The 45,878-nt window shown below is 44.9% G+C and carries 45 protein-coding genes (1 of these 45 cut by a window edge); 25 read left to right on the top strand and 20 right to left on the bottom strand.

Features of this window, described 5'->3' with window-relative positions; all coding sequences use genetic code 11:
* Positions 1-218 precede the first annotated feature (218 nt).
* The 10 genes from Q4B79_RS01730 to gltA all read right to left on the bottom strand — a co-directional run bounded on the left by Q4B79_RS01730 (position 219) and on the right by gltA (position 10,931).
* Positions 219-1,082, bottom strand: a complete 864-nt coding sequence (locus Q4B79_RS01730) for a UTP--glucose-1-phosphate uridylyltransferase (protein WP_303084705.1) — start codon at positions 1,080-1,082, stop codon at positions 219-221.
* A 143-nt stretch (positions 1,083-1,225) separates the two neighbouring features.
* Positions 1,226-1,489 (bottom strand): hypothetical protein, encoded by a 264-nt coding sequence (locus tag Q4B79_RS01725; protein WP_303084701.1) that lies wholly within the window; start codon positions 1,487-1,489, stop codon positions 1,226-1,228.
* Between the two features lie 174 nt (positions 1,490-1,663).
* On the bottom strand, positions 1,664-1,918 hold the full coding sequence (locus Q4B79_RS01720; RefSeq protein WP_303084700.1) for a hypothetical protein: 255 nt from the start codon (positions 1,916-1,918) through the stop codon (positions 1,664-1,666).
* 326 nt (positions 1,919-2,244) lie between these two features.
* Positions 2,245-2,796: a Stealth CR1 domain-containing protein gene (locus Q4B79_RS01715; RefSeq protein WP_303084699.1), complete on the bottom strand. Its 552-nt coding sequence runs from the start codon at positions 2,794-2,796 to the stop codon at positions 2,245-2,247.
* A 73-nt stretch (positions 2,797-2,869) separates the two neighbouring features.
* On the bottom strand, positions 2,870-4,315 hold the full coding sequence (gene lpdA / locus Q4B79_RS01710) for a dihydrolipoyl dehydrogenase (protein WP_303084698.1): 1,446 nt from the start codon (positions 4,313-4,315) through the stop codon (positions 2,870-2,872).
* 26 nt (positions 4,316-4,341) lie between these two features.
* Positions 4,342-4,725, bottom strand: a complete 384-nt coding sequence (locus Q4B79_RS01705) for a PIN domain-containing protein (RefSeq protein WP_303084697.1) — start codon at positions 4,723-4,725, stop codon at positions 4,342-4,344.
* A gap of 1 nt (position 4,726) precedes the next feature.
* Positions 4,727-4,873: a hypothetical protein gene (locus Q4B79_RS01700; protein WP_303084696.1), complete on the bottom strand. Its 147-nt coding sequence runs from the start codon at positions 4,871-4,873 to the stop codon at positions 4,727-4,729.
* A 170-nt stretch (positions 4,874-5,043) separates the two neighbouring features.
* The gene (odhB, locus tag Q4B79_RS01695; RefSeq protein ID WP_303084695.1) at positions 5,044-6,240 is read right to left on the bottom strand and encodes a 2-oxoglutarate dehydrogenase complex dihydrolipoyllysine-residue succinyltransferase; all 1,197 of its coding nucleotides are present in this window, start codon (positions 6,238-6,240) and stop codon (positions 5,044-5,046) included.
* Between the two features lie 148 nt (positions 6,241-6,388).
* Positions 6,389-9,241, bottom strand: coding sequence for a 2-oxoglutarate dehydrogenase E1 component (locus Q4B79_RS01690; RefSeq protein ID WP_303084694.1), 2,853 nt, complete (start codon positions 9,239-9,241; stop codon positions 6,389-6,391).
* A gap of 412 nt (positions 9,242-9,653) precedes the next feature.
* Positions 9,654-10,931, bottom strand: coding sequence for a citrate synthase (gltA, locus tag Q4B79_RS01685; RefSeq protein WP_303084693.1), 1,278 nt, complete (start codon positions 10,929-10,931; stop codon positions 9,654-9,656).
* Between the two features lie 687 nt (positions 10,932-11,618).
* Here gltA and sdhC point away from each other — a divergent pair.
* From sdhC to fabF, 13 genes are all read left to right on the top strand, one after another.
* The gene (gene sdhC / locus Q4B79_RS01680; RefSeq protein WP_303084692.1) at positions 11,619-12,008 is read left to right on the top strand and encodes a succinate dehydrogenase, cytochrome b556 subunit; all 390 of its coding nucleotides are present in this window, start codon (positions 11,619-11,621) and stop codon (positions 12,006-12,008) included.
* A complete protein-coding gene (sdhD, locus tag Q4B79_RS01675) occupies positions 12,008-12,364 on the top strand; it encodes a succinate dehydrogenase, hydrophobic membrane anchor protein (protein ID WP_303084691.1) in 357 nt (118 codons plus the stop codon). The genes sdhC and sdhD overlap by 1 nt, the downstream gene beginning before the upstream one ends.
* Positions 12,365-12,406: 42 nt before the next feature.
* Entirely contained in the window at positions 12,407-14,260 is a 1,854-nt protein-coding gene (gene sdhA / locus Q4B79_RS01670) for a succinate dehydrogenase flavoprotein subunit (protein WP_303084704.1), read from the top strand.
* Between the two features lie 73 nt (positions 14,261-14,333).
* Positions 14,334-15,044, top strand: a complete 711-nt coding sequence (locus Q4B79_RS01665) for a succinate dehydrogenase iron-sulfur subunit (RefSeq protein WP_303084690.1) — start codon at positions 14,334-14,336, stop codon at positions 15,042-15,044.
* A gap of 67 nt (positions 15,045-15,111) precedes the next feature.
* Positions 15,112-15,786 (top strand): TIGR02117 family protein, encoded by a 675-nt coding sequence (locus Q4B79_RS01660; protein WP_303084689.1) that lies wholly within the window; start codon positions 15,112-15,114, stop codon positions 15,784-15,786.
* A gap of 356 nt (positions 15,787-16,142) precedes the next feature.
* Complete coding sequence (gene hisG / locus Q4B79_RS01655) at positions 16,143-17,036, top strand: ATP phosphoribosyltransferase (RefSeq protein WP_303084688.1); 894 nt, start codon at positions 16,143-16,145, stop codon at positions 17,034-17,036.
* 117 nt (positions 17,037-17,153) lie between these two features.
* Positions 17,154-18,437, top strand: coding sequence for a histidinol dehydrogenase (hisD, locus tag Q4B79_RS01650; protein ID WP_303084687.1), 1,284 nt, complete (start codon positions 17,154-17,156; stop codon positions 18,435-18,437).
* A 105-nt stretch (positions 18,438-18,542) separates the two neighbouring features.
* The gene (gene hisC, locus Q4B79_RS01645; RefSeq protein WP_303084686.1) at positions 18,543-19,598 is read left to right on the top strand and encodes a histidinol-phosphate transaminase; all 1,056 of its coding nucleotides are present in this window, start codon (positions 18,543-18,545) and stop codon (positions 19,596-19,598) included.
* Between the two features lie 34 nt (positions 19,599-19,632).
* Complete coding sequence (gene hisB, locus Q4B79_RS01640; RefSeq protein ID WP_303084685.1) at positions 19,633-20,721, top strand: bifunctional histidinol-phosphatase/imidazoleglycerol-phosphate dehydratase HisB; 1,089 nt, start codon at positions 19,633-19,635, stop codon at positions 20,719-20,721.
* Between the two features lie 10 nt (positions 20,722-20,731).
* Positions 20,732-21,334 carry an imidazole glycerol phosphate synthase subunit HisH gene (gene hisH / locus Q4B79_RS01635; protein WP_303084684.1) on the top strand — a complete coding sequence of 201 codons (603 nt, stop codon included), beginning with the start codon at positions 20,732-20,734 and terminating at the stop codon, positions 21,332-21,334.
* Between the two features lie 47 nt (positions 21,335-21,381).
* Positions 21,382-22,110: a 1-(5-phosphoribosyl)-5-[(5-phosphoribosylamino)methylideneamino]imidazole-4-carboxamide isomerase gene (gene hisA, locus Q4B79_RS01630; protein ID WP_303084683.1), complete on the top strand. Its 729-nt coding sequence runs from the start codon at positions 21,382-21,384 to the stop codon at positions 22,108-22,110.
* The gene (hisF, locus tag Q4B79_RS01625; RefSeq protein ID WP_303084682.1) at positions 22,104-22,913 is read left to right on the top strand and encodes an imidazole glycerol phosphate synthase subunit HisF; all 810 of its coding nucleotides are present in this window, start codon (positions 22,104-22,106) and stop codon (positions 22,911-22,913) included. Before hisA ends, hisF begins: the two co-directional genes overlap by 7 nt.
* Before the next feature lie 77 nt (positions 22,914-22,990).
* Positions 22,991-24,307 (top strand): beta-ketoacyl-ACP synthase II, encoded by a 1,317-nt coding sequence (fabF, locus tag Q4B79_RS01620; protein ID WP_303084681.1) that lies wholly within the window; start codon positions 22,991-22,993, stop codon positions 24,305-24,307.
* Positions 24,308-24,387: 80 nt separating this feature from the next.
* Here the strand turns inward: fabF and Q4B79_RS01615 are convergent, their stop codons facing one another.
* Together Q4B79_RS01615 and serB are read right to left on the bottom strand one after the other, a co-directional pair.
* The gene (locus Q4B79_RS01615; RefSeq protein WP_303084680.1) at positions 24,388-24,885 is read right to left on the bottom strand and encodes a hypothetical protein; all 498 of its coding nucleotides are present in this window, start codon (positions 24,883-24,885) and stop codon (positions 24,388-24,390) included.
* A 141-nt stretch (positions 24,886-25,026) separates the two neighbouring features.
* Positions 25,027-26,232 (bottom strand): phosphoserine phosphatase SerB, encoded by a 1,206-nt coding sequence (gene serB, locus Q4B79_RS01610; protein ID WP_303084679.1) that lies wholly within the window; start codon positions 26,230-26,232, stop codon positions 25,027-25,029.
* A 293-nt stretch (positions 26,233-26,525) separates the two neighbouring features.
* Between serB and Q4B79_RS01605 the strand changes: the two genes are divergently transcribed.
* The 5 genes from Q4B79_RS01605 (at position 26,526) to Q4B79_RS01585 (ending at position 31,322) form a co-directional block, all read left to right on the top strand.
* Complete coding sequence (locus Q4B79_RS01605; RefSeq protein WP_303084678.1) at positions 26,526-27,788, top strand: hypothetical protein; 1,263 nt, start codon at positions 26,526-26,528, stop codon at positions 27,786-27,788.
* Positions 27,789-27,903: 115 nt separating this feature from the next.
* Entirely contained in the window at positions 27,904-28,125 is a 222-nt protein-coding gene (locus Q4B79_RS01600) for a PA3496 family putative envelope integrity protein (RefSeq protein WP_303084677.1), read from the top strand.
* An 80-nt stretch (positions 28,126-28,205) separates the two neighbouring features.
* Positions 28,206-28,742 carry a YecA family protein gene (locus Q4B79_RS01595; protein ID WP_303084676.1) on the top strand — a complete coding sequence of 179 codons (537 nt, stop codon included), beginning with the start codon at positions 28,206-28,208 and terminating at the stop codon, positions 28,740-28,742.
* A gap of 137 nt (positions 28,743-28,879) precedes the next feature.
* The gene (locus Q4B79_RS01590; RefSeq protein WP_303084675.1) at positions 28,880-29,485 is read left to right on the top strand and encodes an OmpW family protein; all 606 of its coding nucleotides are present in this window, start codon (positions 28,880-28,882) and stop codon (positions 29,483-29,485) included.
* 178 nt (positions 29,486-29,663) lie between these two features.
* Positions 29,664-31,322 (top strand): fatty acid--CoA ligase, encoded by a 1,659-nt coding sequence (locus Q4B79_RS01585; protein WP_303084674.1) that lies wholly within the window; start codon positions 29,664-29,666, stop codon positions 31,320-31,322.
* 229 nt (positions 31,323-31,551) lie between these two features.
* Here the strand turns inward: Q4B79_RS01585 and Q4B79_RS01580 are convergent, their stop codons facing one another.
* A complete protein-coding gene (locus Q4B79_RS01580) occupies positions 31,552-31,734 on the bottom strand; it encodes a hypothetical protein (RefSeq protein ID WP_303084673.1) in 183 nt (60 codons plus the stop codon).
* Positions 31,735-32,001: 267 nt separating this feature from the next.
* Here Q4B79_RS01580 and Q4B79_RS01575 point away from each other — a divergent pair, with 267 nt between their 5' ends.
* Complete coding sequence (locus Q4B79_RS01575; protein WP_303084672.1) at positions 32,002-33,120, top strand: acyl-CoA dehydrogenase family protein; 1,119 nt, start codon at positions 32,002-32,004, stop codon at positions 33,118-33,120.
* A gap of 107 nt (positions 33,121-33,227) precedes the next feature.
* On the top strand, positions 33,228-34,583 hold the full coding sequence (locus Q4B79_RS01570; RefSeq protein ID WP_303084671.1) for an FAD-dependent oxidoreductase: 1,356 nt from the start codon (positions 33,228-33,230) through the stop codon (positions 34,581-34,583).
* Between the two features lie 63 nt (positions 34,584-34,646).
* Here Q4B79_RS01570 and Q4B79_RS01565 read toward each other — a convergent pair whose 3' ends face one another.
* Positions 34,647-35,192, bottom strand: a complete 546-nt coding sequence (locus Q4B79_RS01565) for a porin family protein (RefSeq protein WP_303084670.1) — start codon at positions 35,190-35,192, stop codon at positions 34,647-34,649.
* 448 nt (positions 35,193-35,640) lie between these two features.
* On the opposite strand from Q4B79_RS01565, the gene Q4B79_RS01560 reads away from it, so the two are divergent.
* Positions 35,641-36,312 (top strand): phosphoglycolate phosphatase, encoded by a 672-nt coding sequence (locus Q4B79_RS01560; protein ID WP_303084669.1) that lies wholly within the window; start codon positions 35,641-35,643, stop codon positions 36,310-36,312.
* On the opposite strand, the gene menA is transcribed toward Q4B79_RS01560, so the two are convergent.
* The 6 genes from menA to Q4B79_RS01530 all read right to left on the bottom strand — a co-directional run bounded on the left by menA (position 36,293) and on the right by Q4B79_RS01530 (position 41,554).
* The gene (menA, locus tag Q4B79_RS01555; protein ID WP_303084668.1) at positions 36,293-37,270 is read right to left on the bottom strand and encodes a 1,4-dihydroxy-2-naphthoate octaprenyltransferase; all 978 of its coding nucleotides are present in this window, start codon (positions 37,268-37,270) and stop codon (positions 36,293-36,295) included. The two genes, Q4B79_RS01560 and menA, sit on opposite strands and share 20 nt — an antisense overlap.
* Entirely contained in the window at positions 37,224-38,012 is a 789-nt protein-coding gene (pssA, locus tag Q4B79_RS01550; protein WP_303084667.1) for a CDP-diacylglycerol--serine O-phosphatidyltransferase, read from the bottom strand. Before pssA ends, menA begins: the two co-directional genes overlap by 47 nt.
* Before the next feature lie 2 nt (positions 38,013-38,014).
* The gene (locus tag Q4B79_RS01545; protein WP_303084666.1) at positions 38,015-38,515 is read right to left on the bottom strand and encodes a hypothetical protein; all 501 of its coding nucleotides are present in this window, start codon (positions 38,513-38,515) and stop codon (positions 38,015-38,017) included.
* A 21-nt stretch (positions 38,516-38,536) separates the two neighbouring features.
* On the bottom strand, positions 38,537-39,415 hold the full coding sequence (locus Q4B79_RS01540) for a 23S rRNA (adenine(2030)-N(6))-methyltransferase RlmJ (protein WP_303084665.1): 879 nt from the start codon (positions 39,413-39,415) through the stop codon (positions 38,537-38,539).
* Positions 39,416-39,493: 78 nt separating this feature from the next.
* Positions 39,494-40,786, bottom strand: coding sequence for an amino-acid N-acetyltransferase (gene argA / locus Q4B79_RS01535; protein ID WP_303084664.1), 1,293 nt, complete (start codon positions 40,784-40,786; stop codon positions 39,494-39,496).
* A gap of 6 nt (positions 40,787-40,792) precedes the next feature.
* The gene (locus tag Q4B79_RS01530; protein WP_303084663.1) at positions 40,793-41,554 is read right to left on the bottom strand and encodes a methyltransferase domain-containing protein; all 762 of its coding nucleotides are present in this window, start codon (positions 41,552-41,554) and stop codon (positions 40,793-40,795) included.
* A gap of 199 nt (positions 41,555-41,753) precedes the next feature.
* On the opposite strand from Q4B79_RS01530, the gene Q4B79_RS01525 reads away from it, so the two are divergent.
* The 4 genes from Q4B79_RS01525 to Q4B79_RS01510 form a co-directional block, all read left to right on the top strand.
* Positions 41,754-42,752, top strand: a complete 999-nt coding sequence (locus Q4B79_RS01525; protein ID WP_303084662.1) for a hypothetical protein — start codon at positions 41,754-41,756, stop codon at positions 42,750-42,752.
* A 171-nt stretch (positions 42,753-42,923) separates the two neighbouring features.
* Positions 42,924-43,601 (top strand): hypothetical protein, encoded by a 678-nt coding sequence (locus Q4B79_RS01520; RefSeq protein WP_303084661.1) that lies wholly within the window; start codon positions 42,924-42,926, stop codon positions 43,599-43,601.
* Between the two features lie 111 nt (positions 43,602-43,712).
* Positions 43,713-45,386, top strand: a complete 1,674-nt coding sequence (recN, locus tag Q4B79_RS01515; protein ID WP_303084660.1) for a DNA repair protein RecN — start codon at positions 43,713-43,715, stop codon at positions 45,384-45,386.
* 10 nt (positions 45,387-45,396) lie between these two features.
* Positions 45,397-45,878: the 5' portion of a YqgE/AlgH family protein gene (locus tag Q4B79_RS01510; protein ID WP_303084659.1), read on the top strand. It continues 76 nt past the right edge of the window; the window shows 482 of its 558 coding nt (coding positions 1-482); the start codon lies at positions 45,397-45,399; the stop codon falls past the right edge of the window.

Below are 45,878 nucleotides of genomic sequence, written 5' to 3'. Positions count from 1 at the left end.
AATCCATATAAATATCACAAGCACTTGCCGTCAGTCGCTCGCCACGAGTGGGGTCGTTAAATAAGGTATTTAAATCTAGGGGTGTGGTGGCGTGAGATGCTAAGGTCTGCCAAGTGGGAGAATTGATATTTTCCATAATAAAATCAATAGGTTATATAATTTTTTTAAAATGGGTACAATTCGCACCCACCAAGATTGAAGTTAACCAAAAGACAATCTTAAACTTGTAATTGTCGCTCGGCAAAATACACAAACGCCCTCATATAGCTTGCCATATCGCCAGCGTCAAAACTCTCCCCTGTCATTGTAACCACATCTACGCCCCGACTGCCAATCAAGGCATCAATGGCATCGGTCAGCTGAATCTCGCCGCCCACGCTGGGAGCGGTTTTGGCAAGATAATCAAAAATGGCACTGTCAAAGACATAACGTCCCACCACCGCTAAGTTTGATGGAGCATTTTCAGGTTTGGGCTTTTCCACAAAACCTGTTACGGCAAAACTTTTGTTTTCACTTGATTTTTCAAGGGTTTGGGCATTTTCCAGTTTGGCAATGCCGTATTTTTCAATATCAGCCGTTGCCACAGGGTCAACCAAGATTTGCGAGCGACCTGTTTTCTCAAATTCACTCATCATAAATGCCAAATTTTGGGTGGCGTAATCCGTCTCGTATGGATTTAGCACCACATCAGGGAGCAAAACCGCAAAGGGATTGTCGCCCACCACCGCCCGTCCTTGTAGCACAGCGTGTCCAAGCCCCAAAGGTTTGCCTTGACGCACGCTAATCACTCGCACATCATCGGGCAAAAAATTAAGACTGTCCGCCAACTCATCTTTGCTCTTTGAGCGAAGCTGGGTATCTAGCTCGCTGTTAATATCAAAATAATTTTCAATGGCAGACTTTTGGGCGTGATTGACAAGAATAATGGTCTTAATCCCTGCCTTGATTGCCTCGTCAATCACATAATGAATGGACGGACGATTGCCAAGTGGCAACAGCTCTTTTGGCACAGCCTTTGAAAGTGGCAACATACGAGTGCCAAAGCCTGCGGTGGGAATGATGGCGTGGGTGATTTTCATAATAATTCCTATGAGCCACAATGACTTTTTAAAACCTTTTGGCAATCTTATGTGGTCATTAAAAGTACAATCTCTTATTTAAGATCAAAATGCGTTGCACTAATATTAGTATATATGTTCCGTATGCTCCTACAAAAACAATGAAATCAACTCACCACCAACCAAAACGCCTTATTATCGCCTTGATATACACGATATTTGCCTGCTTGTAATTCGGCAAATTCTTTGGCAGCGACAATCGGCTGTACAGCACTGACATTTTGGTATTTTAGCATATTGATTTTGATTGACAGCGAATAGGTGCCTTTTGGCAAATTAGCCAGCTCCAATCCTGCGTGGCGATAAGTGGTAAATACCGCCTTCGTGTTTAATTGGCAAGTATTTGCGCGCTTGGTTTTTTCGTTTGGCAACCGCATCTTGAATAAATAGTTCAGGATCGTTTGCTAATTTTCTAACTTTACGAAACTGAGCATCAGATAAACGCTTTTTTATTTTTTTTCATTGGCATTATAGGCAGTTTTTAAAATGTCACCAGCCACTAATTTTAAGGAATTTTTTAAATCTTTATTCATACTAAACCTATATTAATTCATCTCAAAATAAGACTTCAAGAAAACCTCTAAGTTTTCACGATAGTTTTCAACTTGTTTTTGACTGTTAAAGTCATTTGCACAGATAGAGTGAGGAGCTTCATCTTGCAGTTTTTTTGCTAAGAGTTTGTTGTATTGTGCCATTGCATTGGCTGTTCGGATGTTGAAATAATAACAAACTTCTGTTCTCGTTACCGCACAACCCTCCAAAAACATCAGATACGGTACAAAAAAACTTGCCAAATTCAAATCATTATTACTGCGAAATTTATTGGGTAAATTTTTTCAATTCTATCCTGATATAATTCCCAAACTTTTTGATAGTAGCTTTTTTTGAGTGGAATGTAAGTATGCACCAATGGCATATCAATATCCACACCATATCTATCTTTCAACAAAGATTGGCAATTAAAACAAGCAAATAAAGTTGAGGTCATTATCCCCTTATCCCTCATTTTAATAATTGATTTGTTCGCCAAAAACATAGAGGCATTTCCATTTTTTTGAAAAAAAATGTTCTCTTGGTAATGGGCGAGCCACAAAGACATCATCATTAAAATAAATAAAATCTTCGCTCAAATTGGGGATTTATGCAAATTTGCCTCAATCACATGCGAATTAAAAGTTGGCAAGTATTGTGAATCAATAATTTGCTTATGGTCAATAATGGTAATTTTATTGCTGTCTATCTCCTCAATCCAATCTGGTGTTTGATTATCTGTTACAATAAAAATTCTATTGACCCATTTTAAATATGTTAAAACACTATACACCAAATAGTACAACTCGTTATGATTTTCAAAGCGGGCATTATCTTTGGCATACAATCCAAGATCCTCTTGTGCTTGCTCATTTGCTAACACATAACGCTCTCGCCATTCATCATCAGTATCATTAACCCAAGTAAAAACCACATCAATCGGCTTATCAATACCGTTTAGTTTGGATTCCAAACGGCATCGTGCTAATTCGTGTCTGACAATTGCAGTTTCGTCCGCTTCAAGAATTTTTTGCTCATTCGTAAAACTTGCGTATTTCTTATTTAAATAATCCCTAAAAAATAGACCAGGGTTATTAATTAGCTTTTTTGTTTTTTTATAAAACTTATTTTTCTGCAAAATTGCCATTATACAAACTCAAACAAAAATATCCATCAATCGTTAATATGCCCACATACGTGAGCACATTAACAAATACCCATCAACGCTTTTTACGCTGAATCGCATGAATCGCACGACCGTCCGCAGACAGTACTGCCTCATGCACCGCCTCAGAGACTGTGGGATGAGCAAAAGTCATCAGTTGTAGGTCTTCTACGCTAGAGACGAACTCAAGGGCAATCATACCTTGATGAACGATGTCGCCAGCCCCTACGCCAACCATGTGCAAACCAAGCAAGCGGTCAGTTTTGGCATCTGCCACAACCTTGATAAGACCTTGACCCTCGCCTTGTGCCAAAGCACGACCATTGGCAGATAGGCTAAACGAACCTGTTTTGACTTCATGACCTTTGGCTTTAGCAGCTTCTTCGGTCAAACCAACCCACGCAATCTCAGGGTGGGTATAAATCACGCTGATGATGGTGTCGTAGTTGACTTGAGCTTTTTCGCCATGAATGCGTTCTACCGCCATCATGCCCTCTTCCATTGCTTTGTGAGCAAGCATAGGACCACGCACCAAGTCGCCGATGGCATACACGCCATCAAGGCTCGTTTTACACTGGTCGTCCACCGCCACCAAGCCACGCTCGGTCAGCTCGATGCCACAACCTTCAGCAAGTAGTTTTTCACTATATGCACGGCGACCCACGCAAACAATCAGCTTATCAAAGGTTTCTACTTTGGTTTCGCCTTTGACATCAGTGGTTACAACCACTTCACCACCCACCACTTCGGCTTTGGTAACTTTGGTATCGACACGGATGTCAAGCCCTTGTTTTTTGAGGAGTTTGCCTGCTTCTTTGGCGATGTCTTTATCGGCAACGGCTAAGAATTCTGGCAAGGCTTCATAAACCACCACTTCCGAACCTAAGCGACGCCACACCGAACCAAGCTCCAAGCCAATCACGCCCGCACCAATCACGCCAAGACGCTTAGGAGCTTCGCTAAATTCCAAGGCACCTGTTGAGTCCACGATATACTCGCCGTCCACAGGAGCAACAGGGATATTGATTGGCACAGAACCTGCCGCCAAAATCACATATTTGGCAGTCAAAGTAGTCTCGGTACCGTCATGGGCGGTAAATTTGACTTGTTTCTCAGCGGATTTGCCATCAAGCAAAGTACCCACGCCTTGTAGCCAGTCCACGCCATTGCCTTTTAGAAGTCCTGCCACACCTGCGGTCAAGCCTTTAACGATGCTGTCTTTGCGTTCAAGCATTTTGGCAACATCAATCGCTACCTCGCCTGTGCTGATGCCATGCTCAGCAAGCTCATGGCGAGTTGCTTCGTAGCGGTGTGAGCTGTCAAGTAGGGCTTTGGAGGGGATACAGCCAACATTTAGGCAAGTACCGCCAAGGGCTGGCTCGCCTTTGTGAATGCGTTTTTCGATACAGGCGGTAGAAAAACCAAGTTGAGCGGCACGAATGGCAGCCTCATAGCCACCAGGTCCACCACCAATAACAACTAAATCATATGAAGTTTTCATAAGTTTTCCTTTTAATTAAGGTAAAGTTAATAAGGTAACAATCTTAAATCTTTAATATAATGAAAATCTTTATGGTTTCTTGATGATAAAGACACATCATCTACCAAAGCTGTGCTTGCAATTAAAGCCTCTGCCAGTTGTAAATTATGGCTCAAATTATAGTCAATGATGAATTTTTCAGCCATTTGTGCAATTTCATGATTTAAAGATAAAGTATTAAAAAATGTCAATAATTCCAATAAATCTTTTAATTCTGATTTATTTCGACTACCAATTAATAACTCATAACGAGTAATGCTACTCACACAAAGCTGATGGCGTTCTTGATATTTGGTTAATATGTCAATTGCTTTTTGGTTTTTGCGTGTTAACTCAATCATCACATCGCTATCGATTAGCAAGTTTTGCACATTAGCCCCATTGCTCTTTACGCAGTTTGCGAATATATTCTACTGAATCCACCATATCTTCTCTGTCTGCCCACATACCAACGGCGGGTAATTTTGAAAAATCAATCGGCTCTATTTTTTTGCTTGTTGAGCGAAAATTGGCCGACATCTTTATCAAAAATTACCGTAAATTTCTCTGAAAAAGATAGGGAATTTTTTGTAAGAATGCTTGCAACTCTGCCAAAGTTGTATTATGCAATGCTAGATTTGCCATAATTAATCCGTATGAATCATTCACATTTTAAAGGCAAGGCAAAATATTACCTTGCCTTTTTTTGATTAGATATCAAGAAGCAAACGAGCTGGATCTTCGATAAGCTCTTTGATGGTTACCAAGAATTGTACCGCATCTTTACCGTCAATCAAACGGTGGTCATAAGACAGAGCCAAATACATCATTGGTAGGATAACCACTTGACCATTGACCGCCATTGGGCGTTCGTTGATGGCGTGCATACCCAAAATGGCAGTTTGTGGTGGATTAATGATTGGGGTAGACAGGAGCGAACCAAACACACCACCGTTGGTGATGGTAAATGTACCGCCAGTCATTTCTTCGATAGCAAGTTTACCTTCACGAGCCTTGATGGCATAATCACGGACACCGCCTTCGATGTCGGCAAGACCCATGCTGTCGGTATCACGAAGAACGGGTACCACCAAGCCACGGTCGCTTGATACTGCCACGCCCACGTCATAGTAGCCGTGATAGATGATGTCGTCGCCATCAATAGAGGCATTAACCGCAGGGAAGCGTTTTAGGGCTTCGGTGGCAGCTTTGACAAATAGCGACATAAAGCCTAGTTTTACGCCATGACGTTTTTCAAATTGGTCTTTGTACTTAGCACGCAAGTCCATGAGTGGTTTCATGTTCACTTCGTTAAAGGTGGTAAGCATGGCGGTTTCTTGGGTGGCGGAGAGTAGACGCTCGGCGATACGCTTACGCAAACGAGTCATTGGCTCACGTTTTTCGATGCGTTGACCGATTGCAGTAGCAATGACTTGACCGTTGTCAGCTTTTAGGGTTGGGTTGACCATGTCAGATTTGGTAACACGACCGCCACGACCTGAGCCTTGTACGTCAGCAGGATTTACGCCAGTTTCTTTGGCAGCTTTACGCACGGCAGGGGCTTGGTCTTTAAAATCGCCTTCGTTAGTGGTAGCAACAGGCGTAGCAACTGGCACTTCTGGGGCGGACGCAGGGGCTGGCTCTTCGGCTTTAGCGGGGGCAGAAGCTACCGCACCCGCTTCAAAAGTAGCAATCACTTCGGCAGACAATACAGTGCTATCCACGCCTTTAACGATGTTGGTAATTACGCCATCATCAGGGGCAACAACTTCTAGGACAACTTTGTCGGTTTCGATTTCAGCAAGCAGTTGGTCACGTCCTACTTGCTCGCCTTCACTTACGTGCCATTCTACGATAGTGCCGTCTTGTACTGATTCTGGAAATACAGGGGCTTTAATGTCAGCCATGATAAACTCCAAAGTTTAGGGCGTTGTAAGGTAAAAAAATTACATACGCCAAGTTTTAAAATGATTGGCGTGCTGTGTTTAATCACATACCGCACGCCCATTAACAATAAAAGTTAAGCACACGGGTCTACCCCATGTGCTTTTTGGGTTATAGTTGTTCTACGCTCACGTTTAGAGCCTGTGCGATAAGGGCTTTTTGTTGGGCGTTGTGGATTTTTGGCGAACCTGTTGCAGGAGCAGCCGCTGATGGACGAGCAGAGGCGGGAAGTAATTTCGCCTTACCATCTAGTAAACGGTGCAACTCTGGGAACAGATAATACCACGCACCTTGATTGAGTGGTTCTTCTTGTGTCCACATCACTTGTTCAAGGTTAGGATACTTAGCAAGCTCTTCTAGGATGCGTGCCTCTGGTAGCGGATAAAGTTGTTCGATACGCACAATCGCCACATCGGTAATGCCAAGTTTACGGCGAGTTTCAAGTAGGTCATAGTAGACTTTACCACCACACAGCACCACACGCACCACGTTGTTATTATCAATCGCATCAATCTCTGGTAGCACGCTTTCAAATTTGCCAGTTGCCAACTCATCAAGCTGTGATGTAGCAAGCGGATGACGTAGAAGTGATTTTGGCGACATCACAATGAGTGGCTTACGGGCTTTTTGCACGACTTGGCGGCGTAGGGCGTGGAAAATCTGAGCAGGCGTGGTTGGGGTAATGACCTGCATATTTTCTTCGGCACAAAGCTGTAAGTAGCGTTCTAGGCGAGCAGAGGAATGCTCAGGACCTTGACCCTCAAAGCCGTGTGGCAAAAGCATGGTAAGACCTGATAGGCGTTGCCATTTGGTTTCGCCTGATGAGATAAACTGGTCAATGACCACCTGAGCTCCGTTAGCAAAGTCGCCAAATTGAGCTTCCCAGACAATCAGGGCATTTGGTACGGTGGTTGAGTAACCGTATTCAAAGGCAAGTACCGCCTCCTCTGATAGAAGTGAGTTATAAGTGGCAAAACGGGCTTGACCCTCACGAATGTGTTGCAAAGGAATGTATAAGCTACCGTCTTTTTGGTTGTAAAGTTCGCTGTGGCGGTGTGAGAATGTACCACGACCCACGTCCTCGCCTGTAATACGCACCAATGCCCCATCGTCTACGAGCGAAGCATATGCCAATGTCTCAGCCGCACCCCAGTTCAAAGGCTCTTGCCCTGTTTGCATGGCAAGGCGTTGCTCGAGTACTTTGGCAACTTGGCGTTGTAGCTCAAAGCCCTCTGGCACTTTTGCCATCGCTGCTGCGTAGGATTTGAGTTTTTCGACAGACACGCCTGTTTGGACATCATCGGTCAAGCCGTGACCGACATAAGGCGACCAATCCACAAACAAGCTAGCGTCTGGCTCTTTGGCAAGACCATGAGCCACGTCCTCGCCATTATCTAGGGCGATACGATAAGCGTCATCAATTTGAGTGGCTTGTTCGGCGGTTAGCACACCCTCTGCAACCAGTTTTTGAGCGTATTGGGTGCGAGTGGTGGGTAGTTTTTTGATGACTTGATACATGAGCGGCTGAGTGGCGGACGGCTCATCTGATTCGTTGTGTCCGTTACGGCGATAGCACACGATGTCAAGCACCACATCACGACCGAACTCTTTGCGATAATCAAGCACCAATTGGCTGGCAAAAACCACTGCCTCTGGGTCATCGCCATTGACGTGTAGCACAGGGGCGTGTACCATTTTGGCAACATCCGTACAGTACTCAGTAGAGCGTGCGTCCTCAGGACGGCTGGTGGTAAAGCCTACTTGGTTATTGATGACCACATGAACCGTACCACCTGTCTTGTAGGCACGAGTTTGCGACATCTGGAAAGTTTCTTGGTTGACGCCTTGACCTGCAAAAGCAGCATCGCCATGCACCACGATGGGTAGTACGGTGCTGTTGTCGATGTCATAACCGTATTTTTCAGAGCGTCTTGCTTGACGGGCACGTACCGAGCCTAGCATGACAGGCGAGACGATTTCTAGGTGCGATGGGTTGTAGGCTAGGGCAAGGTGCAATTCGCCACCTTTGGTAACCACGTTTGAGCTATAACCGTTGTGGTATTTAACGTCGCCTGAGCCAATGGTGGGTTGAATTTTACCGTCAAATTCGTCAAATAGGATTGAGGGGTTTTTACCCATGATGTTCACAAGTAGGTTTAGACGACCACGATGTGCCATGCCGATGACGACTTCTTTGGTGCCATAAGTGCCCACACGCTGAATCATCTCATGCACCGCAGGGATAAAGCTTTCGCCACCTTCTAGACCAAAACGCTTCACGCCTGTGTATTTACGGGCAAGGTATTTTTCCAAACCTTCGGCAGCTGTGAGACGATCAAGGATTTCAAGTTTTTTGTCTTTGTCAAATTTGATGTAGCCTTGACCCGATTCGATGTATTTTTCAATCCATTTTTTCTCGGTGGCGGTAAAGACATGCATGTATTCATAGCCAATACTACCACAGTAAATGCGTTCGCAAATCTCAATAATCTCACGCAAAGTCGCTTCGTTTTTGCTGATGCTCATCAAAGTGGTAGGAAATACAGTGTCAAGGTCAGCCTCAGACAAGCCGTGATAAGCCAAAGTTAAATCCTCAATACCATCACGCTTTTGTAGTCCTAGCGGGTCGATTTTGGCTTTGCGGTGTCCACGACGGCGATAAGCACTGATAAGCTGTTGGACTGCCATGTGCTTGGGGTCGCCCTCACCATTACCGTCTGTGCCGCCAACCACGATGGGCTTGGCGTTGGTTTGGTTGCGAGCAAGTAGCAAAAATTGCTCCTTGATGGCGTTGTGCGGTGCGTCTGTCGCTTGCTCGTAATCAGCAAAGTATTTTTGCCAATCCTCACTCACGCTTGCTTTGTCCGCCAAATAATCCTCGTACAACGCCTCAATGTACGCCGCACCGTCCGCTGTTAATTCGGTGCTTTGGTAAGCGACCGTGTCTTTGCTGTTTTTTGTCATAACATTCGCCATATTAAACACATTTTAAAAATGTCGTTGGTTTACTGATGAATGACCGCATTCCACCCAAAACCGTCTGTCGGCAGAATAATCACGCTCATACCAAAAATCTGCCCATGAACCACTCAGAGCGATTTTATCAATAAATACTGCATAGTTTACGCCATTTAACCAAATATGACAAGTTACAATGGTTTGAAAAATGTGAATAGATGATGGTTTTTGCCAAAAAAAATTCTACAAAGCACGAATGTACATTAAATTTAAGCCTTGATACACGGTATTTTGGGGGAATATTTACAGAAAAATAGTAAGCCCTCCCAGTTCATTGATATTTTTAAACAGTTATTTTTAAAATATCAACAATGAAAATTCCCCAAAATTGCTTTTGGGGAATTTGTGGCTTTGCCGATTATTTGCGGTCTTCAAGCTTAACAAATGGACGGTGCGTTTCGCCAGTATAACGCTGACGTGGACGACCGATTTTGAAGGGTTCTGAGTGCATTTCAGTCCAGTGGCTGATCCAACCCACAGTACGAGCAAGGGCAAAGATAACGGTAAACATAGACGTTGGGATACCGATGGCTTTAAGGATGATGCCAGAGTAGAAGTCCACGTTTGGATACAGTTTACGCTCGATGAAGTAGGGGTCAGATAGAGCGATTTTTTCTAGTTCCATGGCAAGTTGAAGTTTAGGGTCATTGACACCCAAAGCACCCAAAACTTCATCACAGGTCTCTTTCATGACCTTGGCACGTGGATCAAAGTTTTTGTACACACGGTGTCCAAAGCCCATGAGCTTGGCTTCTTTGGTCTTGACTTTTTCCATGAATGGAGCAACGTTTTCAATGGTACCAATTTCATCAAGCATTTGTAGAACGGCTTCGTTCGCACCACCGTGTGATGGACCCCATAGAGCCACGATACCAGCAGCGATACACGCGTACGGGTTGGCACCTGTCGAACCTGCCAAACGCACGGTAGAAGTAGAGGCGTTTTGTTCGTGGTCAGCGTGTAGAGTGAAGATTTTATCCATCGCACGCACAAGCACAGGATTTGGCTTATAATCAACATCACCAGGCGTAGCAAACATCATGTATAGGAAGTTTTCAGCATAGCTAAAATCTTTGCGTGGATATAGGAAAGGTTCGCCAATGCTATATTTGTAGCTCATCGCAGCAAGGGTAGGCACTTTGGCAATCAAGTCCACACAAGTTTCATCACGGTGTGCTGGGTCAGAGATGTCTAGGTGGTTGTGATAGAACGCAGACAATGCACCAACCACGCCCACCATAATCGCCATGGGGTGAGCGTCACGGCGGAAGCCTTCAAAGAATTTACGCAGTTGGTCGTGTACTGCCATATTGTTAGATACACGCTCGTAGAATTTGGCTTTTTGTTCGGCGTTTGGTAGGTCGCCGTAGAGTAGGGCGTAGCAGACTTCTAGGTATTCAGCATTGTCAGCCAGCTCGTCAATGGCATAGCCACGATGTAGCAGTTCGCCCTTGTCGCCATCAATGTAGGTCAGCTTAGATTCAACAGGAGCGGTCGCCATAAAACCAGGGTCATACGTCCAAAAACCTGCTTTGTTTACCGCACTGATGTCCAATACAGGGCGACCAAGCGTGCTTTCTAGCACGGGCATTTCATATTCTGTGCCATCAACAACTAATTTGACTTCTTTTGTCATAACAAACCTCTTTGTTTGGGTGAGTGCGTCTCATCTGGGCTAGGAAAATAAATCCGTCTGTTTTTGACCAAGACCAATTAAGACAACAAATGTACACTAAACCACTCCTTTGGCTTGCGTGCGTGTCCTTCATATCACTGTTTTAAAACAGTAAGACAATAGTACAAAATCTTAGCCAAACTTACAAGCCTTTTCAGATAAAAATTCGTTGCATTTTGATTTTATGGGGAAATTTGTCCAAAATCCACCCAAAAATGAGTGCACCTTTGTACTGTTATTCAATGAAACTTGGGTGTTTTTGAAATATTTTGTAACAATATGACTGGGTGGTGTTGGGCGAGTTTTGTGAGAGGTTACGTGCTTTTTGTAAATTTATTTGTAATTTTGTTTGTAAAATTTGTTCAAGCGTTTTATAATCTAACAGTTCTGTATCATACTTTTTAATTGATAATCAGTTACAATTTTTTGCCGAAAAAGACCATAAAAAACATCATTTTATGAGCCATTTTTGCATGATTTTATCATTAAAAAAGTATATAATAAACATTCTTTTAAATGATGATGACATCACTTAAAATTATGTTATAGTTGTAGGCACACCACCTTTGTGGACGTGATAATAATTTGCTGTGTAGGATTTTTCCTTTCAGCCAGCTCTCCTTGCCATTGGCGAAAAATTAGATAAGGATGCCCGCTGTGAAAAGCAACCGACCAATTAACTTACCCCTAAGCCAAGTGATTGCGGTGAACTCAAAATCACCCATCGCAATGGCTTCGATTTTACACCGTGTGTCAGGCATTGTGTTGTTTTTGCTTACCCCTGTCATGCTTTGTATTTTACAAACTTCCCTATCAAGCCCAGAGGGGTTTGAGGGTGTCTTTAATAACATTGCCCTGCGTTTTGTGGCGTGGATTTTTGTGGCAGGTACAGCCTACCATTTTGTGATGGGTATCAAGCACTTGCTGGCTGACTTGGGTTGTAACGAGGAGTTCCAATCGGGTAAAACCGCAGCGATTATTAGCTTTGTGATTGCATTTGCCTTAATTTTGGCTTCATTTGTATGGGTGATGTTCTAATGGCTAGAAATAATTCAAGTATTAAAAGTGCCACAGGTCTGACAGGTTCAGGCTCTCGTGATTGGGTGTTACAGCGTATTAGTGCCGTTGTGTTGGCATTGTATGCGGTGGTGTTGGTGGGATTTTTCCTATTTAACAAGGTGGACTACGCAATGTGGCATGGCTTTATGATGAGCTTGCCCATGAAGTTGTTTAGCCTTGTGGCGATTATCTCGCTTGTGTTTCATGCTTGGGTGGGTATGTGGACGGTGTTTACTGACTACATCAAATCCTCAGGCTTGCGTATCGTCCTACAAGGTGCGGTTATCGTTGCCATTTTGGCATATTTGTTTTGGGGTGTGATGATTTTTTGGTAATTCTTCCTTAAAATTATCTCTTTTACATTAAATAGGAAAATAATTATGGCATTAGCACCAGAAAAACCAATTGAAAATATCCCCACCCTAAACTTCGATGCAGTCATCGTAGGTGGTGGTGGCTCAGGCATGAGAGCCTCATTACAACTTGTCGAAGGCGGCATGAAAGTTGCCGTTTTGACCAAAGTTTTCCCAACTCGTAGCCACACCGTTGCAGCCCAAGGCGGTATCGGTGCCTCTTTGGGTAACATGAGTCCCGACAACTGGCATTTTCACTTTTATGACACCGTCAAAGGCTCTGACTGGCTAGGCGACCAAGACGCCATCGAGTACATGTGCCGTGAAGCTCCCAAGGTCGTCTACGAGCTAGAACACATGGGCATGCCTTTTGACCGTAACGCCGATGGCACGATTTATCAGCGTCCCTTTGGTGGACACTCAGCCGAGTACGGAGCTAAGCCTGTGCCACGTGCCTGTGCAGCAGCTGACCGTACAGGACACGCCTTATTGCATACGCTTTATCAAAAAAACCTAGAAAAAGGTACGCAGTTTTTTGTGGAGTGGATTGCTCTTGACCTCATCAAGGATGCAGATGGCAACATCAACGGCGTGATTGCCCTTGACCAAGAAACAGGTAATATCAGCGTGTTCCAAGCCAACACCACCATTTTAGCCACAGGTGGTGCAGGTCGTATCTTTAAAGCATCAACCAACGCCTACATCAACACAGGCGATGGCTTGGGTATGGCGGTGCGTGCGGGCATTCCTCTACAAGACATGGAATTTTGGCAATTTCACCCCACAGGCGTGGCAGGTGCGGGCGTACTGTTGACCGAAGGCTGTCGTGGTGAGGGTGCGATTTTGCGTAACAAACATGGCGAGCCGTTCATGGAGCGTTATGCCCCAACCCTAAAAGACCTAGCCCCTCGTGATTTCGTCTCTCGTTCGATGGACCAAGAGATTAAAGAAGGTCGTGGTTGTGGTCCAAACGGCGATTATATTTTGATGGACATGACGCATTTGGGTTTAGAAACCTTGATGAAACGTTTGCCATCGGTCTTTGAGATTAGCCACAACTTCGCCAACGTAGACATCGCCAAAGAAGCTGTTCCTGTTGTACCAACCATTCACTATATGATGGGCGGTATCCCCACCAACATTCACGGTCAGGTTACTGTGCCTGTACTAGATGGTCATGTGGATGAACAAGGTCTGTACACCGAAGGTCGTGTGGTTAAGGGTCTATATGCCATCGGCGAATGTGCATGTGTGTCAGTACACGGTGCTAACCGTCTTGGCACAAACTCCCTACTTGACCTTGTGGTATTTGGGCGTGCGGCAGGTAAGCACATCCTAGATGAATTTGCCAACTCTGACCACAGCTACAAGCCACTTGACCCACGTGTGCTGGACTTCACCAAAGCTCGTCTTGACAAACTTCAAAACTCTACCGAAGGCTACAACGCTCAAGAAGTGGCGGATGAGATTCGTTCCATCATGCAAGCTCACGCAGGCGTGTTCCGTACCCAAGCCTTGATGGATGAGGGTGTGGAGAAAATCATGGCACTTGCTCCTAAGATTGAGCAAATCCACCTAAAAGACAAATCAGCCGTCTTTAACACCGCCCGTATCGAAGCACTCGAAGTGGCGAACCTATACGAAGTTGCCAAAGCCACCATGTTGTCAGCTTCTCTACGCCACGAATGTCGTGGAGCTCACTCGGTGCTAGACTATGAGCACCCTGCTGATTATGAGCCTGCACCGCTTGGACGTGATGACAAAAATTGGATGAAGCATACCCTGTGGTACTCCGAGGGTAACCGTGTGGTTTATAAGCCAGTTCGCAAACAGCCACTCACGGTGGAGTATTGCGAGCCACGTGTGCGTACGTTCTAATTTTACTTTAAAAACTTTAAAAGGCATGATAGCGACCAAAACACAGCCATCATGCCTACTATGGAGATAATTTATGAGTCGAGGCAAACGCATTGTAGAGATTTATCGCTACGACCCAGACAAAGACAAAGCACCCTATATGCAAACCTACGAGATTGAGCTATTGGACACCGACCGTATGCTCCTAGACGTGCTACTTCGCCTAAAAAAAATGGACGAAACCTTGACGTTTCGCCGTAGTTGCCGTGAGGGTATCTGCGGCTCAGACGGCATGAACATCAATGGCAAAAATGGCTTGGCGTGCTTGATTAACATGAACACCTTGCCTGAGCGTATCATCATTCGTCCACTACCAGGTTTGCCAGTCATCAAAGATTTGGTGGTGGATATGAACCAATTCTACGCCCAGTACGAAAAAGTTCACCCATTCCTCATCAACCACCAACCAGCCCCACCCAAAGAGCGACTACAATCGCCCGAAGACCGTGAAAAAATGAACGGACTTTATGAGTGTATCTTGTGTGCGTGCTGTTCGACTTCTTGTCCGTCATTTTGGTGGAATCCAGACAAGTTTCTTGGTCCGTCAGCCCTACTTAACGGCTACCGCTTCATCATCGACAGCCGTGATACCGACACCCAAGCTCGTCTGGCTCGCCTAGATGACCCATTTAGCTTGTTCCGTTGTCGTGGTATCATGAACTGCGTGTCGGTTTGCCCCAAAGGTCTAAACCCCACTAAGGCAATCGGTCATATTCGTAATATGCTTCTTGAACAAGCGGGTTAATCACATTTTTGATGTGTAGCATGGGTAATTGGGTAAAACCAGTTACCCATTTTACTCATGTATGAATATGCCAAAATTTTTAAAAATTTCTTTAAAAACAATCGGTTATTTTATCGCCATTTTGCTCATGTATGGCGTATTGATGACGTGTGCGACTTTTTTGCCAAGCCAAATCAGTAAACATAAGCTCACCAATGATGAGCCTACCATTGACATTTATGTCATCTCTAATGGCGTGCATACCGATTTTGTGTTGCCGACTGTCAGCGATCAAATCAACTGGACAAGCGTCTTTGACCCCAGCCATACCCAAAATGGCAAGGCGGATAATTGGGTAAGTATCGGGTGGGGCGATAGGGATTTTTATCTAAATACTCCTACGTGGGCGGATTTAAAGGCAAATACGGCATTTAATGCTTTGCTTGGGCTGAGTACATCTGTATTGCATGTCAGTTTTGAGCCTGACCGTACGGTGCAAACTTGCCAAAAATGTCGCAAAATTACCTTAACACTCCACCAATACCAAAACATCATCTCTCACATTCGTGCCACCTTACCTGCCGAGAGACCATTGGCGATTGGTGGTGCGAACTATTGGCAAAATGATGCTTTTTATCCTGCACTCGGCAGTTATAACGCTTTTTATACTTGCAATTCGTGGGTTAATAATGGACTTAAAAAAGCAGAGGTCAAAACCGCCCTATGGACGGTGCTGGATACAGGGGTGATAAAAGAGCGGTAGCAGCATGTTTTACTTTTCATGTTGACCGACTTAAAAATCCGTCGCATTTATTTCTATTGTATTTCTTATTGTAACAAAATATTTAAATTTAGAGAAAACACTTGTCATTTGTTAAAAACTGTATTAGTATATCGTCCATTGATTTGAGTTATCAGACCATTTATTATTGTTATGACAAATATTAGCCTACACCCTCATCACCATCATTCCTAATATTCTTTTAGGCGTGTGGTTATCGCCCGAAAGAATCGAAGTTTCGGGAGTAGGTGAAACACCGTCATCAAATGTATTTATAAGCTCCCAAAGATGATTTGGGGGCTTTTATTTTATCAATCATATGGAAATTTGGAGAAATCATGTCAACACATCTAAAAATCGCCATTCAAAAATCAGGTCGCCTTAGCGATGACTGCCAAGAGCTTCTGCGAGCTTGTGGCGTCAAATTCCACTACAACAAAGATCGTCTGATGGTATACAGCAAAAACATGCCCATTGAACTGCTTCGTGTACGAGATGACGACATCCCCTCTTTGGTGTTTGACGGCGTGGTGGATTTGGGCTTTGTGGGTGAGAATGTACTCAAAGAATGCGAGCTTGATTTGCAATACAAAGGAGAGGTTGCCAATTTTAAAAAGCTCAAAGTTTTCAATTTTGGCGAGTGCCGTCTATCGCTGGCTGTACCAAAAGACTTTGAGTATAAAGGGATTGATAGCCTAAGAAACGCTCGTATCGCCACCAGCTACCCCAATCTATTAAAAGACTACATGGACGCACAAGGCATTCCCTTCAAAAACTGCCTACTCACAGGTTCGGTGGAAGTCGCCCCCAGTGCAGGGATAGCCGGTGCCATTTGCGATTTGGTATCTTCTGGGGCAACCTTAGAGGCTAATGGCTTAAAGGAAGTGGAAACGATTTTTCGTTCTAAGGCATGCCTCATCGGCAAAAGCGAACCGCTCTCCGCTGATAAACAAACCCTCGTAGATAAGCTTTTGACACGTATGATGGGTATTGAGCAAGCTGCCGAGAGCAAATACATCATGCTTCACGCCCCCAAAGATAAGCTTGCCGACATCATCAAATTGCTTCCTTGTGCAGAAAATCCAACCGTACTGCCTCTTGCAAGCGATGATGGCAAAGTGGCAGTACACATTGTCAGCCAAGAGACACTGTTTTGGGAGACGATGGAGGCATTAAAAGCCGTTGGTGCAAGTTCTATTTTGGTGTTACCGATTGAAAAAATGATGCTTTAATCCATTGATTTTATTGATAAATTTTAAAAAAAACCACAGTAGCAAATTTGAGTTAGCCTAACGACACAACTCAACATCCAAGCCATTATACAAATTATTGATTTTAAAGAGAAAATTATGAAAACCCTAATCTGGAAAAATCTAAACCAAGCCGAACGCCAAACCGCCCTAACTCGCCCCGCCCAAACGCTTGGTGATGAAATCAGCCAAATCGTAACAGACATCAAAAATCAAGTGGTAAATCAAGGAGATACCGCCTTGTTTGCCCTTGCCGAAAAGTTTGATAAAGTCAAATTGGACAGCCTAAAAATCGCCCCAAGCGAATTTGACAACGCCCAAAACGCCCTATCAGACGAACTTAAAGCCGCCATTGACACCGCTTATGCCAACATTCACAAATTTCACACCGCCCAAATCCCTGCCCCCATTGACACCCAGACAATGGCAGGCGTGCGTTGTCAAGTTACCACACGCCCCATTGAAAAGGTGGGCTTATACATTCCAGCAGGGTCAGCCCCCTTATTTTCTACCGTGCTAATGCTTGCCATTCCTGCCAAAATTGCAGGGTGCAAAAAAATTGTCCTGTGTTCGCCCGCCCCGATTTGTGCCGAAATCTTATACACCGCCAAACGCTGTGGCGTGGATGAAATCTTTGCCGTGGGCGGTGCAGGGGCGATTTGTGCAATGGCGTACGGCACAGAGAGTATCCCCAAAGTGGACAAAATCTTTGGGCCAGGCAACGCCTTTGTTACCGAAGCCAAACGCCAAGTGCTACTGACAGGCACCGCCATTGATATGCCCGCAGGTCCTAGTGAAGTGCTTGTGATTGCCAATGAATTTGCCAACCCTGCCTTTGTGGCAAGCGATTTGCTCTCCCAAGCTGAGCACGGAGCGGACAGCCAAGTGATTTTACTGACCGACAGCCAATCCTTAGCCGATAAGGTTTTGAGCGAAATTGAGAGCCAATTACAAACACTCCCCCGAGCCGAAACTGCCAAGCAAGCCCTTGCCAAAAGTCGTATCATCATCACAGATAACCTGCAAGAATGTGTAGCAATTTCAAACAGTTACGCCCCAGAGCATTTGATTATCAACACCGACAATCCCCGTCAATATCTGGACGACATCAGCCATGCAGGCTCGGTGTTTTTGGGGGCGTACACCCCCGAGAGTATGGGCGACTACGCCAGTGGCACCAACCACACCTTGCCGACTTATGGCTACGCCCGCACCCAGTCATCGCTTGGCTTGGCGGACTTTTATAAGCGAATGACCGTGCAAGAATTGTCCATTGACGGCTTTAAAAATTTGGCGAACACCGTTGCAATCATGGCAAGTGCCGAGCAATTGGACGCTCATAAATTGGCGGTAGAAGTGCGGTTAAAAGAGTTGGGCGAATAAAATACCATTCTTAATTTATTTTTCGTAAGGGCGAATTGCAATTCGCCCCTACAATGCCAATAATTTAAAAACGGTTAAATGTTAAATTTAAAAATGGAAAATAAAATGCAAACCTTAATTAATCCCCATATTCTTGCCCTAACGCCTTACCAATCCGCCCGTAAAATTGGCGGTAATGGCACGATTTGGTTAAATGCCAATGAATATCCGCTTTCACCCAATGAATTATTGGCAAATTTAAACCTAGATAATTTAAATCGCTATCCAGAACCACAGCCCCAAAGCGTAATAAGTGCCTATGCCAATTATGCAGGTGTTAATAATAATCAAATTTTAATCACTCGGGGTGGCGATGAAGGCATTGAGCTGATTATCCGTGCCTTTTGTGAAAATAATGACAGCGTATTATATTGTCCGCCCACTTATGGAATGTATAAGGTCAGCTCCGATACGCTTAATATCAATACCAAAACTGTGCCTTTAACGGCTGAGTTTCAATTAAATTTAAAAGAAATTGAAAAGAATTTGGATAAAGTCAAAGTTATTTTTGTGTGTAGTCCCAATAATCCAACGGGCAATTTATTAAACAAAGATGACATTATCCAATTACTTAATATGACCAAAAATAAAGCGGTTGTTGTGGTTGATGAAGCCTATATTGATTTTTGTTTGGATAAGAGTTTGGCAAATGAACTGACAAACTTTGATCATCTAATTATCATACGCACACTTTCCAAAGCCTTTGCCCTAGCAAGCATTCGCTGTGGTTTTATCTTAGCAAATGACTGGATTATCCAAAGTTTACAAAAAATCATTGCCCCTTATCCCATTCCCACGCCTTGCGCTTTAATTGCCGAGAGTGCTTTATCAAATACTGGCATTCAAATAATGCAAGATAAAGTGGCAATCACGCTTAATAATAAATCGTGGCTAGAAAATGAATTGTCAAAATTACAAATTGTCCAAAAAATCTACCCAAGCTGTGCCAATTTTATTTTGGTAGAATTTAAAGACGGGCAAAAAGTATTTGAAACACTTTGGGAACAAGGTATCATTGCCAGAAACCAACATACCGCCTTAAATTTGACAAACTGTATTCGTATTAGCATTGGTACGGATAAGGAAAATTTAGCATTAATCAACGCATTAAAAAATATCTGATTTAAACCCCAATTAATTTTAAAAGGCAACCCAAATGCAACCTACTTTATTTATTGACCGAGACGGCACTTTAATTGACGAACCCAAAACCGATTTTCAAATTGACAGTTTGGAAAAATTAAAATTAGAAAAAGGCGTGATTGTTGCCCTTTTGGCATTACAAAAAAAATACCGCCTTGTAATGGTGTCCAATCAAGACGGACTTGGTACGGAGAGTTTCCCAAAGGAAAATTTTGATAAACCACACAATGCAATGCTGGATATTTTTACATCGCAAGGCATTGTCTTTGATGATATTTTAATTTGTCCACATTTTAAAGACGATGATTGTGAATGCCGAAAGCCAAAAACCAAACTTTTACAAAGCTATATTGATAACAATTTATTTGATAAAAATAACAGCTTTGTCATTGGCGATAGGGATACTGACATTGAGCTTGCGAATAATTTGGGCATTGTTGGGCTTAAATACAATCCTGATAATTTAAATTGGGATTTAATTGCCGAAAAGTTATTGGGACAAGCGACAACCAATATCGGCGAACGCCAAAAACGCTATGGCGAAGTGATTAGAACCACCAAAGAAACAGACATTAAAGTGCAAGTTTGGCTTGATGAAACGGGCGTGAATGACATTAAAACAAGCATTGGGTTTTTTGACCATATGCTAGACCAAATTGCCACGCACGGCGGATTTAAAGTCGCCATTTCGTGCAAAGGCGATTTGTGGATTGACGAACACCATTCGGTAGAAGACACCGCCATTGCTTTTGGGCAGGCGTTAAAACAAGCCATTGGCGATAAAAAAGGCATTGCCCGTTTTGGCTTTGTTTTGCCAATGGACGAATGCCGTGCCGAATGCACAATGGATTTGTCGGGCAGACCGTTTTTAAAATTTAAAGGCAAATTTAGCCGAGACAAAGTGGGCGATTTTAGCACCGAACTTACTGAACACTTTTTTTATTCAATGGCGATGGCAATGATGGCAACTTTGCATTTAAAAGTCAAAGGCGACAATGACCACCATAAAATTGAAAGTTTATTTAAAGTATTTGGCAGAACGCTAAGACAATGTATTAAAATTGAAGGCAATGAATTACCAAGTTCTAAGGGTGTTTTATAAGGAATAAAAAATGAAATTAGTCATTATAGATACAGGCTGCGCCAATTTAAATTCTGTTAAATTTGCCATTGAACGATTGGGTGTCACGCCCATCATCTCTGATAATGCCGATATCATATTATCAGCAGATAAACTTATCTTACCTGGCGTGGGAACAGCACAATTTGCAGTGAATGAATTACAACGCAAAAATTTAATACCCATTATTCGTCAAATTGATAAACCCCTGCTTGGTATTTGTTTGGGAATGCAATTATTGGGCGAGTACTCGGCAGAAAGTCAAAACGATAAAATTGACACGCTGAATTTAATTCCTAATTTCACTCAAAAATTAGAGGTTGGTCATTTGCCCTTACCACACATGGGCTGGAATAAAATTTACTTTAATGATAATTCCAATCCTTTATTTGATGGTATTAACAATGGTGATTTTGTATATTTTGTTCATAGCTATGCCATGCCTGTCAATGAATTTACCATAGCTTCAAGTGAATATGGTCAAACATTTAGTGCAATGGTTAATAAAGATAATTTTTTTGGCATGCAATTTCACCCAGAAAAATCAGGTCAAGTGGGGGCAAGATTGTTAAAGAATTTTATTGAAAAGATTTAACGTAATCAGCTCATGAACAAGATATCATTTAAAATAGGAAAACCGAAATGACGATTATTATTCCAGCCCTTGATTTGATTGACGGTCAAGTTGTTAGATTGCATCAAGGCGATTATGGCAAACAAACCACTTATACTTATAACCCCATTGATAAATTTGCCGAATATGTAGAGGGCGGGGCTAATTATTTGCACCTTGTGGATTTGACAGGGGCAAAAGACCCGAATAAACGCCAAATTACACTTATTAAAGATATTATTCAGTCCACAAAAGCCAAAGTTCAAGTCGGCGGTGGCATTAGAAGTGAAGCAGAAATTAAAGCTTTATTTGAGATTGGGGCAAGCCGTGTGGTCATTGGCTCAATGGCGGTTAAAAATAAAGAAATCGTCAAAGAATGGTTTAACGCATATGGAGCGGATAAATTTGTGCTTGCTCTTGATGTTAATATCATTGATGGAAAAAATTACATTGCCATTAGCGGTTGGCAAGAAAATAGTGGCGTTTTATTGGAGGAGCTAATTGATGAATATTTGCAAGTTGGTTTAACGCATATTCTTTGTACCGATATTAGCAAAGATGGCACATTGCTTGGCAGTAATGTGGAATTGTATCGCCAATTAATCAGCAATTATCCTAATTTAAACATTCAATCCTCAGGCGGTATTGGTTCGCTTGATGATATTAAGGCGATTAAGGAAACTGGCGTATTTGGCATTATTGTTGGGCGGGCGTTATTGGAAAGCAAATTTGATGTAAAAGGAGCAATAGCATGTTAAGCGTAGAGAATTTAAATAAAAAAAGCAATTTAGCCAAACGCATCATTCCTTGTCTTGATGTCAAAAATGGAGCAGTGGTCAAAGGCGTGCAGTTTCGCAATCATGAAACGGTGGGCGATATCGTACCGCTTGCCAAAAAGTACAGCGATGATGGGGCAGACGAACTGGTTTTTTATGACATCAGTGCATCATCGGACGGACGAACGGTGGACAAATCATGGGTGGCAAGTGTCGCCCAAGTCATTGACATTCCCTTTTGTGTGGCAGGAGGCATTCGCTCGGTGGCAGACGCAGAAGTGATTTTTGAGTATGGGGCGGACAAGATTTCGGTCAATTCGCCTGCCCTTGAAAATCCACAGCTGGTTGCCGAGCTTGCCAAACGCTTTGGCGTGCAGGCGGTGGTGGTGGGGATTGACAGCTGGTACAATGAGCGTACAGGCGTGTACTGGGTCAATCAATACACGGGCGATGAAAAAAAGACCAAAAAAACCGAATGGCAGGTGGCGGACTGGGTGCGTGAAGTGCAAAACTTGGGGGCGGGCGAGATTGTCCTAAATGTGATGAATCAAGACGGCGTGCGACAGGGCTACGATGTGGCACAGCTGGCTTTGGTGCGTGAAATGTGCCGTGTGCCACTGATTGCGTCAGGCGGGGCAGGAACGATGAGCCATTTTTATGAGGTATTTGAACAGGCGAATGTGGACGGAGCGTTGGCGGCGAGCGTGTTTCATAAGGGCTTGATACAGATTGGGGAATTAAAGGCGTATTTACATAAACAAGGTATTGCGGTTCGTTTGGCATGATATACAAATGTAAACTTTAAATTTTGCAAAAACGTGTTAGAATAGGGTAATTGTAACAAAATTTTAGGAAAAAAACCATGGCTTCATCGACATGCCCCGCCAAAGTCCCCCATCACACTCGCCCCGACCACGAACGGGTGGTTATCACAGGCATGGGGGCAATTACGCCTGTGGGCAATGATTTGGGTACGATTTGGCACAATTTGACGCATGGCGTGAGCGGCATTGTGAGCTTGCCTGATTTTGATGGGCTTGATATGAGCGAGTTTCGCTCACGCATTGTGGGACTTGTTAAGGATTTTGATGCCAAAGAATTTTTGAACCCCAAAGAAATCCGCCGTTATGATGCATTCATGCACTATGCTCAGGTCGCCTCCGCCCAAGCCCTACACCATGCAGGGCTTATTGATGGTATTAAGGGCGACAGTTTACCCATCAATGTCGATGGTGAGCGTTTTGGGGTGGTCATGGGCTCAGGGATTGGCGGTATACACAGCATTGAAAATAGCCGAGATGCCCTGTGTGGGGGTGGTGCAAAAAAAGTCTCGCCCTTCATTATCCCTGGTTCGATTGTCAATATGCCAGCAGGTTTGATTGCTATTCGTCATCAGCTAAAAGGAGCAAACCTTGCCACTTCTACCGCTTGCACGACTTCTACACATGCTATTGGTCTAGGAGCAAGACTGATCGCTTATGGCGACCTTGATGCGGTGTTGGTGGGCGGTAGTGAAAAAGCCAGCACACCTTTGGGTATGTCAGGATTTGGGGCGATGCATGCCCTGTCAACACGCAATGACGAACCAACCAAAGCAAGCCGACCTTTTGATAAAGATCGAGACGGCTTTGTGTTGGGCGATGGGGCTGGGGCATTGGTATTAGAAAGTCTTGCTCATGCTCGTGCTCGTGGGGCGACCATCTTGGCAGAAGTGGTGGGCTTTGGCATGAGTGATGATGCAAGCCATATTACTGCTCCGCCCACAGATGGCAACGGAGCAAGACGAGCGATGGCAAATGCCCTAGCTGATGGCGGTATTCGCCCTAGTGATGTTGGTTATGTCAATGCACATGGCACAAGCACGCCAGCAGGAGATGTGGCAGAAAGTGCGGCGATTGAGAGCTTGTTTGGTAAAGACATTTTGGTTAGCTCCACCAAATCAATGACGGGTCATCTTTTGGGTGCAGCAGGTGCGGTTGAGGCGATATTTAGCGTGCTTGCCCTACAACATCAGCTTCTGCCCCCCACCATTAACCTTGATAGTCCAGACCCTGCTTGTACGCTTGACTATATCCCTCATGCTGCCAGAGCGGTGCAAAATCTTAACTATGCCATTTCTAATAGCTTTGGTTTTGGTGGGACAAATGGCAGTTTGGTATTTGGGCGGTGGGCTGATTAATCAAGCCAAACTGCAAAGCCCCCTGTTGGCACACAAAACCAACAAGGGGCTTAAATGACGAAAATCAGACAATCATTTGGTTATTTTTTTAGCTTACCAAGAAGCTGACCTACCTTATCAACATAAGGACGTGCCTGCTTGATATAGGGTTTTGCCTGTTTAATGTAGCCTGCATAAGGCTCAGATAGCGTCGTAGCATGCTTGCCAATCCCCACAAACCACAAAACCAACTTATAATCGCCCGATATGACCACATCGCCATCTTGGATAGCACTCATAAAAGTTGCCATATCTCCTTTGGTGAGCAAACGCACGCCCGTCATTGAATCCTTAAAATCAATGCTCAAATCAGCCTCTTTTGCCTTACCCAATGCCTGCCCAAAACATCCATCAACAAAACGATAATAACGTGCCACACCATCGCCACTACAAAACTGAATAGCGATTTGCTTGTCTTTGATGAGGCTTTGATACTCTTCATTGTCACTATTTGTCAGCGATGATAATCTAAGACCCAAGCCATAGAGCAAAGCGTCCAAAGGGTCGGTCTTTACATTAATGATTGGCAAAGTAAACATAATGATTAATAACTCTTAAAAATGGTAAATGTACCCCCATCTTACCCCATCAGCGACACTATCGTCTAGCGCTTAAAATCTAAGCAGCTTGCACTTAGGCGTCCACCGATAAAGTTGGGGGTAGAATCAAAATTTGATGAACTACACTCTGTCGAAGCGATGACCCATCGCATACAGCACACCTTCTAGCCCTGAGATATTAACGGAGGCATCTGCTTTGGCACGCACTATCGGCTTGGCTTTGTAGGCGACCCCAATGTCGCTGATGTGCATCATTGGCAAATCGTTAGCCCCGTCGCCAACACACACCACCTCTTCCATGTCGATACTCATCTCATCAGCCAGACGAGCGACAATACGAGCCTTAGCCTTACCATCGATGATTTGGTCGGATACCTCTCCTGTAAGCTTACCATCTTTTTCGATGAGGGGGTTAGCATAGTATTTGTCGATACCTAGTGTATTGGCAACGTATTTGGCAAACGGCTCAAACCCCCCAGAAATTAGCACCGTCCGACAACCCATCGCTTTTAGAGCGGAGATGGTGGCAGCCGCCCCTTGCGAAAAGCTAATGCGTGTTCTGATAATTTCTTGTACCACCGAAGTATCCACACCCTTTAAGAGAGCGACACGTTTGGCAAAACTTTCATTAAAATCTATCTCGCCACGCATTGCTTGCTCAGTAATCTTAGACACCTTATCCGCCACGCCTGCCATGTTTGCCAGCTCCACGATGACCTCTTGATGGATAAGTGTCGAATCCATGTCAAAACACACCAGCTTATGACGGCGAAGCATCTGTGCTACCGATAAGATATGCACGTCAACATAACCATCGCCCACCCCGCCAATCTGCTGAATGGTAAAATCCATGACCTGACCTGTGTCATCGACTTGAAAGTTATAATTCGGCTTTGGTTTTAGGGTTTTTTTGAGGTATCTGGTCAGTTGTTCATCAATGATATGTGCCGCCGCTTCTCGTTTATCGGCATTCATGTCCTTGTTATCGGTAGGAATCAACAAGTATCGATGCACCGCCACATCTGATAGCGTCTGTGATACTTGAATGTGATGAGCATTGGCAATGGCAATGGCGTCATCTGCCACAGGCAATACCTGCCAACCTCGTTGTTCACTTACCCATGACTTCATCACATCATCAAGACTGCGACCGCTCGCTTGAAGCTCATTCATCGAGGCACGACCAACCACCAAAACCACCGCAAAAATCGGCAAATTTTTTAGGCTTTGAATGCTATTAATTGCCCCATCAGGCAGTAGGTAAGACACGCTACTAAGTGCATTTTGCCAAGCATGAGAATCCTTGGGTAGAGCATAAATATTCATGAAGTTTCCGCATTTATCAAGACTTTAATATTCAAAACGACCGTTAACTTGGTCAAATCTCCTTGTATTCTACCACTTTTGAACAATTAATGAAAAGCCAAAAACCAAAAAACAACAATTTAGTTCATTAAATGACAAAAAATACCTCTTAAATGAGCTTACGGCATCATCTTGCCATCAAAAAACACATTCATGTCAAAAAACGCAAGCTTATAAGGCGGCATTGAAGATGACATAAATTCACACTTGATTTTGGTCAAAACACCAGAAACACTTAAAATTCCGCCAAAAAAATGATAGAATTAATATTTTTGCATGCCTACGCCATCATGACTTACCCTGCACCCAGACAAGGCTTGTTTGCCATTATTATTTTAATCAGCCTGACCCTAAACTCATTGTTTTTTGTGATTAATGCTCAAAAACAACTTAGCACCCGCTTTGAAAGCACCGCCCGCAAAGAAGCGATACTACTCGCCGAAGAGCTTGCTACCCCCCTTAGTATTAATGACCGCATTAGTATCAGCGTGCTGGCAAATCGCTATATTCAGGCAGATGATTTGGCATTTATTGGGGTGTATGATGTCAATGAAAACTTACTTGTCCCTGTTGGTAAAGAATCCACAGGCTTTATCGCCAAAGAAGTGGTTGCCAACAAATCAAACGTACTTGGTTATGTCATGGTGCAAGCACATGAGACCAATCGTGCTCACATCATCTCCCAAAACTGGATATATCTGACCGCAGTGGTATTTTTGCATGCAATTTTGTGGTTGCTTTATGGCTACTTGGCAAGACCATCTAACGAGCTTCGCCTAAGCATCGCCCATGATGTGCGTAATCGCCTACTCGCCAAAGGTCTGCTTCATGAGGTCAGCCACAGACCCGATGACAAACCAAATACCGCCACAAACACACCAAACATCAAACAACCTATTGCCACACCTGATGTCTCTGGACACGACAAAAAAGAGGTTAACCCCAATCAATTTGTGGTGCAGATTCGCTTTGAAGACCCAAGCAGGCTTTTGGGTACGGTCAGTCAACAAACCAAAAACGCTTATTTTTCGCTGTGCCACAAGCTTATCCTAAATGCCACAAAAGAGCTACTCTCCCAGCCTCAATTCGCCAAAATCAGCCTAGAACACATGAGTGAATTTAGCGATGATGGTTGTTGCATCATCTTGTCAGGTCAAGGCAAAAATTACCAAACCGCCCTATCTGCCATCATGCTCTCACATCTGATACTTTTGCTTAGTCAGACCATCTATGCCAAGCACCGAGAATTAAAACGCTTCGCCCTAAACATGCGCACCTATGTCAGCGATACCGCCCACCAAAAGGACATCATCAGCGTGGGAGTCAAGCACCGCAAAACACCGCTGGTACTACTACCCCCCCAAATCATCGTGGCACTATCCTCCCATGGTAGCTTTATCAGACTACCAAACCCAATGAGTGTCGCCGAACGTGAGTGTCGCCATGCACGGCATTTGGGCGTCTCTTATGTCGAAACCATCGAGCAACTGCGAGATAAAGTATTATTATCAGATTAATCAAAAGTTCAAATAATGCTTGACAAAAGCAATTTTTCACATTATAAGGATAAAATTAGAGTAAATCTCTTTTAAATCCCCCAAATCCTCAATGTTACCCAAAAAAGGAGTTATCATGAGCAGTATTGATGATGATTTTGATGATGATAATTTTGAAGAAGATGCTGATGCACAGTTGGCAGACGATACCAAGACCAAACCGCTTGAAAAACGCCTAAAAATCGATGCCATGCTCGAAGAGCAAAGACTCAACAAACTCAAACGTGCCTTAGAAGATGACGATGATTTTGCTGAATTTGGCGATTTAGATGACTTAGATGATGACTTAGACTTTTAAGTGATCCACCCCAAAATACCACAAATAAGCACATAAGTGCCTTGTGGTGTTTTTTATGATAACCCAACCAAGAGACCATCATGACTCACGATCAACTCTTAGAACTGCTATACAGCGAAGAGACTAACCCTTATGGCTTTGACCCTGTGGCAACGCACGGTTTTTTGACCGCCAGTATCATTGGCAAGCCCATGCCAAACTGGCTTCATGTGTATTTTGATGGGCATGAAAACGAAGTTGCTGATGATGTTAAAACCGCCCTTAATGCATGGCGAGATGAAATTCATCAAACCCTAAAAGACGAAAAGCCAGTCGAACTTCCCTTTGATGCCAATGACGAAGAAGAGGACTTTGGCGAAGATTCTGATGTTGTGGCGTGGTGCATTGGCTTTATTGAGGCGATGTACGGCGATGAGGACATTGATTGGTTTGAAGATGAAGACAACGAAGAAGATGTCGCCGAACTGACCCTACCGATGGTTATCCTCTCAGGCATGGACGAAGAAAACGAAGAGCTAAACCTCATGCGTCAAGACCCAGACATGATGGCACAGCTTGCCAATAGCCTAGAAGCCAATATTACCGAGTTGTTTCTCTTGTTTCACACCGAAGATTAATTAATGGATTTTATAAAAACCATTTACGTTCATAATATTTGGTTATGGATTTGTAAAATACCTTAAAAAAACCGCCAAATCATGATAAAATAACAGTATTATTTTTATTCATTAACTTTAACACAAGGTAATCCCCAATGTTAAAACACACTCTACTTGTTGCAAGCGTACTTGCTCTATCCGCCACTGCACACGCAAACCTTACCTTTAAAGCGGGTGTGGGCTATCTAGACCCTACCGCTGACAAAGACATTGTTACCGCAGATGGCAACATTCCAAAGGCTGAGGTTAGTGGCGAAGCGGCCATTTTGCCATCATTTGATTATCGCTTTGGCAACACGCCATTTTCAGCAGAGTTGCTGCTTGCTAGCCCATTTGAACACTCTGTTAAGAGCGAAGGTACTGAAATCGCTAAGTTCAAGCACCTACCCCCTACCCTTACCGTAAAATACAACACCCCTGAATACAAAGGCTTCGGTGCAAACGTAGGTATCGGTGCAACGGTTGTTGTTCCTTACGAAGAGCAACTTCTTGGTGTTGATGGCAAATTTGAAGCCAAAACCACCGTCGCTCCTGCCGCTCAAATCGGTCTAACTTACTCTGCACCACGCTCTCCATGGGGTGTGTTCGCTGATGTGCGTTATGTTGATTTGTCTACTGACCTAAAACTTGACGGTCAAAAAATCGGCGAGCTAGAAATCAATCCTGTGGTTTATGCTGTGGGTGTTAGCCACAAATTCTAATCTATGCCATGTAGATTATCCCCAGTCCTTGTGATTGGGGATTTTTTATGACCATCAAGACGCAATCATCAACATCAATTTGGATAAAAAAATACTTTACAAGCGTTCTATTTTTGGGTATGCTAACAAGACAGTGATTTACTGTACACCTTTACCACAGCAACTGTAAGGACACATCATGATTCATGTTCAACTGCCAGAAGGTTATCATTCTGCTCCCTCCGCTTACGGCTATCCACTACTCATCAAACAGCTTCTAAACCGTGCCAAAGCCGTCTCACTAGACCAAGAGATTTTTTATGCCGATAAAGCTCGCTTTACTTATCGTGAGTTTTTTGGGCGTATCAATCGCCTTGCCAACGTGCTAACTTCACTAGGACTACAAAAGGGCGATGTGGTGGCAGTCATGGACTGGGATAGTCATCGTTATTTGGAGGCGTATTTTGCCATTCCGATGTTAGGCTTGGTATTGCAAACAGTCAATATCCGTCTGTCAGAGGATAAAGTTCTATACACCATCAACCACGCCAAGCCCAAAGTACTACTTCTTAACTCTGAATTTTTGCCGATGATTGGCGACCATAAATATGACGCACCAAGCATTGAGAGCGTGATTTGGCTAGATGACCATAGCACGCCTGTGCCAGAGTTTGCAGTTGGCGAGTATGAGCAGTTGCTATCGCAAGCGAGCGATGAATTTGAATTTCCTGAGTTTGATGAAAATACCATTGCCACTACTTTTTATACCTCAGGTACAACAGGCAATCCCAAAGGCGTGTTTTTTAGCCACCGCCAAATCGTCCTGCATGCGATGGGAGTCATCAGTGCCGCCGCTCTAAATCCTGACCCTGTTGGCTTGAGGTTTTCTGATGTGTACATGCCAATCACGCCCATGTTCCACGTCAATGGCTGGGGCATTCCTTATGTGGCAACCATGATAGGTCTCAAACAAATCTATCCAGGGCGATACATTCCAAGTCTGCTTGTCGATTTGGTGGAAAAACACAAAGTCAGCTTCACGCATGGTGTGCCAACCATATTGCAGATGATGCTAAAAGAAGCAGAGGGTAGAAACTTTAACTTTGGTGGTCTAAAAATGATTATCGGTGGCTCACGCCTCACAGAAGGACTTGCCAAATCCGCCTTAGCCTGTGGCATGGAGGTCTTTACCGCCTATGGCATGAGTGAGACTTGCCCTGTGATTACGCTGGCAACTTTCCACGACAAGGCACAACTAGATGGCGATGAAGGGCTTGCCATTCGTACTGGAACAGGTACACCTGTGCCATTGGTGGATTTGCAAATTTGGGATACTGATGGCAAGGCATGTCCACAAGATGGCAAAACCACAGGCGAGGTGGTGGTGCGTTCGCCGTGGCTAACCCAAAGTTACTTTAAAAATATGGACGCTGGTAGTGAGCTGTGGGAGGGAGGCTATTTGCACACCCAAGACATCGCCCACATGAACCATCAAGGTGCCATCAAAGTTACTGACCGCCTAAAAGATGTCATCAAATCTGGCGGCGAGTGGATTTCATCTTTGGAGATTGAGACGATTTTATCCTTGCACCCTGCGGTGGCAGACATTGCTGTGATTGGTGTGCCTGACGAAAAATGGGGCGAGCGTCCATTGGCATTGGTGGTTAAAAAACCAAATTGCGAGGAGGTTGGCAGTCATGACATCTTGGCATTGGCAGAGCAAGCCTATGAGCGTGGCATTATTCCCAAGTACGGCATTCCAAGCCTTTTACAATTTGTCGAGCAAATCCCCAAAACCAGCGTAGGCAAGCACGACAAAAAAGTCATCAGACAGCTGGTGGCGGACGGACAACTCTAAATATCTCATGGGTTATTAAACCCCACCACAATAAACCAACCACACACTCTGCAATAAATGGGACAATTCAAAACGATGTGGGATAAGTTAAGATAGACCATTTTGCAAGGGCGTTGCACTGGGTGCAACAAGTTGGGTGGGGTATAGGTTTTGAGTTTTGGGAAAAGACAGGTAAAAATGCCTGTCTTTCTTATTGCCTTATTTTAACACATAAACTGGCGGACAGGTTTTAGGTGCCAGATGTCAGGGCGGACAAGGCGACTTCCATCAAATCAACCTTGATTTTGACAAACAAAGCCAAGCCGAAAAGCTCGTCGTACGCCACATCGAGGATAAGCTGGTGGAGGTTATCAAATTTTTGCAATAACCAAGTAAGATAAAAAAGTAAATGCCCCAAGTAAGATTGGGGCATTTTTTATGGGGTAATTGTAAAAATGAAATTATCTTGCACATAGTGCAACAAAACCAAAAAGATATTTATTGCATAAATAGGCGAGATTTTTCGCGGCGGGCATCAGGTTATCAAGCAAGGTTCACTCCTTGCTTGATTTATTTGGTTTAAAACCAATTTTTAAAACGCATTTTCTCTAAATATGCTATACTTACCTAGATTGGAAGAGCTCATTGCACACTTTGCTATGATAGCCTAGCACCATCTAAGCCAAGACGAAGAGATAGTATGTTTGATTTTAAAGAGCAAGACACTTTTTTAGACACCATCAGTCATCTGACCAACACCCACATCAGCCCAAAAGTCATCGACATTGACAAGGGGTATTATCCGCTGGTTGAGATGGAAAAATTGGGTAAAGCAGGGCTGTTTGCACCGCACATGAACGCTTATGGCAATCGCTTTGATTTGGCGATTTTGGCAAATGCTCAGGTGGGGCGTGTCTGTGGCACGACATCATTTTTGACGTGGTGTCATCAAGTGATGGGGCTCTACCTTGACCAATCAGATAACCAAAAACTGCGTGGAGAGTTTTTAAACAATCACATTCTTGCCAACACCTTTGGTGGCACAGCCCTCTCCAACCCCATGAAAACATGGGCAAACATCGAAAGTATGAAATTTAGTGCCAAAAAAGACGGCAGTGGCTACACAATCAGCGGTGTTTTGCCGTGGATTAGTCATATCCAGCAAGGTCAATACTGCGGAGCGGTGGCACGCATTGATGGCACAGATGATGAGGTGTTTTTCTTATTAAAATTCGACCAAGAACGAGCCAATACTTGGAAGTTATGCCCCTGCCCCGCATTTAGTGGCATGGAGGGTTCTAGTACGCTACGCATTGAGCTGACGGATTATCCCATTAGCCCTGATGACATCATCGCTGTGCCATGCAAAGACTTCATTGCTCGCATTCGTGGGGCGTTTGTGCTGATGCAGATGGGTATCGGTGCTGGGGTTATTTTAGGGGCGATTGACGACATCAAAGAAGGCACGGCAGTTAGTAACGCCTTTTTAGAAGATCAAGCAGGTAGCTTGACTTTGGAGTTGGACAGTCTGATTGCTAAGACGCTTTTGCTTGCCAAAGACCCACTTCATGGTGATAAGGACTTTTTCTTGGACGTACTAAATGTCCGAGAGCAAGGGGCAACCCTCGCCCTAAAAGCCACCCAAGCTGCCATGTTACATCAAGGGGCAAAGGGCTATTTGATGAGTGCCTCCCCCCAAAGACGACTGCGTGAGGCACAGTTTGTGGCGATAGTTACCCCAGCCATTAAGCATTTGCGTTATCTGTCTCATCAACTCATGAGCGAGCCTAAGGTTAAGCCCATTGAGTATTTTATTTAAACAAGCATTTGGGTGTGTTAATGTGGGTTATTTGTAATATAAATCACACATTTGGCATGTCCCAAAACAACAAAACCTAATTTATCAGCAATTTAGACAAGATTATCATGACAACCACTCCAACAGATGGTCGTGGTGCTTGGCGAAAATTCATCTGCCTTGCCTGCGGTTATATTTATGATGAAGAATTTGGTGACCCAGAAGATGGATTGCCTGCGGGTACTCGCTTTGAGGATATTCCTGATGACTGGCAATGCCCCTTATGCGGTGTACGAAAAAGCGACTTTGAACCCTATGAAGAAATGCATGATACCGCTCCTGCCATCGTCTTTGACCGTACCGAGCGTGGCGTAGTCATCATCGGTGGTGGTTTGGCAGGTTGGGCGGTGGTTGATGCCTTACGAGCGTTGGATAAGAACGTACCCATTACCATGATTAGTGCCGATGAGGCTGACCGCTACCACAAGCCCATGCTCTCTGTGGCAATCTCACAAGGCAAGAGTCGCACTCAGCTCGTGCGTGCCACAGGCATGCAGTCAGCACAAGAGAACAATGTTCGTCTACTGTCTGATACTTATGTAACAGACATCAATCCCCAAACCCAAAGTCTGCACACCACACGTGGCACGGTGCTGTATGATAAATTGGTCATGGCAATCGGTGCAACTGTCGCCTATCCGCCCAGTGTGCCACGTGATTTGGCCTGGCATGTCAATCATCTAGAACGTTTTGAGGCTTTGCAGGCACGTCTAAACTCCCCCAAAAATATCGCCATCGTCGGTGCTGGCATGGTGGGCGTTGAACTTAGTGAAGACCTTATCAAGGCAGGTCATCAAGTAAGCCTCATCGATGTGCATGCTTATCCGCTGTCATCACTACTACCAAGATTGGCGGGGGAGCGGATTTTGAGTGCCATCTGTGATTTGGGGGTAAATTGGCTGGGATTTAGCATGGTGCAAGGCGTACAACCCACCGCTGATGGCTATCAGATTTCATTATTTGATTGCGATAGCGAAGAAGTTCGCCCTTTGTGCTTTGATGAAATCATTGTCGCCACAGGATTGGTTGTCTCGCCACGTCTGCCTATACGAGCAGGACTTGCCTTTAACAAACACACAGGTATTGCCGTCAATCCTGATACTTTACAGACCAGCTCGCCAAACATCTATGCCTTGGGCGACTGTATCAGTATCGATGGCGTGCCATGTCGCTATGTCGCCCCTCATCGCTCCCAAGCAAGTGTCATCGCCGAACAAATCATTCATGCAAATAAACCCAGCATGGTCTATAAACATACCCCGCCCATGATTCGCCTGAAAAACAAATGCATTGGCGTTACAGTTAATGGCACACCCAAGGGAGCGGGCGACTGGCAAATCATCAGTGATGTTGATGGCGAGCTTATCATGCAAATGAGCGAGCATGGTCAGAGTGTTGCCAAACTTACCCTAAAAACTGCGTAGCCATCTGATTTTCATAAAAAAACAACCGCATTAACTGCGGTTGTTTTTGTTTTGGGGTAAGGATTAGAAAGTGATGTGTGCACCCACGCCCCACATGTTTGCATCAGAGTTTAGGTAGTTGTAGGTTGCCTCAACGCCGAAGTTATTGGTTGGTTGAAAACCTAAGCCCACGCCACCTGCCAATGAGGTTTTGTCAGCGTCTACCACGATACCGCCAGTGGTGCTTTTAACTTCGGTTTTTGCCACGCCCAGTTTGCCTTTGGCATATACAGGGCTACCAGCAAATTGATAACGGTAAGTACCATAAGCACCGTAAGTTTTTGCGTCATATTCGCCTCGTAGCGTACCCACAGCAAGCGAGGCATCATCACTGCCGACATATTCAGCTTCAACACCAAAATTTTGGTCGAAGTTATAGCCACCGTATACGCCATAGGCAGTTGCTTTATCGGCGTTCACACCATTGATGTCCACGTCAAATTGACCAGCTTTTACGCCCACATAAGGTTGACCCATGCCATTTGCACCGTAGCTTACCGCTGCATTTGCACCAACAGCAAGTACAGATGAGGCAACCAAAGTAAGCATTGCTTTATTTAAAGTTTTCATAGTTTTCTCCAAAAGAGGTGCTAGCACCAATTTACGAATGTGATAACCAAGTCATCACTACCAATGAGTGTATAGTAACAAAATATTTCTTAAAAACTGTGCATGTTTATGGTGTAAAGTGTAAAGTTTTGCAAAATTTTCTGCATTTGTAAGCGACTCCCATGCCGTTTTGAAATGTTTTGTTACTTTTATCACAATCTGGGCTGAAATTTTATCAAATCTTATCTATTTTACCCAAACAATAGGCTGATTTTTATGGGTCATCATTGATTTTTTGGAAAATTTAAAAAAATTTGATGGTTTTGGGGTGTGATGTGGGGGTTTTTTGTGGGATTTTAGGAAATTTTACATAAATTGTTACAATCAAGCCCAAATTTTTGTGATTTTTGGTGTCATGTTACGCACTTTTTGGTAAAATTTCATCATATTTTACCCTTAGGACATGCTCATGACCGCTTTTTGCAAGCCTACGCTGATTATTTTTGATTTGGACGGCACGCTCATTGATAGCGTTTTTGATTTGGCAGATGGTGTTGATGGCATGCTTGCTCATTTTAATAAGCCTGCCTCTGGCGTGGAGCGTGTGCGAGGCTGGGTGGGTAATGGCTCGGTAAAACTGGTAGAGCGTGCGATGGCGTGGGCAGATATTTCCGCCGATCAACTCGATGAAGCCCACGAGGTTTTTTTGGCAAAATATGCCAACGCTACCAGCAAAACGGTTGAATATGAGGGTGTAACAGAGGGCTTGCACCGTCTCATGGAGGCTGGCTTGACATTGACACTTTGCACCAATAAGCCTACTCAATTTTTGCCAAAAATCCTAGATGGTATGGGTTGGACGGACATGTTTTCCTGCGTCATTGGTGGCGATAGTTTACCCACCAAAAAACCAGACCCCATGCCCCTGCTACACATTTGTCAAACGCTACATGTCGACACTTCTTGTGCTGTGATGGTCGGCGATTCTGTCAATGACATCAAGGCAGGGCAAGACGCTGGCATGCGTACGCTAGCACTCACTTATGGCTATAATTATGGCACACCCATTAGTCAGAGCAATCCAGATGGGGTGTTTGATGATTTTGGGGCGTTGGTGGATTTTATATTGCAAGCCAATTAAACATAACAACAAGTGCCATGATGGTTTTAAGTTGCTTACCAAGCCTGACAGGGTCGCTCCTATCACGCACTACTTGATAAATATGCCAAAACAAGGGCAACAAGCCCACCATCTGCCAAGCACCCACGCCACCACTACGATAAAAATGCACAAAATAGCACAGCACAGCAACAGACAAAAGTCCCAAATATCCCGCTATACGGTAGCGACCAAGTACGACCGCCAACGTCATTTTGCCAGAAAGTTTATCCGTCTTGACGTCTCGCAAGTTATTGATGTACATCACGCACGCCGACAGTAGTCCCACCCCTGTGGCAATGATGAAGTTTTGAGCGATATCCACCCGACCCACCTGCAAATAATACCCGCCCAAAACCGCCACATAACCAAAAAATATCAACACTGCCACTTCGCCAAGTGCATGATAGCCATAAGGACGCCTACCCATCGTGTAGCCCAACGCCCCCAAAATAGACACCGCCCCCAAACCAAAAAACAGCACAACTTGCCCAAAGGTCAGCGGACTTAGCCAAATCAGCACACTACCTACCGCCATCGTCTGCACAAGCCACACCAATAACCACGCACGAAACCGCCCAAAAGACACCGCTCCACTACCCACCAAGCGAGCAGGACTGTCGGCATGACGCAGGCTGTCTGTGCCACGCACGCCATCGCCGTAATCATTGGCAAGATTAGATAAAATTTGTAAGGACAAAGCCGTATAAATCATCAAAAAAGCAAGCACCCAATTTGTCATCCCAAAGCCACCAAGCGAGCGGTACGCCAAACTTTGGCTGACTGCTAGGCTGGCGATGGCGATGGGATAAGTGCGTGGGCGAGTGGCTTGTAAAAATTGGGAAATGGCGGAATTTGGCGAAGGCATGATTGATGAAATTTTAAAAGCAAAATCAAGATTTTTTGGCTTGTAGGGTTGTCCAAAATCCTGACAACGCATAAATCACCCCAATCGCCAGCAAGCCCACAGGAATGTCATAGAGCATGACTCCCATGATAAGCACGCCGATAATCAAGGCGACAAAGGGGACTTTTTGGCGGTCAAATTCTTTGAAGCTGTAATATTTGATATTGCTTACCATCAAAAGCCCACAAATTACTGTCCATACCGCCAAAATAAGTGCAAGCACATGAGGGGCAAAATTGGCATGGTCTTTGGCAACCATGACCGCAGATGTAATAAGAATGGCAGCAAGGGGGCTTGCCACACCGATAAAGTATTTTTTGTCCACTGTGCCAATTTGGACGTTAAAACGTGCCAAACGAAACGCCGCACACGCACTAAACACAAAAGCACAAGCAAGCCCAATCCGCCCAAGCTCATGCAAGGCAAAATGATAAACCAGCACCGCAGGAGCAAGCCCAAAGGCAATGCAATCAGCCAAGCTGTCAAGCTGTTCGCCAAAGGGGCTTTGGGCGTTCAATAGGCGAGCTGCTCGTCCGTCCATGCCGTCTAGGAGTGCCGAAATAAAAATCGCCAAACACGCCTTATCAAATCGCCCCTCGCTACTGGCAACAATTGAAAAAAATGCTGACAACATGGACGCCGTTGTGATGAGATTGGGGACAAGATACACGCCACGACTGACTTTTTTTTGGTCGCCGTCCTGTTCGGTTTCAACGACCTCAAAGGTAATGCCATCGTGGTCGTCTGGGTCTTTTGGAAGTTGAGTTTGTGTCATGATTAACCATTTGTATTTTTGACGCAAGCACTTAGACGAGCGTGGACGTGGCTATGTATCTCATCGCCAAGTTGTTTGTCGCCCCCCATGCCCACAAGCGTGGCAAGCACATTTTGCATTTTTGGCGATGTCATTAACGACTCAGCTTGCTTAACTTTGGCTTGCAAGGTGGGGTCGGTGGGGGTTTTGTTGTCTTTCAAATAAACAAAAGTTTCACCCAATAAAGCGATTTCGTCTTGGTTAAATTCTTGACTTACTAGCCTTTGTGCCAGTTGTTGTAATTGGGGATGAGGCTGTTTGACGCACGCCACATAGTCAGAATTTAAGGGTTTTTGTGAGTCGCCTTGTGCCATACCAATGGCAAACCCAAGCATCTCATCGGCGACCAATCGGGCAAAGTCTGACGGTACTGATTGGGTTGGTGCTGAGCCGATTTGTTGGCTGGCTGATTGGCAAGCGGTTAAGGTTGTCAAAACAGCGAGCAATAACGCAAATTTTTTCATCCGTTTATCCTTACAAAAACATCACTCGCCCACCAGCCATTTGACCACCGCCATGTCATCAAGGCTCATGGCAGGAGCGTCCGCAGGTTTTAGGATTGGGGCAAGTGTTTGCAAAATGGCTTTGGCGTGTTCGCCAAATTGCCAAGGGGGGTTAATGATGTGTAGCCCCGTGCCATTCATGCCCACCGCCACGTCATTGGGGTATAGGTTTAATTCACAAACCAGCTGACGGCGAATTTCGGTGCGTTTCATTTTTTTGTAAAACAGCTCTACCGCATCGATGTTTTTAATCGGATACCAAAGTACAAACGTACCTGTGGCAAATTTTTTGTGGCTTGCCACGAGTAAATCCACCAAACGGCTAAAATCTTTGTGTTCTTGTTCAAAAGGCGGGTCAAGCAGGATAATGCCCCGTTTTTCTTTGGGGGGCAACACAGCAGGCACACCTTCAAAAGCGTTGCGGTGATGAATGCCAATGGGAAGTTGATAAAGCTGATAATTTAGGGCGTCATATTCGTCCGCCACCGCTTCAAAGGCTTCGGCTCGCAAGGGAGCGTCTGGGCAATGGTGCAGGGCATGATTGGCAATCCACCAAGGCGACCCTGGATAGACGTGCTTGTCGTAGGTTTTCCTAGCAGTATCAAGGTCAAGCAAATACTGGGCGATGGCTTTGGGGGGGGTGGTTAGCTTGGCATTTTCTAAGGCACGAATGCCCTTGTCCGCCTCGCCTGTTTTGGTTGCCTCATCGCTGTCTAGCGAATACAGCCCACGCCCACCATAAGCGTCCAGCACATAAAAGGGCTTGGCTTTGGCACTAAATTGGGCGAGCAGTTGCAATAATAAAATGTGCTTGGCGACATCGGCAAAGTTGCCAGCGTGATAGGCGTGTTTGTAATTCATGGCGTAAATTTATGTTTTTGGATTGACTTATGGTAGCATAGTTGGTGATTTTTGGCTATTTTTATTTAAAATCCAAACTCACAACGCCTTAACTAACACCTTAGAATTTCGTCCATTATGCCACGCCTGATAACGCTCTGGCGGCAGGCTCTTAGGGGAAGTTTCACTAAATCCATGCTCAATAAACCAATGCAAAGTGCGTGTGGTTAGGGCAAACAGGCGTTTTTTGCCAAGTTGTTTGGCTTTTTGCTCCACAAATTTTAATAAACTCTCGCCACGTTCGCCACGCTGATAATCTGCATGAATGGCAACGCTGGCAAGCTCTGCACTATCCTCATCTAGGATATGTAGTGCCACACAGCCGATAATCTGTCCATCACGCTCCATCACACTAAAATCCTCAATGCTCTCTTCGAGTCTTTCACGACTTCTGCTAATGAGAATGCCTTGCTCTTCTAGGGGCTTGATGATTTGCATGATTCCAATCACATCACGTGCCATCGCCCCTCTGATGTGGTCATAGTCATTTTGGCTAATCATCGTGCCGCTACCATCGGTGGTAAAAAGCTCCTCAATCATCGCACCGTCTTTGGCGTAGCTGAGTAGATGTACACGATTAACTCCGTGCGTGCAGGCATGCAAGGCACAGGCGACTTTGGCATTATTTGCAAATTGCGTGGCGGTGCGTGTGTTTAGCTCACGGATAAGATTGCCGTTTTCGTCCATCAGTCCCATTTCACCATCTAAAAAGATGAGCTTATCCGCCCTAAGTGTAATAGCGGTTTGGCTGGCAATTTGGCGGGTTTCTAAATTAAAAATCTCCCCAGTGGCGGAAAAGCCCAGCGAGCCGAGCAGGACAATGTGATTTTGAGTAAGATTGTGATTGATGGCGTCTTTGTCAATCTTACGTACCTCGCCTGCCAAGCCAAAATCCACGCCATCACGCACCCCAAAGGGTTTGGCATTGACAAAATTACCCGAGATGACCGAGATTTTTGCCCCAAATAACGGCGAGTTGGCAAGCCCCTTGGATAGCTCAGACTCGATATAAAGTCGGTTTGTGCCGACCGCTGACAAGATGTGGGGCATGGCGTGATGGGGCGTGATACGCACTCCTTGATGAAATTGGGTGGCGATGGCGTTTTTGTGTAGCACCTCATCAATCTGAGGGCGTGAGCCATAGACCAACACCAAGCGAATACCCACGCTGTGAAGTAGGGCAATATCATGAATAAGCGTGGCGAAATTAGCATGCGTGATGGCACGCCCACCAAAGGCAATCACAAATGTCTTGCCTCGATGGGTATTGATATAAGGGGCTGACTGACGAAAGCTGTAAACAGGGCTTAGTGTTTCTTGATGGTCTATCATTTTATCTTAGCTCCGTTTTTTTGCCAAGACATGTAAATACCGCCCCATCTGCCAAAAGGGGTACATTTGTGAATATTTAAGCTCCATCTCAATCACCGCCTCTGCGTTGGTTAGTCCGCCACGTTTTAGGGGGGCATAATCAGAAAACACCCGTATCCCAGAGGTGCATACGATGTCATAACCCCTAGTAGCCAACCAGCCTGCCACCGTATCGTAGGAGACGGGGTTGTTTGGGGTGAGACTGCCTTTGTCGGCAGGTTTTGGGTGCATGAGCTGATAAAAATTTCCCATGATAAGATTGCGATAAATCAGACTAATTGGATTGTAAAAACACAAAGAAATCAGCCCACCCTCTGACAGATATTCATCAAAAAACACCATGATTTCCTCAGGAGAGGCTAGCCATTCTAGTACGGCATGACACAAAATCACGTCAAATTTTTGGGTGTGCAGATGTGCTGGTAGCTCTTGGTAGGGCGAGACGATGAAAGTCGGGTCTACCCCTTTTTCTTGGGCACATTTTTTGGCTTTGTCTATCATATTTTGGGAGATGTCGCTGATAACGACACGATGACGATGTGCCAAATCCAAACTAATCTGAGCCAGTCCTGCCCCCACATCTAGCACCGTTAAGGATTGGTTGGGTAGGTGTGCCTGCAAATCTCTTTGTAGTACAGCAAGACGGATTTGTCCTTTTAGTCCGCCATAGACTTTTTTGGCAAAATGGTCGGCAATGTCATCAAAATTACGGTCGTCGTGGCAGGTCATGGTCTTGCTCTGTGGTCAGTTAATTGCTCAAAAACATCGCTTGCTCCACAATGCTAATACATAAATTCATTTGGCAAATTCTTTTGGCGTGGTATAATAGCAAGTTACGTCCTGTGCTTATTGTATCTTATTTTTTATCAATTTTGTATTGTGGGGCGATTGTTTAGAGTAAAATTGCACCGCTTTTAACGAGATATCTATGAAACCAGCTTTTTCGCACTTATTATACGCATCAACCATCACACTTGCTTTGGGTACTATGGTGGGTTGCACCAAAAAAGACAATGTTGAACCTCAGGCAGCAGCCGACATCGAAGTGGCTATCCCAGAAGTGATGGAGCGTCCGCCCATTACCTGTGATGATGTTGGTCTAAAAAACCGTGTGGTTAGCCTTGTACGTAACGAACTTTATCAATCTGCCGTACGCACCTTAGGCGAGAACACCGCCAGCGAACTAAACCAACAACTAAAAGCACGCCTCTCAAACATCGAGATTGACCTACAAAACCTCAGCGAGGCAGATGGCGAGTGCCACGCACAGCTTCATATCGTACTCCCAGACCAAGAAATCCGTGCCGCCAATAAGACATTTGCCAGTGCAGGCTTGCCAAACTTAGAAGACCAAGCGGTCGAAAACGACATCAGCCTCATGGGTGGTAGCAGACTGGTGGGTAACTTTAAATTCCAGACGGACGGCGAAGCTCTTAGCATTGATGAGGGTACGCCCATTCTTGCTTTGGCGTCTGGCACAATGGCAACGGCTTCTCGCTCCCTAAATAAACAAACCAAAGCCGATGCCAAACGAGAAAGTGCCAACATTGGCAAAGAATCTAGCGACATCGTGCCAGCACCGAACGTTCAGATTCGCCCTGTGCAACTACCTTCTATTCCACAGGTAGGCGAAGCTAGTACCGAAAAAGGCGATAAAACCAAAGAGGTCAAAGATACCACCAAAGACGCTGTTAAAGAAGTTAAGGATAAAGAAGCCAAGGATACCAAGCCTAAGAGTGTCAAAGCTGACACCGCCGAAACCCAAAAACCCAAATCCGAACCTAAGAACGAGCCAAAGGCTGAACCCAAACCAAAACCCGAACCTGAGCCACAGCCTAGCACCAAAGACGAACCAAAAGACAAAACACCAAACGAAAAACCCAGCGAGCAGGGTATTACCATTGTGGAGACAGACGACACCTATTAAGCATATGCCATACAAATTCCCAGTCATGCCAGATTGGGAATTTTTATGTGTCAAATAAATAAATTTACCATAAATAAACGCACCCTTAACGCAAGTAAGTTTTTTTCGTGATATGATAACCGCACCAAACCCAAGCTTATCATATAACATTGATTAATTGTAAGGAATATTATGCATCATCGTACTGTTTTTGGTTTTACCCTATTGTCATTGGCTGCCTTATCTTCCACCGCTCATGCCGTACTCCCCACGCCTGCTGACAGCGAGGAGATTAGCTACACTGCAAACCCTGCCAATGCCCCCAAACGTATTGTGGTGGCTACCCCCCAAAATATCCCTATCCAAAACCCACTTCAAAGCACCACGCCAGCCCCATCTTTGGCGGTGCAAACCCCCCAGAGCGTGCCAACTCTAAGCCCCACCCTCAGTCAAGCTGTCTCCCCAGTTGGACAAAGTGGCACAGGCATTCATAGTGTCGTTCACGCCTTTATCGTCCAAAACATCGGCATGCAAGAGACGCTTGTCCCTGTGAGTGCTACCACCGCCATTAAGTCTGGCGATGTGCTAGAATATCAAGGGTTGTTTACCAATAACAGCGGTCAGCGAGTACGCTCAATGGACGTTACGCTTGGTATTTCTGATAGGTTGGAACTTATTGGTGGTATCACGCCCAGCATCGCTTGGGCGAGCGTGGATAATAGCCGTTTTGGACGCATGCCTCTTCGTGCCAATATCGGCGGTCAGGTCCAAGAGTTGCCGCTATCTCAATACAAGGCACTTCGCTGGACGGTAGAGGAGTTGGGGCTTGGTGGCACGGCAGTCGTCAAATATCGAGCTAGGGTAAAATAACGACCATTAATCCTAGTCAGTAGAGCATGTCATGCTCTACTGATTTTTTTGTTTTTTAAAATCCCTCAAAATGCTATAATAATTCTTTAATCATGTGATTGCGGAATTTTCATGCTCGTTGCCCTAACCTTAGATAACCTAGCCCTAATAAAACATCACGAAATCAACTTTGACGAACGTTTTAATGTCATCACAGGCGAGACAGGAGCTGGCAAGTCCTTGATTTTGGACGCTTTATCCTTGTGTGTTGGCGAAAAAGCTGACGCAAAACTTGTGCGTTTTGGCGAGAGCGAGGCGAGTATTTTTGGTGAATTTGACATCGCTGATAACGCAGAAGTTGGTGCGTGGTTTGTCGCCCATGACAGAGAGCTTGAAGAGGACACCTTGCTCATTCGCCGTAAAATCAGTAGCAATGGCCGCTCAAAATCATGGATTAATGGCGTACCTGCCAGCATCAGCGAGCTAAAATCTCTGGGTAATATTCTGGTAAATATCCATTCACAACACGCAGGGTTGGAGCTTTTAAAGCCACAATTTGTCATCGATTGGCTAGATACTGTTGCAGAGCTACACCCCCAAAAACAAGCCGCCAAAGACAGCTTTTATGCTTATGGACAACTTAAAAAACAAGCCGATGAAATACATGCCACCCTAGCCCAACGTGCTGACCGCATCGCCCTTTTATCGGCACGTCTTAGCGAAATTGAGCCACTGCTATCAGTTGATATCGGTCAAATCGAACAAGAATACGATGAACTATCCAACATCGAGCACCTCATGCAGTCAGCTTTTCATGCCGCCCAAAAACTTGATAATGACGAGATTAGCGTTTCATCACTACTGGGGCATAGCCTAAAAATCTGCGATAACCTCGCCGATAAAAGTAGAGTATTTGCCGAATGTAGCGAACTTTTGACCTCTGCCATCGAGCAGGTTGATGAGGTTGTGGCACAGCTTATTGATTACGCCGAGCAATCACTACCCGACCAAGAAAGACTCGATGAACTAAACTCCCTCATGAGTCTTGCTCACCGCCTCGCCAAAAAACACCAAACCACCACCGATGAGCTTATCGCCCACGCCCAAAGCTGGCAACAAGAACTCGACAAACTAGAAAATATGCCAGACACACAAGTCATGGACAAGCAGGTGGAAGAGGCATGGCAAACCTACCTCGACACCGCCACCGAGCTACACAAGCAAAGGGAGGCTGCCGCCCCAAAGATTGCCGAAGAACTCGCCCAAAGACTTGCCACGCTTGCCCTGCCAAATGCCAGCTGTGTTTTTGAATTTCATCAAAAAGACCCCAAGCAGTACGACGCTAACGGACTGCTTGACATCGCATTGTTATTTAGTGCCAATGTCGGCATGCCCATGCAACCCCTCCACAAAATCGCCTCAGGTGGCGAGTTATCACGCATGGCACTTATCATGCAAGTCATGAGTGCAGGTCGCCAAAACGCTCGCCCTACGCTCATTTTTGATGAAATTGATGTCGGTATCAGCGGTGGCACAGCCCAGATTGTTGGCGAGCTTTTGCGAAGTTTAGGGGACAACCAACAGCTTCTTGCCATCACACACCAAGCTCAGGTTGCCGCCGCCGCTCATCGTCATATCTTGGTCTACAAAGAACATGACGAACAAACCACCAGCCATCTATCCATCATCACAGGCGATGAGCAAATCAACGAACTGGCACGCATGTCAGGCGGTGTCAATATCACAGATGCCACCAAAGCTCATGTCAAAAGCCTCTTGGCAGACATTAACCAAAACCCATCATAAGTGAGTTAATTTGAAAAAGCCTCTAAATCTAGCCCATCATTTTTTATTGCCCAGCGAATCCATGCCAGATGAGCGGTTTTTTGACACGCTCATTTATGTCTGTCGCCATAACGCAGACGGAGCGTGGGGTTTTATCGTCAATATGCCACTTAGTGCCTCTGTGGGTGGAGTGCTTCACGAAATGGATTTGCCTGTCAGTCAAAAAGCCATGAACACCCCTGCCATGCATGGTGGCTTCATACGTCCTGAGGCAGGGTTTGTGCTACATACAGGATTACCTGATTTCATCTCATCGTTTTTGGTGGGCGAAAACGTCTGCATTACCACCAGTAAGGACATCTTGACCGCCATCTCTCGTGATGAACTGCCCCACTTCATGCTGTGCATGGGCTTTTGCAGTTGGGGCAAAGGACAACTTGATACAGAAGTGGGCGAACATGATTGGCTGGTTTGCCCTGCCGATTTGCAAATTTTATTTGGGGCAGACAATAA

The organism is Moraxella sp., from assembly GCF_030525845.1.
Classification (GTDB): Bacteria; Pseudomonadota; Gammaproteobacteria; order Pseudomonadales; family Moraxellaceae; genus Moraxella.
This window is presented reverse-complemented; position numbering and strand designations above follow the sequence as displayed.

Coding starts and splice junctions, on each gene's coding strand:
- Q4B79_RS01545 (WP_303084666.1), bottom strand. CDS start 38,515: ATGAAAAAATTTGCGTTATTGCTCGCTGTTTTGACAACCTTAACCGCT.
- sdhD (WP_303084691.1), top strand. CDS start 12,008: ATGGCTAGAAATAATTCAAGTATTAAAAGTGCCACAGGTCTGACAGGT.
- sdhC (WP_303084692.1), top strand. CDS start 11,619: ATGCCCGCTGTGAAAAGCAACCGACCAATTAACTTACCCCTAAGCCAA.
- Q4B79_RS01585 (WP_303084674.1), top strand. CDS start 29,664: ATGATTCATGTTCAACTGCCAGAAGGTTATCATTCTGCTCCCTCCGCT.
- lpdA (WP_303084698.1), bottom strand. CDS start 4,315: ATGAAAACTTCATATGATTTAGTTGTTATTGGTGGTGGACCTGGTGGC.
- Q4B79_RS01540 (WP_303084665.1), bottom strand. CDS start 39,415: ATGAATTACAAACACGCCTATCACGCTGGCAACTTTGCCGATGTCGCC.
- Q4B79_RS01595 (WP_303084676.1), top strand. CDS start 28,206: ATGACTCACGATCAACTCTTAGAACTGCTATACAGCGAAGAGACTAAC.
- Q4B79_RS01575 (WP_303084672.1), top strand. CDS start 32,002: ATGTTTGATTTTAAAGAGCAAGACACTTTTTTAGACACCATCAGTCAT.
- hisB (WP_303084685.1), top strand. CDS start 19,633: ATGCAACCTACTTTATTTATTGACCGAGACGGCACTTTAATTGACGAA.
- Q4B79_RS01690 (WP_303084694.1), bottom strand. CDS start 9,241: ATGACAAAAAACAGCAAAGACACGGTCGCTTACCAAAGCACCGAATTA.
- Q4B79_RS01525 (WP_303084662.1), top strand. CDS start 41,754: ATGAAACCAGCTTTTTCGCACTTATTATACGCATCAACCATCACACTT.
- Q4B79_RS01520 (WP_303084661.1), top strand. CDS start 42,924: ATGCATCATCGTACTGTTTTTGGTTTTACCCTATTGTCATTGGCTGCC.
- Q4B79_RS01590 (WP_303084675.1), top strand. CDS start 28,880: ATGTTAAAACACACTCTACTTGTTGCAAGCGTACTTGCTCTATCCGCC.
- hisG (WP_303084688.1), top strand. CDS start 16,143: ATGTCAACACATCTAAAAATCGCCATTCAAAAATCAGGTCGCCTTAGC.
- Q4B79_RS01665 (WP_303084690.1), top strand. CDS start 14,334: ATGAGTCGAGGCAAACGCATTGTAGAGATTTATCGCTACGACCCAGAC.
- Q4B79_RS01565 (WP_303084670.1), bottom strand. CDS start 35,192: ATGAAAACTTTAAATAAAGCAATGCTTACTTTGGTTGCCTCATCTGTA.
- Q4B79_RS01580 (WP_303084673.1), bottom strand. CDS start 31,734: ATGCCCCAATCTTACTTGGGGCATTTACTTTTTTATCTTACTTGGTTA.
- Q4B79_RS01700 (WP_303084696.1), bottom strand. CDS start 4,873: ATGTCGGCCAATTTTCGCTCAACAAGCAAAAAAATAGAGCCGATTGAT.
- Q4B79_RS01530 (WP_303084663.1), bottom strand. CDS start 41,554: ATGACCTGCCACGACGACCGTAATTTTGATGACATTGCCGACCATTTT.
- recN (WP_303084660.1), top strand. CDS start 43,713: ATGCTCGTTGCCCTAACCTTAGATAACCTAGCCCTAATAAAACATCAC.
- Q4B79_RS01715 (WP_303084699.1), bottom strand. CDS start 2,796: ATGGCAATTTTGCAGAAAAATAAGTTTTATAAAAAAACAAAAAAGCTA.
- Q4B79_RS01660 (WP_303084689.1), top strand. CDS start 15,112: ATGCCAAAATTTTTAAAAATTTCTTTAAAAACAATCGGTTATTTTATC.
- hisF (WP_303084682.1), top strand. CDS start 22,104: ATGTTAAGCGTAGAGAATTTAAATAAAAAAAGCAATTTAGCCAAACGC.
- serB (WP_303084679.1), bottom strand. CDS start 26,232: ATGAATATTTATGCTCTACCCAAGGATTCTCATGCTTGGCAAAATGCA.
- Q4B79_RS01605 (WP_303084678.1), top strand. CDS start 26,526: ATGATAGAATTAATATTTTTGCATGCCTACGCCATCATGACTTACCCT.
- gltA (WP_303084693.1), bottom strand. CDS start 10,931: ATGACAAAAGAAGTCAAATTAGTTGTTGATGGCACAGAATATGAAATG.
- Q4B79_RS01560 (WP_303084669.1), top strand. CDS start 35,641: ATGACCGCTTTTTGCAAGCCTACGCTGATTATTTTTGATTTGGACGGC.
- menA (WP_303084668.1), bottom strand. CDS start 37,270: ATGCGTTGTCAGGATTTTGGACAACCCTACAAGCCAAAAAATCTTGAT.
- odhB (WP_303084695.1), bottom strand. CDS start 6,240: ATGGCTGACATTAAAGCCCCTGTATTTCCAGAATCAGTACAAGACGGC.
- argA (WP_303084664.1), bottom strand. CDS start 40,786: ATGATAGACCATCAAGAAACACTAAGCCCTGTTTACAGCTTTCGTCAG.
- hisD (WP_303084687.1), top strand. CDS start 17,154: ATGAAAACCCTAATCTGGAAAAATCTAAACCAAGCCGAACGCCAAACC.
- Q4B79_RS01615 (WP_303084680.1), bottom strand. CDS start 24,885: ATGTTTACTTTGCCAATCATTAATGTAAAGACCGACCCTTTGGACGCT.
- Q4B79_RS01600 (WP_303084677.1), top strand. CDS start 27,904: ATGAGCAGTATTGATGATGATTTTGATGATGATAATTTTGAAGAAGAT.
- pssA (WP_303084667.1), bottom strand. CDS start 38,012: ATGACACAAACTCAACTTCCAAAAGACCCAGACGACCACGATGGCATT.
- hisH (WP_303084684.1), top strand. CDS start 20,732: ATGAAATTAGTCATTATAGATACAGGCTGCGCCAATTTAAATTCTGTT.
- hisA (WP_303084683.1), top strand. CDS start 21,382: ATGACGATTATTATTCCAGCCCTTGATTTGATTGACGGTCAAGTTGTT.
- fabF (WP_303084681.1), top strand. CDS start 22,991: ATGGCTTCATCGACATGCCCCGCCAAAGTCCCCCATCACACTCGCCCC.
- Q4B79_RS01570 (WP_303084671.1), top strand. CDS start 33,228: ATGACAACCACTCCAACAGATGGTCGTGGTGCTTGGCGAAAATTCATC.
- hisC (WP_303084686.1), top strand. CDS start 18,543: ATGCAAACCTTAATTAATCCCCATATTCTTGCCCTAACGCCTTACCAA.